This is a genomic window from Plantactinospora sp. A48, from assembly GCF_055793945.1.
Genome location: NZ_JBTIXF010000019.1, coordinates 1 through 57,671, shown reverse-complemented (window position 1 = coordinate 57,671; position 57,671 = coordinate 1). Strand labels below are relative to the sequence as shown.

The following is a 57,671-nucleotide window of genomic DNA, read 5'->3' as shown; positions in this document are numbered from 1 at the left end:
CGGGTCGCCACCGTGCCGGGCAGGATCTCCAGCCGGTCCGGACCTCGGGGACAGATCACGGTCGTCCGGTAACCGGCCGACTCCAGCGACTGACACTCCCGGATCACCCGGCGGTCCCGTTCGGCGGGCAGGTTGACGACCACGATCACGATGTGCGGTGCCCGGTCAGCCATTCCCGCCTCACATTTCGTCCGCCGCATGGCCGGGGCGCCGAATGTCGATCGACTAATCGGGAACTGCATTCCCGTGGCACGCCCGAGGAATGACACTGCGGCATCATGAGTGCTTCGGCAAGGGTCGTAATCGTTTATTAATGTCAGCTTCCTTACATCGGCACACCTGTCGTGAGCTGGCCTTTCCTGCAACTGGTGGTTCTTTTACGGTCGCGCCGCGGATCTTCCGGCACTCGGTTCGAGGAGTGGTGAATTCGATTCACAAAATCAGCGATGGAAATTGTTTCCGGTGCGCCTGACCGCAATTTCCATCGCGGCCTGCGGTCGCTGCGGTTTCCGACGCGTACCCCGTGGCGGTGTTGTCCTGGTGCTGGGTGGCGGCCCGGTGCGGGCCCGGTGGCGGCATCCGGTGGCGGCATCCACCGGGTGTCGGCGCGGCCGGGCGGATCGGTCCCTCGGCCGGCGCCGAACGGCCGGCCGGAAGTGCCCCGACGGCGGCCGATGCGGTCGGCGTCCCGACAGACCACCCCGCTGACCTGCGCAGATGCTGGTCCAAGGCGTTCCGTCGCGGGCGCGCGACGGACGGAAGAGGGGGCGCACCATGAGGCTGGTACGACGAGGACTGTCCCGGACGCTGGTCGGCGTCCTGCTTACCGGCACGCTGGTCGCGCCCATCCCCCCGGTGCCCGGCTCGGCTGCGACGCCGCCCGTCCACTCGGGATCCGGCCGGTCGGCCACCGCCGGGTCCGGGTCGCCGGTGACCGACCGGTCGGTCACCGGCACGGCCACGGCCGGGCCGCCGGCGGGGTTTGCCGAGCAGGTGGTGTTCAGTGGGCTCACGCTGCCCACCAAGCTGGTCTTCGCGCCGGACGGGCGGGTCTTCGTGGCCCAGAAGGACGGCGTGATCAAGGTCTTCGACAACCTGACCGACACCAGTCCCACCGTCTTCGCCGACCTCAGCGCCAAGGTCTACAACTACGAGGACATGGGCCTGATCGGCCTGGCCCTGCCGCCGGGCTTCCCGGCCGACCCGTACGTCTACGTCAGCTACACCTACGACGGCCGGATCGGCGGGACCGCACCCACGTACCACGACAGCTGCCCGAGCATCGGCAACTGCCTCACCAGCAGCCGGGTCTCCCGGTTGCGGGCGGACGGCAACGTGATGACCGGCACCGAGCAGGTCCTGGTGAACGACTGGTGCCAGCAGATCGAAAGCCACTCCATCGGTGACCTGCACTTCGGCCCCGACGGTGCGCTCTACGTCACCGGCGGGGAGGGCGCCTCGGCCACCTTCGTCGACTACGGGCAGGCCGGCAGCCCGTCGAACCCGTGCGGCGACCCGCCGGCCGCGGTCGGTGGCACCATGAAGCCGCCCACCGCCGAGGGCGGTGCGCTGCGGTCACAGGACCTGCGTACCCCCGGGGACCGGACCGGGTTGTCCGGCACGCTGATCCGGATCGATCCGGCGACCGGCGCGGCGCTGCCGGACAACCCGCTGGCCGCCAACTCGGACCCGAACGCCCGACGGATCCTCACGTACGGGTTGCGCAACCCGTTCCGCTGGACGTTCCGGCCGGGCACCCGCGAGGTGTGGGCGGGAGATGTGGGCTGGCGTACCTGGGAGGAGATCGACCGGATCCCCGACCCGGTGCCCGGCCCGGTCCGCAACTACGGATGGCCCTGCTACGAGGGGAACAACCGGCAGAGCGGGTACGACGCCGCGAACCTCAACCTCTGCGAGAGCCTGTACGGCGCGGGGGCCGGCGCGTTCGTCCCGCCGTACTTCACGTACCAGCACAGCCAGCCGGTGGTGGCCGGCGAGAGCTGCCCGACCGGCGGGTCGTCACCCAGCGGGGTGGCCTTCTACCCCGGCGCGGGCGGCGGCTACCCGGCCAGCTACGCGGGCGCGCTGTTCTTCGCCGACTACTCCCGGGGCTGCATCTGGGCCATGCGCACCGGCAGCACCGGGTTGCCCGACCCGGCCGACATCGTCTCGTTCGCGCCGACCGCTGCCACCCCGGTGGACCTGGAGATCGGTCCCGAGGGTGACGTCTACTACGCGGACCTGGCCGGCGGGACGATCCGGCGGTTCCACTACACGGCGGGCAACTCACCGCCGGTCGCCATGATGACCGCCACCCCGACCTCGGGGACCGCGCCGCTGACCGTCACCTTCGACGGTTCCGCGTCGTCCGACCCCGACCCGGGTGACCTGCTCAGCTACCGGTGGGACTTCGACAACAACGGGTCGGTGGACGCCACCGGACCCACCGTGACGCACACCTACCGGACCTCCGGGAGCTACACCGCCCGGTTGGAGGTGACCGACAGCGGCGGCCGGACCTCGACGGTCACCAGACAGGTGCTGGTCTCGGTCGGCGCTCCGGTGCCGGTGATCGACAGCCCCGCCGGCACCCTGCGGTGGGTGGTGGGCCAGAAGATCACCTTCAGTGGCCACGCCACCGACCCCCAGGACGGTACGTTGCCGGCCAGCGCGCTGTCCTGGCAGTTGATCAACCGGCACTGCGATCTCACCGGCAGCTGCCACACGCACGTCGTGCTGACCTCGTCGGGGGTGGCCAGCGGCAGCTTCCTGGCCCCCGACCACGAGTACCCGTCGCACCTGGAACTCACCCTGACAGCCACGGACCGGCAGGGCCTGACCGGCAGCACCACGCTGCGGCTCGACCCGAAGACGGTGAACCTGACGATCGCCACCGACCCGCCCGGACTGATGGTGGACGTGGACGGTGCCGAACACACCGCCCCGGCGACGGTCGCGGTCATCGTCGGCTCCACGAACACCATCAGCACCCCCAGCCCGCAGGTGGCACTCGGCGGGACGTACTCCTTCAAACGGTGGTCCGACGGCGGCGCCCGGACCCACGTGATCACCGCGCCCGCGACGGCCAGCACCTGGACGGCCACCTTCACCAGCACCGCCGGCTGCAAGGACCGCTTCGGCTACACCTGCACGGCCGTGCCCGGCCAGCCCTTCGAACCGGCCGACGGCACGGTGCTGCCGCTGAGCGGGGACGACGCGGTGACCGCCGTGACGCTGCCCTTCCCGGTACCGCTCTACGGCCAGTCGTACAGCACGGCGTGGATCTCGACCAACGGCCTGGTGTCGTTCCTCGACCCGGGCGGATCGTCGCCGATCAACGGACCGATCCCGACCGTCACCGCGCCGAACGCCTCCCTCTATCCGTTCTGGGACGACCTGCGGGTGTGGCCCGACTCCAGCGTCCGGACCGCCGTGCTGGGCAGCGCCCCGAACCGCCGGTACGTGGTGGAATGGCGCAACGTCGGCTACTACGGGTCATCCTCGGCCCGGCTGTCGATCGAGGCGGTCATCTCCGAGAAGGGCCAGTTCACCTTCAACTACGCCGGCCTGTCCACGAAGGACACCCGGGAGCGTGGTGACAGCGCGACCGTCGGGATCGAGAACGCCACCGGCAACATGGCCCTGCAGTACGCGGTCAACCAACCGGTGCTGGCCGACGGCCGGGCCATCGTGTTCAACCCACCCACCCCGGCGCCATGAGGTCAGACCGTCATCTTCTCGATCACCGCCTCGTCCCGGGCGGCGGCGACCGTGAACAGGTCACGCAGCGCGCCCAGGCCGGCCCGGACGGTGCCATGCCGATCCTCGTCGTACGGTCGACAGCGATCGAGCGAGGCGGCGAAGTCGGCAAGGTCGGCGCGGAACCGCCCCGCCCACTCGTCGACCGGCACCTCGGCCAGGAACTCGGCGGCCTGCCGGACGAACTCCGGCCGGAAGACGCCGACCCGGTGCCGGTCGTCCCAGTCCGGCGGACCGGCCGCCAGCCACTTGGCGACCCCCGAGCAGGGCCCGTCCGCCGCGCCGAGCTGGAGCAACTCGCCGATCAACGCGCCGCCGTCCGGCACCGCCACCAGCCGGCCGGCGGCGACGAGCGCCGCGAAGCCGGCCTCCGACCGGCTCGGCACCAGCACACCGAGCTGGCGCGGGCCGAGCCCGCCGATCGCCTCCGCCGGGATCCGCCGCCAGAAGGTGTCGACACTCATCCGTTCCTCCGCGCCCAATGTCCGCTGTGGAGAGGCATCCTCACATCCGGCTCCGACACTTTGCGGCGCCACCCACCGGGCCGTCCCCGCTGGACACGGTGAGGAGCTGCCGGCAGGGACCGTCCGTACCCTGCCGGACGACCAGACCCTCCCGAGTAGCACCTTGAGGCCTACGTGCGGGAGCGTGGTCTGACGTAGCGCTTCCAGAACTGGTGTCCGACGACCGTGGCGGTCACTCCGATGAGGGCACCCGCAACAATCTGAGCCAGAGTTCCAGGTTCAGCGCCGTGCCCCTCCGCTGGGACGCGCTGCTCAGAGAGGTTGTCGCTGAACGGGTGTCGAGCAAGCGACTCGATGTAGCACTGGTCCAGGACGGTGGTGAATCGTCGCGCCCGCCGGGAGTTCTCCGTCTTCTTGCGGGGGTCCCTGGCCTCGGCCCAGAACCGCCTCCCGGACGTGCCCTGGAAGAACTGGTCGGCGAGCACCCTCAGGTGCGTCTCGGAGAGGGCTCCCACCTCCCACATCAGCTGCCAGTGCGTGACGATCAGGTTGGTGTAGACGTGTTTCCGGAACCATTCAAGATCATCCGCCTCGGCGATCGGCCCCCAGCATGCCAAGAATTCGGGCTCTTCGATTGCCATCTTCAGCAGGTCGGTGTGCAGCGCCCGAATCGCCTGTTCACGATTCGCCTTCGCCTCGCGGGCCTGAAGGACCAGCGACCAGACAACACCAACCAGCGCCAAGGCCGCGAGGATCGCGGAGGCCGCGCCGTACGCCTGGCCGACGTTCCCGAGCAGTGGCCAGTCGTATCCGGAGCCATTGCCGATCAACGACAACGCCGAAGGAGTCAGCAGGACCAGGATCAGACCGCTCAGCAGGGCGAGTAGGACCACCGTCGGAGTGACCGAGCGACGAGCCAGGTCGGAGCCTCTCCGGGATCGGGGCACCTCGCCTCCACAACTCTCGATCGGCCGCTACGGGCGACGACCCCAGGGCTTCCTGCCGTCGACCTCCCGCCGGAAGAACGACTCGAATGGCTCCGCCCCCACGAACATTGCTGCCACCTGACTACGACACTCGTCAACGACCGTCGGATCGGTGACCTTGCTGGCGCCGACCGGAGTGCCAGCTTCGTCGTACAGCACCTGATAGGCGGCCTGCGAGCCAACAATCATGAGTTCCGGAACCATGCCATGCACCGCCTCAAGACTCGCGACATGACTGGCATCGAGGATATGGATTTCCTCGCCCGCGTCCACCCGGTGGCGGAAGAAGTTCATCTCCCACACGAGGTAGGGGGTCAGTGGCAGTTCGACGATGCGAAGTCGGCGCAGCCCCGAGCCGCGGGCGGCGAGTTTCCGAAGGAATTCCGCCAGCGCCGGGTCCGGTTGGTTGGCGATGTGCAGCGCCTCGTCCCACCGACCGCCGTCGTACGCCTCCCAACTTGGGCTTCCCGGCTCCCGGAAGGTCTGGATGCGTTCAGTCTTGAGAATCGGGCCGTCAACGGATTCGACCTGTCGGTAGAAGTCGGCATCGTAGTCGGACAGTGTCAGGGATTGCCGGTCAACTGCGGCCAGCAGATCACGCATCCGGGATGTCCGGCTTGGCGGCGACCACCATGCTGCGCGGAATGACGACGATGCGTTCGCCGGCGCCGACGCTGACGTCGGCGGGCAACCGGCCGGCGTAGGAGTCGGTCAGGTCCCGGCCGATCACCGCGACATCGCCGTTGGACAGCTCCCAAATATCGGGGCAGGTGGTGGTGCCCCCGCTGTCACCAAGCTCGGCAGCCGACCGTCCGAGTCGCCTGCGGAAGTTCGCTGAACTGTCTGGTTGCCATGAGCGTGCCACAGTTCCTCCCGGCGGCTCGACGAGGCAAACCGTGTCACGCGGCGAACGTTCGACGCAACAGTCTTCGGTCGTTTGGCACTACCTGAAGTCGATCTATCTACTTCATCACCGGCCACGGTCCTGGGCGCTCACGCTCAACCGTCGTCAGGCGAGGGCAGGCGGCGGCTTGCGGAGGCGAGTTCGGTCGGTACGCGCGGGAGTTGCCATCGCTGCCACCGACGCCGGCACCCCGGTTGACGGGCGGGGTGCGGGTTGGGTGGCGCGGTCAGGCGACCAGACGGCGGGGTGCCGGCGTCGGGCGGTGCGGTCAGGCGAGCGGACCGAGTCGCTTCGCGAGGTCGACGAAGCGCTGCCACTGCGTCGGGTTGACGGTCAGGGTGCCGCCGTCGCGGTCCTTCGTGTCGCGGACCAGCACGACGTCCGGCAGGTTGTCTGCGACCTCTACGCAGGCCCCGCCGTTGTTGCCGCTGCGGGTGCTCTTGCGCCAGGTGGCTCCGGTCACGTCCATGACGATGCCGCTTCCTTGATCAGATCGAGGGACTGTTGCCGCGAGAGGGCCTCGCCACGGATCTGTTCCCACCGCCGGTCCAGGGTAGCAAGCTCGGCGGCCTGCTCGATGGTTTGCGCTCGTGCCTGACCGTCCACGTAGGCCACCCGCTTTCTGTCCGGCAGTTCGGCGATGATGAACTGACCGCCGAGGCCCGGGTACAGCCCGACATTGGCTGGCACGACGTGGACCTGCACCCAGGGCATGGCGGCGCACTCGGCCAGGTGGGTGAACTGTTCCGCCATGATCGCCGCGTTGTTGTGCATCGGACGCCGCAGCGCGGCCTCGTCGATGACGGCGACGAGCAGCGGTGGCCGCTCCCGGCGAAGGATCGCCTGTCGGCTCAGCCGGGACGCGACGAGCTGGTCCCGCTCCACCTCGGTCAGCAGTTCGTCGGCCAGGGTGGCTCGGGCGTACGCCTCGGTCTGCAACAGACCCGGCACCCAGGCCAGCTCGAACCAGCGCAGTGCGGTCGCCTCCCGTTCCCACTCGACCCACTCCCGGAACCAGGACGGCGTCCGGTACACCAGGACGTCCGGCCAAATGTCCCCCACGTCCCGGCCCAGTGCCTCAGTGGCGGCCACCCGGTGCCGCGCGTGTGGGATCCGACCGGGCGCCAACCATCGCGCCACGGTCTTCGGATCCACCCCCACGCGCTCGGCGAGTGATTCGGGCGTTTCTCCCGCCTCGGCCATCGCCGCCCGTAAAACAGTGTTCACCCGTGTCCCCCACAGAACGTCTGGAGTGTTCTGATAACACACCGTAGCGAGGTGTAAGTGTCCTGTCACGATTGGAAAACTCGCAATTGGTGGAACGCCCGGGTCTGCGGCAACAGACGGGACGGGCGGAATCGACCGGCCGGCCCTCAGCCCCGTGGGGGCCGGCCCCGACTATCGCGAGGAGGCGTGACCATGCACCGACGCCGGCACCTGTTCTCCCGACGCTGTGTCTGTGGCCTGCCGTGGCGACTCCGCCAGGGCTGTGTCGACACCCGGCCAGCGGCGCAGCCGCCGACGTGGCTGCCGAGATGGGCCACCGAACCAACCGAGGCTCTCCCGGCCGCGTACCGGAAACGGGTGTGGAACCGGGGCCCGATCTCCAGTCGGGGAAGAACCGCCAACCGGGACCGGCGGTGATCATCGCGCGCCCGGCGCACCTACCAGCACCAGGGTGGGCGTGTGGCGAGTGTGGCGACGAATACCCGTGCCAGACCGCCCGGGACATGCTCGCCACCGAGCCGGATCGCCGAGCGGTCGCGGCGTACCTGGCGGCTCTGTTCGTCGACGCCGTTCGTGAGCTACCGGATCGACCGGTGGCCGAGCTGTACGCGCGCTTCTTCCGGGTGGTCCGGCAGAACCGCCCGGCCGCCGCCGGGCAGCCGAGCGGTCGCGGCGTACCTGGCGGCTCTGTTCATCGACGCCGTTCGTGAGCTACCGGTCCGGTCGGCGGCCGAGCTGTACGCGCGCTTCTTCCGAGCGGTCCGGCAGAACCGCCCGGCCATCGCCGGGCAGTGGCGGCCCAGGCCGCCGTCGCCGGCCGAATCTCTGAGATCTTGGACGCAAACCGTTTGCTGCGAACGGTTTGCGTCCAAGATCTCCGGTGACGGGCACGGCGACGGCGACGGGCACGGTGACGGGCACGGCGACGGCGACGGGCACGGCGACGGCGGTGGGGCGCGGAGCAGCCGGGCGGGTCGATCCTCGGGCCGTGGTGAGGGTCAGCGACCGGGCGATCCGGGTGATCCGGGTGGGAGCCGCCGAGTGGGTGGCGGCGGGCCGGCCGGGAGCCGGGGCGGCGGGTACCCACTCGGCGTCGGGAACGGCGGGGTCGGCGCGGCAGGCAGGGTCGGCGCGGCGCCCGGCGCGGCAGGCGGGGTGGGCAGCGGACGTGGTGCGGGGGGCAGCGCGGCGGGTGCGGCGGGCAGGGTGCCCGGCGGGGGGACGCGGGGAACCGCGAACCGACGCGGGTCGGGCCACTGTCCGCCACCGAGCGGCCGTCCGGCCGCGAGCTGTGCGGCACGATGCCGGTGCAGCAGCTTGGTGAGGTAGATGAGCGCCCCGGCCAGCACGCCGAGATCGTCCAGGTAGATCGGGTCGGGCAGCAGATCGACGGGGAAGATGGTGTAGATCAGCGCACCGTAGAAGGCCACCTTGCCGGCGGCGCCCAGCTCGGTCAGCATCCGGCGGGTCCGCCAGACCCGGACCGCCAGGATGGCCGCGCCCACGGCGGCGGCGAGCGCGATCAGACCACCGAGCGACAGTAGTACGAGCCACGCTTCCCGGGACATGCCTCAACGGTAAGCGAGGCGGGCCCCTACCGCGCGCGACGGTGGCGATTCACCCCGGAACCGCGCCGTCCGGGACCACACCGTCCGGGACCGAGCCGTTCGGGGCTGAGCCGCCATGGACCGGGCCGCCATGGACCGAGCCGTTCGGGGCCCTGCTCGCTGGGGCTGAGCCGTTCGGGGGCGGGTCGGCTGGCCCGGGACGACGGGCCCGGTGCAGCCGTACCCGGTGGTCCCGGTGCGACCATGCCCGGCGGCCCCGGTGCAGCCGGACCAGCAGCAGCCGACGCAACGGTCGGTCGGTGGCCAGCAGCACGCCACCGGCCACCGTGGTTGCGGCGGCGCCCAGCACCAGCAGTTCGAGCAGCGGGCCGAGCTGGACGGCGCCGAGCCGGGCGGCCACCGCGGGGACGGCCGCCGCCAGTCCGGCCGCCACGGCCGCCGGCACGGTCGGCAGGACGAAGTCGCGCAGCGACGCGCCGGCCGCGCGCCGTACTGTGACGTGCAGGGCCACGGCGTTGACCGCGAGCTGTAGGAGTACGCCGGCCACCGCCACGCCCGCGGCCTGGGTCGCCGGACGCTCGCCGACCAGCAGGCTGCCCAGGGCGGCGAGCACGCCCGCGCCGAGCAGCCCGCGTACCCAGGTGATGGCGGCGAGCCGGCCCGGTTGGCCGATCGCCTGGAGCGCCGGGCCGAGCAGGACCCCGTACACGTTGACCGCACCGAACAGGCAGAGCAGCCGCAGCGGCAGCGCGGTGCCGGACCACTGCGGGCCGAGGAACCGCACCAGCGGGTCCGCCACGGCGGACAGCACGCCCAGCACCGGCAGTCCGGCGACCGCGCCGAGGTGTTGCAGCCGGGCGAGGTGGCCGGCGAACGCCGTCCGGTCGCGCTGCAACCGAGCCAGCGCGGGCAACGCGACCTGCTGCAACGAGCGTACGGTGATGTCCACGACGACGTCCGGCAGCCGGGCCGCCAGCCGGTAGATGCCGGTGGCGACCGGGCCGAAGACCAGGCCGGTCACGATCAGGTCGATCCGGGAGCTGAGCATCGCGCCGAGGCCGGCGTTCGCGGAGTGCGCCGAGAAGGCCCACAACTCCCGCAGCGCACCGAACCTCGGCCGCCCACCCGGCCGCCACGGACAGACCAGCCACAGTACGACGAGGCTGATGAACGCGCTGGACACCTGCTGGCCCACCAGCGCCCACACCCCGGCGCCGGTCAGCGCCAGCACCAGCCCGAGTATCCCGCTGAGCAGCGCGGCGAGCAGGGTACGGATGGCCACCGCCCGGAACTGCAACTCGCGGCGCAGCAACGCCTCGGGCACGATCGACAGTCCCTGGAGCAGCACCATCGGGGCGAGCGCGATGGTGACCCCGGTCAGCCCCGGTTCCCGGTTGACCATCGCCCACAGGGGGGCGATGGCGACGGTGAGCAGGGTGAGCCCCGCCCCGGAGACGGCGAGGACCACGAACGCCGCGTCCAGATGTGCGGCCGTGAGCTTTTCGCGTTGCACGATGGCGGCCGTCAGGCCCTGCTGGAGCACCGTCTGCACGATCAGGACGAGCACGGTCCCCATCGCCACGATGCCGAACTCGGCCGGCCCGAGCAGCTTGGCCAGGAGGAACGTGACCAGCACCGACGAGCCGAACCGGCCGACGGTGAGCAGATAGGACCAGCCGATCGCCGAGCGGACCCGGGCGGCGTGCCCGGCCGGCCCACCGGCTTCCGGACCGGCCCCGCCGGTCGGGCCGGTGCTGCCCCCGGCCCCGCCGGTCGGGCCGGTGCTGCCGGCCGGACCGGGCCTCGGGTCGGTGGCGCCGGTGACCGCCCCCGTCATGTCGCACCGCTGCTGGTCAGGGCGGCCGGCTGCGGCCGGAGTCGCCGTCGCCAGTCGCCCACCCGGACGCGCGCCCGGCGTAGTTGCCAGGCGGCGAGGAAGGCGGTCGCGCAGCCGAGCCGGTTGGGCAGTGGCGGGTCCCCGCTGGCCAACGCGCGGGTGGTCTCGGTGCGCATCCGGCGACGGGGCGACTCGACCGCGTCGGCCGGCCGGCCCGGGGCGAACCAGGCCACCCCGGCGCTCACGGAACCGCCGGCCTGCCGGGTCGAGGCGCGGTGCAGCCGGCGCAGGAACAGCCGCTCGGGCACCTCGTGGATCTCGCCGAGCCGGGCGAGTTCGGCGACGAGCGTGTAGTCCGACCCGAGGTACGGGCGGATCAGCCCGGTCCGGCGCAGCGCGGCGAGCCGGACGACCCCGAAGTGCGCGTGGCACAGGTTGACCCGGTCGGCGACCAGCGCCACCCGGCGCCACGGCCGGGGATCCCGCAGGTCCAGGCCATCGTCGTACGGACCGAGAGTGGCGCCCTCGTCGTCGATGAGGATCGTGCGGGGATAGGCCAGCACGGTGCCCGGCCCGGCCTGGTCCAGTTCGGTCACACAGGCCCGCAGCAGGCGCGGGAGGCACAGGTCGTCGTACGCGGCCCATTTGAACAGCTCACCCCGGGCCAACTGCACCACCCGGGCGTAGTTGACGTGCCCGCCCAGGTTGCGGGGGCTGCGGTGCAGCCGGATCCGCCGGTCGGCGGTCGCGTAGCGGTGGCAGATGTCCCAGGTGCCGTCCGTGGAGGCGTTGTCGCTGATGATCAGCTCGAAGTCGGGATAGTCCTGCGCGAGCAGGGCGTCGAGGCATGCCGGCAGGTACCGTTCGGCGTTGAACAGCGGCATTCCGAGACTCACCCGGGGAAACCCGGTCATCGCTCTCCCTCCTGCTCCGGCAACCGGCCGAGCCGACCGCCGGGCGACCAACACCGCCCGTCAGGCGACCAACAGTTCGGCGTCCACGCCGAGCCCGCGTAGCGCGGCGGCGATCTCGTCCCGGTAGGCCGGGTTGGTGATGATCACCGCTCGCGGGGCGAGGTCGGCCAGCGACCGGGGCGGCTCGACCCGGTGCCCGGTCACCGGCAGGTACCGGCCCCACTTGCGTGGATTCACGTCCACCACGGCGGCCAGTCGCCGGTCCGGGTCGGCGAGGTGCAGGAACTGCACGCCCCGGGAACCGGCGCCCCACAGCACCGGCCGGGCGCCCGCCGCGGTCAGCCGGACGAGGGTCGCCCGCCACCGCCGCCGCTCGGCCGCGTGCCGCTCGGCGAAACCGGCCACCGCCACGAGCTGGCGGTCCCGGTCGGCCAGGCCGGGCAGCCGGGGTACGACGGCAGGAGCCGGCGCGTTCGCGGAGATCTCCACGAACCGGAACATCCCGTCGAACAGTGGACCGGTGGCCACCACCCGCCAGCCGGCCCGTCGGACCAACCGGCACAACGAATGACCCGAGAAGTACGACACGTGCGGATAGATGACCTCCCACCCGGCGGTCGCCAGGTCGTACTCGGCGTCCGGCACCTCCAGGTAGCCGTACACCGGTCGGGCCCCGGCCGACTTCCGCAGCCGGACCAGGAAGCCGTACGGGTCGTCCAGGTGCTCCAGCCAGTGCCGGGAGGTGACCATGTCGTACCGGGGCAGTTCGCCGGACGCCGGCAGGTGGCCCCGGTGCAGCACCGCACCGGACGGGTCGGGTCCCTCCGGACCGGCGTACATCGCGTCGTAGCCGATGCCCCGGCAGCGGGCGGTCCGGCACAGCTCGCGGAGGAACTCGCCCTGCCCGCAGCCGACGTCCAGCACGGTGCCGCCGGCCAGCGGGTACCGCCCGGTCAGGTGCTCCACCAACCACGAGGTGAACGACTGGAAGGCGGGGGAGTGGTGCAGGTTGGTGTCCATCCCGGTGTCGTAGCGCAGCGCGGCCGGGTCGAAGGCGATGTTCCGGACGTACCCGCAGTCGGGGCAGACGGCCAGCGACACCTGGCCGAGTGGGGAGGCCAGCGCGGCGGACCGGTCGGCCCAGTGGACGCCGCACTCCACGGGTACCCGGCCCAGGTCGGCGAACGGCGCCAGCGGACCGCCGCCGCAGGCGACGCAGCTCGGGCCGGGTCGGGACAGTTCCTCGGGTACGGCACCGGGCCGGGCCGCCCGGTGCCGCACCCCGGCTGGGGCGGCGCCGTCCGCCCCGGTCATCGAGATCCGCTCCACCGCAGGTCGGCGCCGAGCCGGCCGGCCGCGCGCAGCGTCCGGATCCGGGGTAGCCGCTGGTGGCGGTCCCGCAGGTCGTCGAGCCTGAGCCCATACCGCCGGTACGCCTCGACCAGCTCCTCGATGCCCTTGCGCACCGTCCACCGGGGCTGGAACGCGGGGACCTCGGCGGCGATCCGCGAACAGTCGACCCGGTAGTCCCGGGCGTCGGTGCCGGCGCCGGCCGCGTAGGTCACCCGAGCACCGTCGACCACCTCGGCGACCAGCTCCGCGACGTCCCGGATGAGGTGGTTCTCGCCGTTGGCCCCGACGTTGTAGGCGCGGCCGTGTACCACCTCCCGGGGCGCCTCCAGCAGGGCGAGCACGGCCTGCCCGATGTCCTCGGCGTGGACCAGCGGTCGCCAGGCCGAGCCGTCGGAGAGCAACCGCACCTCCCCGGTGAGCAGCGCGTGCCCGACCAGGTCGTTCAGCACCAGATCACCGCGCAACCGGGGTGAGAAGCCGTACGCCGTGGCGTTGCGGGCGAAGACCGGCGAGAAGTCGTCGTCGGCGAGCCCGGCCAGGTCACGCTCGGCCGCCACCTTCGTCTCGCCGTAGACCGTGAGCGGCGCGAACGGCGCGTCCTCGGTGAGCGGCCGGTCACCAGCACCCGCGCCGTAGAGGCTGCACGACGAGGCGAAGATGAACCGGGACACTCCGGCCGTCTTCGCGGCGCGGGCCAGTCGCCCGGTGGCCAGCTGGTTGATCTCGACGGTCAGCGCGGGGTCGAGGTTGCCGACCGGATCGTTGCACAGGGCGGCCAGGTGGACGACCGCGTCGAAGCCCGCGCACTGCTCCGGGCCGACGTCCCGCAGGTCCATCCGGCGACCGGGCACCTCCGGTGGCGGCGGACCGAGCAGGCAGTCGGCGTACAGGTCGGTGTCGAGCCCGGCCACCTCGTGCCCGGCTGTGGTCAGCAGCGGCGTCAGCACGCTGCCCAGATATCCGTGGTGTCCGGTCACCAGCACGCGCACGGCGGTCTCCCGTCCTCGATGGAGGGCAAGCGAGGGGGAGTCTATGAGTAATGGCATGACTACCTGGCGTGACAGTCGGATTCTGGACTGAACCGTCGTACCGCCATATGTCGTGATTAGCGTGGCCGGGTCGGGTGGACCGGATCGTCATGTTTGGTGGGGGTGAGGGGCATGGCCAAGGCCATCTGCCGGCTCTGCGGGGCCGCGTTGACCGAGACCTTCGTCGACCTGGGCATGTCCCCGCTGTGCGAGAGCTACCTCCCGGTCGACCGGCTGGACATCGCCGAGACGTTCTATCCGCTGCACGTGCGGATCTGCCCGGAGTGCCTGCTGGTGCAGCTACCGGCGTACGTGTCGGGCGAGGCGATCTTCAGCCACTACGCGTACTTCTCGTCGTACTCACAGTCCTGGGTCGCGCACGCCGGCCGCTTCGCCGAGACCATGGTGGCGGCGCTCGGCCTCGACCGGCACAGCCTGGTGACCGAGGTGGCCAGCAACGACGGCTACCTGCTGCGGCACTTCGCCGACCGGGGCGTCCCGGTGCTCGGCATCGAGCCCGCCGCGAACGTGGCCGCGGTGGCCCGGCAGCACGGCATCCGTACCAAGGTCCGGTTCCTCGGCCCGGAGACCGGCGCCGACCTGGCCGCCACCCACGGCCGGGCGGATCTGGTGGTGGCCAACAACGTCTACGCGCACGTGCCCGACCTGGTGGGTTTCACCGAGGGGCTGGCCGCGCTGGTCAAGCGGACCGGCCTGGTCACCCTGGAGTTCCCGCACCTGCTCCGGCTGATCGAACGGCGACAGTACGACACGATCTACCACGAGCACTACCAGTACCTGTCGCTGCTCACCGCGCAGCGGGCGCTGGCCACCGGCGGCCTGGCCGTGGTGGACGTCGAGGAGCTGACCACGCACGGCGGCTCGCTGCGGGTACACGCCCGGCCGGTCCCGGGGCACAGCCGGAGCCGGGATTTGGCGGAGGCGAGCACCCGCCCGGTTTCCCCGTCGGGGCACAGCCGGAGCCGGGGTTTGGCGGAGGCGAGCACCGGCCCGGTTTCCTGGCCGGCCGGCGAGCCGTCGGCGAGCGTCAAGGCGGTGCTGGACGCCGAGGCCCGGGCCGGCCTGCACAGCCTGGACGGATACCGGGGCTTCGCGAACGCCGTCTTCGGGGTCAAGCGGGACCTGGTCGAGTTCCTGCACGACGCCCGCGCCCGGGGTCGGCGGGTGGTCGGCTACGGCGCGCCGGGCAAGGGGAACACCCTGCTCAACCACTGCGGGATCCGATCCGACCTGCTGGAGTACACCGTCGACCGCAGCCCGCACAAGCAGGGCCGGTTCCTGCCCGGTACGCACATCCCGATCCATCCGCCCGAGCGGATCGCCGCCGACCGGCCGGACTACGTGCTCGTACTGCCGTGGAACCTGCGGACCGAGTTGTCCCGGCAGCTCGCGTACGTGCGTGACTGGGGTGGCCGGCTGGTGTTCCCGATCCCGCACCTGGCGGTGGTCTGATGAAAGTGGTGCTCTTCTGCGGCGGGCTGGGCATGCGGATGCGCGAGGACGCCGCCTCGGCGCCCAAACCGATGGCGATGATCGGCGACCGGCCCCTGCTGTGGCACGTGATGCGCTACTACGCCCACTTCGGGCACATGGACTTCGTCCTCTGCCTCGGCTACGGCGCTGCGGCCGTCAAGGACTACTTCCTGCGGTACGACGAGACGCTGTCCAACGATTTCACGCTGGCCCGGGGCGGCCGGGACCTGCGGCTGTTCTCGACCGACATCACCGACTGGAACATCACCTTCATCGACACGGGGCTCACCGCGACCATCGGGGAACGGCTGATGCGGGTCCGGCGGTACGTCGAGGACGAGGAGGTGTTCCTGGCCAACTACGCGGACACCCTGACCGACGCGCCGCTGCCGACCATGATCGAGCGGTTCGTCACCGCCCCGGCCACGGCCAGCGTCCTCGCCGTACCGGTGCAGTCCACCCATCACGTACTGGACATCTCGGACACCGACCGGGTGAACCGGGTCCGGCCGATCCGCGAGCTGATGCAGTGGGAGAACGGCGGCTACTTCATTCTCCGGCCGGAGATCTTCGGCGCGCTGCGCGCCGGCGAGGACCTGGTGCCGCAGGCCTTCGACCGGCTGCTGCCGGCCGGCCGGTTGATGGCCCAGCGGCACACCGGGTTCTGGCGGGCGGCCGACACCTTCAAGGACCGGGCCGAACTGGAGGAGCTGTACCGGTCCGCCCGCTGTCCGTGGATGCTCTGGGACCCGAGCCGGACCCGTCCGGTCCCGGCCGTGCTGGCGGGCTGAATGCCGACCCTCCGGCTGACCGGGCTGCGGGCCGTGACGCTGCTCGGCGCGCACCCGGACGACATCGAGATCGGTGCCGGCGGCCTGCTGCTGGCCCTGGCCGGCCTGCCGGACCTGCGGGTCCACTACGTCCTGCTCACCGGCACGCCCGACCGGCACGCCGAGGCCCGCGCGGCGGCCGAGGCGTTCCTGCCGGCGGCCCGGCTCAGTTTCGCGCTGCACACGCTGCCCGACGGCCGGGTGCCGGGCCGGTGGACGTCGGCCAAGGAGATCGTCGAGGAGGCCGCCGGTGCGCTGGACGCCGAACTGGTCGTCGCGCCGGGTCACGACGACGCCCACCAGGACCATCGGGCGCTCGCCCGGCTCGTGGCCACGTCCTTCCGGCGGTCACCGGCGTTGCACTATGAGATCCCGAAGTGGGACGGCGACCTGGGGCGGCGCAACATCTACCTGCCCCTGTCCGAGGAACACCTCCGGCGGAAGGTGGAGTTGTTGAACGCGTGCTACCCGTCCCAAAAGGACCGGGACTGGTGGGACGAGGAGGTCTTCCTCGGCCTGGCCCGCCTGCGCGGCGTGGAGTGCCGGTCCCGGTACGCGGAGGCGTACCGGTGCGAGAAGATGGTGATCGAGCCGTGACGGGTCAACGGTGGCACGAGCGGGACGCCCGGCCCACCGACCCGCTCCGCGCCTGCCTGTTCGGGGTCAGCAACGCGCAGGCCAACCTGGGTATCGGCGCGCTGCGCGCGGCCACCCTGGGCACCCTGCTCGCCCACGAACCCGGGGCGCGGGTGACGGTCTTCGACGACGGCTGGGGGGAACGCCCCGGTCAGGCGTACGTGGCGGGCCGGCTGGTGCCGGTCCGGCTGGTCGGCGCCCGCCACTCCCGCCGCTATCACCGCCCCGAGTCGTTCGTCAACATGCGGGTCAGCGCCGCACTCGGTGGCCTCGGCAACGGCGGGCTGGCGGCGATCGACGCGGCACACGTCGTGCTGGACGTCAGCGGCGGGGACAGCTTCAGCGACATCTACGGCCAGCGACGGTTCCGGATGGTGGCCTGGCCCAAGCGGCTCGCCCTGCTCCGCCGCCGGCCGCTGGTGCTGCTCCCGCAGACGTACGGGCCGTTCCACGCGCCCCGGCTGCGCGCCATGGCGACGGCACTGGTGCGGGGCGCCACGATGGCCTGGGCACGGGACCCGGAGAGCTTCGCCGCGCTCGGTGACCTGCTCGGCGACGACCTCGACCCGGCCCGGCACCGCGAGGGGGTGGATCTGGCGTTCGCTCTCGAACCCCACGAACCGACCGGCCCGGCCCACGACACCATGGCGGCCTGGTTCGCCGCGGCACCGGGACCGGTGATCGGGCTCAACGTGAGCGGCCTGCTGGCCCGGCCGGAGAGCGTCGTGCAGTTCCGGCTGCGCGCCGACTGCGTCCGGGTGGCCCGGTTGCTGGCCGAGCGGGTGCTCGCCGAGCCCGACACCCGGGTGCTGCTGGTGCCGCACGTGCGGACACCGGGCAAGGTGGACGACGACACCGTGGTCAGCGAGCGGCTGTACCGGCAGCTTGTCCAGCGGTACGGCGACCGGGTCGCCCTCGTGCCGCCGGGGCTGGACGCCCACCAGATCAAGTGGGTGATCGCCCGGACCGACTGGTTCTGCGGGATGCGGATGCACGCCACCATCGCGGCGCTCTCCTCCGGGGTACCGACCGCGGTGGTGGCGTACAGCGGCAAGGCGAGTGGGGTCTTCGCCGCCGCGGGCCAGCGACGCCATGTCGCCGACGCCCGCGAGCACGGCGACGAGGAACTGCTCGGCCAGCTCCATGACTCGTGGCGCCAGCGTCGCGCCACGGCGGGCGAGATCGCCGAGCGGGTTCCCGGGCTGGTCGCCCGTGCCGGCGAGCAGATGGAGGCGATCCTCGCCCTGGTCCGCGCCGAGCGGCCGGGCGCCGATCAACCGGTCACCGACCGGGCGGACCTCGAACTGACGATCCCGGATCGGTCGGGCCTTGACCGGTCGGGCCGGGAGGCGCGGGTGGGTGACCGGCTGGGCCCGGAGCAACCGGACCGGAGCGGCGGTGACCGGCCATTGCCGGGCCAGGCCGGCAGCGAGCCATTGCCGGGCCAGGCCGGCAGCGAGCCATCGCCGGGCCAGCCCGGCAGCGAGCCATTGCCGGACCTGCCGGGCGGCGAGCCATTGCCGGGTCGGTCCGGCGGTGACCCATCGCCGGGCCTGTCCGGCGGTGACCGACCGGTGCCGGACCTGCCCGGCCCTCCGGCCGCGCGGCGACCCGGCAACCGGCCCCGGGCCGGAGCCGGTTGATGCGGGTCCCACGGCCCCGGCCGGGCGACGCGGCCCGGCGCCGGGCACCCCGCCGGCCGGACACCGCGTACGACGTCGCCGCCGCGCAGCTCTGTACCGGCTGCGGCGTCTGCGCCTACCTGGCACCCGACGAGATCCGGATGGTGGACGTCCTGCACCACGGCCGCCGGCCGCTGCCGCTGCGCCCGGTGACCCACGGCGCGGGCGGGCCCGGCGGCTCGGGTGCGTCGGCGGCGGTGGGTTGCTGTCCGGGCGTTCGGCTCGGCCACGACAGCGCCCGGCCGGAGCCGGGGGAGGACCCCGGACTACGCGCCGACTGGGGACCGGTGCGCCGGATCTGGGAGGGATACGCCGCCGACCCGGAGATCCGGCTCGCCGGCTCCAGCGGTGGGGTGGCCACCGCGCTGGCGGCGTACTGCCTGGAGGGCGCCGGCATGGCCGGGGTGCTGCACGTCGGCGCGCGGGCCGAGGTGCCGTACCTGAACGAGACCCGGCTGTCCCGGGACCGCACCGAGTTGCTGCGCGCGGCCGGCTCCCGGTACGCGCCGGCCAGCCCGTGCGACCGGCTCGACCTGGTGGAGACGGCCGGCGGGCCGTGCGTGTTCATCGGCAAGCCTTGTGACGTGGCGGCGGTCCGGATGGCCCGCCGGGTGCGGCCGGCCCTGGACGCGGCGTTGGGGTTGACGGTGGCGGTGTTCTGCGCCGGTACGCCGACCACCGCCGGCACGTTGGAGATGCTGCGCCGGCTGGGCGTCACCGAACCGGACCGGTTGGCCTCGGTGCGCTACCGGGGCAACGGTTGGCCCGGCCGGGCCGCCGCGCGGCTGCTGGACGACCCGCCCGGCACCGAGCGGACGCTCAGCTATGAGGAGTCCTGGGGCGACATCCTGCAACGGCACCGGCAGTGGCGCTGCTACCTGTGCCCCGACCACACGGGTGAGTTCGCCGACGTTTCGGTGGGCGACCCGTGGTACCGGCCGACCGGCGACGATCCGGGCCGATCCCTGGTGCTGGCCCGTACCGAGCGTGGAGTCCGGCTGGTGGAGGCGGCGGTCGCGGCCGGCGCGCTGGTCCTGGTGCCGGCGCCGGCCCGGATCCTGGCGGCCTCGCAGCCCAACCTGTTGCGGGGCCGGGGATCGGTCTGGGGGCGGTTGGTCACGCTCCGGGCGGCCGGACTGATGACGCCGAGCCTCCGGCACCTGCCGATGGCCGGCCTGTGGTGGCGCCTGCTGACCGTGCGGCAGAAGCTCCAGTCCACGGTGGGCACGCTGCGCCGGATCCGGCGGCGGCGCCTGCGCGAAGCGGTCGAACTGACGCCGTACCAACCGTCGGACCGACGAATGATCGCGCCGGACCGGCGGTCAACGGATGACCGGTAGGCCGGTGTCGAACCACAGGTTGGTGGCCTTCTCCCAGATGATGCCGAGTTGGTCGGGTCGGCCGATGATGCCGTACCGGTAGTTGCGGCCGTACTTGTTCTTGGTGAACTGGATGTTGGTGCCGACCAGGTCGGTCCGGACACCGATCGAGTAGTTGCCGCCGTCGCAGTAGTTGTCGGTGAAGAGCAGGTTGTTCACCGACGGCGCGGTGGTGGAGCCGACCATCAGGCAGGCGTTGAACGGATCGTTCAGGGCGAGGTTGTACGGCTCGATCCGGTTGTGCTGCACGGTGATGTTCGTGCCGCCGGTGGTTTGCAGGGTGTCGTTGTGGGTCCCCGGCAGTCGCGCCAGATTGTGCAGGTACGAGTTGAGCACCTTGGTGTTGCTGCCCAGTCGCGCCCCGTCGATGGTGTTGTAGATGTTGACCCGGTCGAGGGTGAAGTCGCTGCAACACACCGCCGTCGCGGTCAGGCTACTACCGTTGATCTCCACGTCCTGTAGGAGCACCTTGGTGGCGCCGGTCATCACCCGGACCGCGAAGGTGGTGCTGTTGCAGGTGATCCGCGACTTGGTGATCTGCACGCCGGTGGCGTACACGTTGACGCAGCCGGTGAGGTTGAGGCCGGTCACGATCTGGTTGGCGGTGCGCAGGTTGAGGGTCCCGGACGTGTTCCGCAGCACCGTACCGATCGGGACGCCGGTGTTGGTCGGGCCGGGCCAGTAGCCGATCGGGGTCGGCGGGATCGGACCGGGGGTCAGGGCCGGCGCGACAACGCCCCCGCCGTCGGACGTCAGGCTCCCCATCGGGCTGGGCGTCGCGGCGAGCACGCCGCCCAGCGGCGGGGCCTGGAGTGGGCCGCCGGTGAGCAGGTACGCGCCGCTCACCGCGAGCGCCAGGCAGAGGCCGACCACGGCCCCGGCCAGTACTGGTTGGTACGACCGACGGGTCAGTAACCTCGACCGACGGTCATCATCCCGGGTTGCGGGGTGGATGGTGGACATGGCGTCCCCCTGCCAAACACTCGATGCCGGTGTGCCCGCTCCCTCCCCACGGATCCGACCGGTGCGGTACGTGGGGCCCTTCGCTGTCCGACGGACTGCGATGCTACCTGCGAGTATTACAGTCCGTTATTCTGTGGCCGCAATATTCGATCAGACAGATTGCGGACAGCTCGGTGCGTCGGCCGGTGGGACGGCCCGATCCCGCTGTCGACCGTGGGGTTACGCGCCGACCGGGTCAGCGGTCGGCACTGCGGGTCGACGGGGTCAGCGGTTCCGGCGTCGGGAGTCGACGGCCATCCGCTTGTGCTTGTGGCCCCGCTCGTCCGTCGTCGCCCGGCTCGACTTCTGCACCTCGGCCCGGCCGGTGACCTTGGCGGGCACCGGCTCACCGTCGCCGGTCCCGGCCGGCGCACCCACCATCTCACCAGCGTCGGCCGCCCCCGCCTCGTCGGGATCGACGGCGCCGGGGTCCGCCGATCCGTCGACCGCGGCCGCCATCACGTTGGCCCCGTCCTTCGGCCCGTCGGTCCTGGCCGGCACGTTGGCCCCGGCCGTACCGTCCGGGTCGTCGTCGCTGATCGCCCCCGGGCCCTTGCCGTTCGGTGTCGCCGCGACCGGCGCCGGCTCGGCCGGGTCGGTGTCGCGGGCGGTCACCGGCGCCGGCTCGGCCGTCGTGGTCACCGCCTCGGCGGCCGCGACCTCAGCGGCCTCGCTGGCGACAACCTCGGTGGCGTCGCTGACCACGGCCTCGGCGGCGTCGGCCATGGCGGCGTCGCTGGTCACCGTCTCGGCGGCGTCGCTGGCCACGGCCTCGGCTGCGGCGGTCACCCGCTGGACGTCGGCGCCCGCCTCCGCGACGTGCCGCTGCGCGGCCTCGGCGGACCGCTGGGTCTCGCCCAACCGCTCACGCTCGGTCGCCAACTGCTGCTGGATCTCCGTCAACTGGCGCTGGAGCGTGTCGGACTCCTGCCGGGACGTCCAGGTGGCCTGCCGCAGGTCGGCGAGCTGCTGCTGCGCCTGGGCGATCTCCAGCATGACCTCGGCGAGCTGCTGTCGGCCGGTCACCGCCTCCTGCTGGGTGGCCGCCAGGTGCTGCTGGGTGGTGGCGAGGTGCTGCTGCGCCGTCGCGGCGTACTCCTCGAACTGCCGCTTCGACTGCGTGACGTGCTCGTCGGCCTCCCGGCGGACCCGCTCGGCGTAGGTGTCGGCCTGCTCCCGGGCGGTCGTCGCGTCCCGGTCGGCCTCCTCCCGCAGCCGGGTGGTCTCCTCCGCCACGGTCCGACCGGTCTCGGCGGCGTGCTCGTCGGCCTCCCGGCGGACCTGCTCGGCGTAGGCGTCGGCCTTCTTGCGGATCTTGCCGGCCGCCTGCTCCGCCTCGGTCCGCTGCTCGGCGTACTGCTGTTCCAGCCCGGCCCGCCACTGGGCGAACTCGCCCTCGACGGCGGCCCGCTTGGCCATCATCTCGCGATCCGCGACGGCCAGCCGGTTGGCGATGTCCTGCTCGGTGGCGGCCCACCGCTGGGCCATCTCCTGCTCGGTCGCGGTCTTGCGCTGCACGACCTCCCGCTCGACCCGCTCACGGAAGACCCGCAACTCCCGCTGGACCTGATCCCGGGTCTGCGTGACGTACTCGTCGATCTCGGTGCGCTGCTGCTGGACGTAGCTCTCCGTCTCGGACCGCTGCTCGGCCACCCACTGCGCGGTCTCGGCCCGCAACCGCTTGACGTACTCGTCGATCTCGGTGCGTTGCTGCTGGACGTAGCTCTCGGTCTCGACCCGCTTGCGCTGGTTCGCCTCGGCGGTCCGCTCGGTGAGGTCGCGGGCATCCTGCTGGGCCTTGGCCAGCGCGGCCTCACCCGCGCTCCGCAACTGGTTGGCCTCGTCGGCCGCCGCGTTGACGGCGGCGTCGGCCTCGTCGAGCCGGGCCGCGGCGGCCCGGTCCTCGTCCGCGCGGCGGGCGGCCAGCGCCAGCTCGAAGTCGCGCAGGGCGGCCTCGGCGTGTTCCCGGGCCTCGGTCAGGACCCGTTCGGCCTCCGCGCGACGATTGTCGATCTCGCCCTGCGCCGCCGCGACGATGGCCTCGGCCTGCTCCTCGGCGATGGCGAGCATCTGTTCGACCCGGGGACCGAGGTGCCGGAACGAGGCGCGGTCCACCATGCCGACCTGGCGGCGCACGGCGGCCAGGTCCCGCTGCAACTGTTCGATCTGCCCGGCCATCGTGTTGACCTGCGTGTACGCCTGTTCGCGTTCGGTCGCGAGCGTGGCGATCTCGTGCTCCGCGCGAGCAACGTAGCGGTCCACCTGCCGTTTGTCATAGCCCCGGAAGGCGGGCTCGAAGCTTGGCTCCGTGGTGACTTCCCCGCCAAGGGCGAACAGTTCCTCGCCGTGCGACATGCCCCCCATCCTCACACGTCTCGTCCCGTTGCGCGGCGATACGGACGTCCGTGATGCGACGTAGGTCACGGGGGAATTGGGTGGTGATCGGGGCGCTTTCCCAGCGCCAGCCGGTGCGGGGTCGCACCCGGATTCCTCCGGATGCGACCCCGTTCTGCCCGAATGGCGGGATCCGCTCGACCGGGGTCGTGCGGATCATGACCCAGCGCGTCGTCGGGACCAGCCGTCGCTCAGCCGGCGGTCTCGGCGCTGACCTTCTGCTCCTTGGCAGGAGCCTTCTCGGCCTCGGCGCCGGCCTTCTGCTGGGCGTCCGTCCCGGCCGCCGGCGCATCGGCGGCCTTGCCGACCGTCGGAACGATCCCGGCGAGACCGGACAGCATCTGACCGAGCTGCGAGGTGACCGCGTCCTTCTGCCGGGTGAGGTCCTCGACCTCGCGGCGGGCGGCCTGGGTGGTCAGTTCGGCCTCGGTCCGGGCCTCGTTGAGCACCCGGCTGGCCTCGCTGCGGGCGTCACCCAGGGTGCGCTCGGACTCGGCCTTGGCCTTGGCGATCAGATCGGCGGCGCTGCGCTCGGACTCGACCCGGCGCGCCTCGGCGCGCTGCTCGATCTCCTTCGCCCGCTCCTGCGCGGCGTTGGCCCGCTGCTCGGCCTCGGCCACCAGCCGCTGCGTCTGGGCGACCTGCGTGGCGTGCCGCTCGGACTCCTCCCGCTCGGCCCGCTCGCGCCGCTCGGCCAGTTGCAGTTCCAGGGCCTGGAGGTCCTTGTCGCGCTTGTCCCGGGCGTCGGTGAGCAGCTTGGTCGCCTCGGCGCGCTTCTCCTCGGCCTCGCGGGCCGCCTTCGCCCGCTGCTGGGTGATCTCGCGCTCGGCGGTGGCCCGCAGGGTGGACACCTCACGTTCCACCATGGACTTGAGCTCGGCGACCTCGTGCGCGGTGACCGTACGCAGTTGCTTGGTCTCCCGCTCGGCGTCGGCGCGCAGCGTGTCGGCCTCCCGGCGGGCCTGCACGCGGACCTCGGCGGCCTCCCGCTCGGCGGCGGTGCGCACGTTGCCGGCCTCCCGGTCGGCGTTCGCCTTCATGGCGGCCGCCTCGGCGCGGGCCTTGTCGGTGATCTCCCGCGCCTCCAGCCGGGCGGCCGAGAGGATGCCCTCGGACTCGCGCTTGGCCTCGCTGCGGTGGTCGTTGGCCTGCTCCTCGGCGAGCCGGAGGATCTGCTCGACCCGGGTGCCCAGGCCGGACAGCGTGGGTCGGTTGTTCTCCTCAAGCTGCTTGTTGGTCTCGGTGAGCTTCTGCTCGACCGCGGCCAACCGCTGCTCGGCCTGGCGGAGCCGGCGCTGGGCGTCGTTCATCCGCTGCTCGGCCTCGCCACGGGCCTGCTCGGACTGGCTCAGCGCGGCGTTGAGCCGCCCGACGAAGTCGTCGACCTGGGCCCGGTCGTATCCGCGCAGCTGGATCGTGAAGTCGGGTTGTGTGTTGGCGTTATCGAAGAACGCCAGAGGGGAGGACTGCTGCTGGGGCATTGGCACATACTTGCAGACTCCCCAGGGGGCTTCGCAAGAGCACGGCACCGCTATCGGCCTCCGCCGGACAAGGTGGACCGGAGTCACCCGACGCGATTCTCCGGCGGCCCGCGCCGGACCGGATGCTCCAGCGATCTTGGCAGGTCGAGGGCCGTCCCGGGTGGCGACCCGCAGGTCCCGGCCCCGGCGCGGGGCAGGTTGTCGCGATGGCACCGGCAGCGGATTTACCGCTCGATCGATTTCGGTCCGGAATGCGCGTTGACGCATAGACCGATTGCGTCGCAGTGCCGCCGGAAAGCGAATACGGCATGATCGAATGTGTGCGCCGGTCCAGCGTTTCCGGTGGCGGTCGGCCACCGTCCGTCACGTACCCCCGGCGTTGTGGCTGGGTTTCTCCGGCGTTCGTGGCGGCGACGGTCACCGTCCGTCCCCACCCGGCCGTCACCGACGGTTCGCCGCCGAGCACCGGCAGTCGGCCGGGTCGCCGGCCGCCGGCTTTCCGTCGGTCACCTCACCGGCCGCGGAACCGGTTGATCGCGGTCTCGTGTCGGGCCCGCAGTTCGGGGTCCCGGATCCCCAGGCCGTCCCGTGGGGCCAGGCAGCGGACCGCGACCTTGCCCTGGTGGGCGTTGCGGTGGACCTCGTACGTCGCCTGCCCGGTCTGCTCCAGCGGATAGCTGCGGGAGACGGTCGGGTGGATCCGGCCCCGCGCGACCAGCCGGTTGGCCTCCCACGCCTCGCGGTAGTTCGCGAAGTGGCTGCCGACGATCCGCTTCAGGTGCATCCAGAGATAGCGGTTGTCGTACTGGTGCTGGTAGCCGCTGGTCGAGGCGCAGGTGACGATGGTGCCGCCGCGCTTGGCGACGAAGACGCTGGCGCCGAAGGTCTCCCGGCCCGGGTGCTCGAAGACGATGTCCGGGTCCTCGCCCACCGACCGGTTGCCGGCCCCGTGGGACGAGCGCGCGCCCAGCCGGCCGGTGAGTTCCCGGATCCGTTCGCCGAACCGGCGCCACTCGGCCAGGTCGGGGGTCTGCTCGTCGGCCCAGAACCGGAAGCCCTCGGCGACCCGGTCGATGATCAGCTCGGCGCCCATCCGCCGGCACAGCTCGGCCTTCTCCGGTGAGGACACCACACACACCGGCACCGCACCGCCGTTCAGAGCGAGCTGGGTGGCGTAGCCGCCGAGGCCGCCCGAGGCACCCCAGACGAGCACCACGTCACCCTGCTTCATGTTCGCGCCGTGGTGCGAGACGAGTTGCCGGTACGCGGTCGAGTTGACCAGCCCGGGACTGGCCGCCTCCTCCCAGCTGAGGTGACCGGGTCTGGGCATCAACTGGTTGGCCTTGACCACCGCCAGCTCGGCCAGGCCGCCGAAGTTCGTCTCGAAGCCCCAGATCCGCTGCTGCGGGTCGAGCATCGTGTCGTCGTGACCGGCGGCGTCCTCCAGCTCGACCGACAGGCAGTGCGCCACCACCTCGTCGCCGGGACGCCAGCGGGTCACCCCGGCGCCGACCCGCAGCACCACGCCGGCCGCGTCCGAACCCACCACGTGGTACGGCAGGTCGTGCCGTCTGGTGAGCGCCGACAGCCGGCCATAACGGCGCAGGAAGCTGAACGTCGACAACGGTTCGAAGACGCTGGTCCAGACGGTGTTGTAGTTGATCGCGCTGGCCATGACCGCGATCAGCGCCTCCCCGGGGCCCAGCTCGGGGGTGGGCACCTCCTGAACGTGCAGTGACTTGCGGGGGTCGCGGGCGGCGGTCGGCAGCCCGTCGAACATCTCGGCCTCGTCGGCCCGCACCACCACCCCGCGGTAGCTCTCCGGCACCGCCATGCCGGCCATCCCGGCCAGCTCCCGGGCGGGGTCGGCGGAACCCTCCGCCGCCATGATCGCTTCTAGGATGTCCTGCACGCCGACCTCCCGATCGTCCGCACCGGCCCGGCGGGTGGCTGCCATCGTCGAGGGCGGGCGGAGCCCGGCACCAGGTCGGGAGCTGACACCAGCGCGCCAGCGGCGCCTGTGTGCCGCAGGATGTTACTGAACGGTAGTTAGGGCGCGGAAGTCACCTGTGACAAACTGCACCACCCCCGCCCGTCCCACCCCCACGCTGGTCAACCGTCCGCGGGTACGTCCGCGACCGCATCGGCCGCCGGCCAGGCCGCTGACGTACCCGGGACCATCACCGCGGAGGTCAGCGGCCGGCCAGCCGGGCCACGATCGGGGCCGCCGCCTCCAGGTTGCCGCCCAGGTGCAGGTAGCTGATCCCGAACCGCTCGCGCAGCGCCAGCAGCCGATCGACGCAGGCCGGCACGTCCCCGTGCAACGCCACGGGCGAGTCCGCCAGCGTCTCGACGGGCAACCGGGCGGCGTGCGTGGAACTCGACCGGTGCTCTCCGCCGCGGTGCCGCACCCGCACGTCGAACATCCGGAGCTGGAACTCCAGGATCCCCGGGTCCCGCCCGGCGGCCCGAGCGGCGGCACGGGCCCAGCCCAGTTTGCGGTCCAACCGGTCGGCGGCCAGGTCGGCGGCGGCGGTAAGCGGGTCCACCCCGGCGGCCAGCCGAGGATTGATCCCGACGATGTCCGCGGCCCGGCCGGCCAGTTCCAGGACCCGCCGGCTCCCGCCGCCGATCAACAGCGGTGGCCCGGCCCGGCGCACCGGGCGGGGCAGGCCGGTCAGTCCGGTCACCCGGTAGTGCGGGCCGGCCGTGCTGACCGGCCCGCCCGCGAACAACGCCCGGAGCAGGTCGACCGACTCGGCCAGCCGGTCGACGCGGACCTGCGGCGGGTCGAACGGCAGACCCAGCGCGTCGTGGTCGGCGGGCAGCCAGCCGGCGCCCAGACCGATCTCGACCCGGCCGCCCGAGAAGACGTCGAGGTTGGCCAGCGCCCGGTGCAGCACGGCCGGATGGCGCAGATCGTTGCAGAAGACCAGGCCCAGCACCCGTAGCCGGCTGGTCGCCTCGGCCGCCACGGTCATCGCGACCACCGGGTCGAGGGTCCAGCCGCCGGTGAGATGGTCGGAGACGGAGACGGAACTGAACCCCAGGTCCTCGATCCGGCGGAGCTCCGCCCGCCACCGGGCCACCGGCCGGTCCAGCGGCGGCATCGAGGTGGTGAACCGGAACGGTTTCGGCCGTCCCGGCTCCCGGCCGAACCCCGGACCAGGCGCCGGGTCCGGGGCCGGGTCGACCGGTCGGCCCGGTTGCGTCTGCGTCCCGATCTCGTCCTCCCACCATCGGCGCCGCGCTCCCCGTCGCCGATGTAACCACTGGTCAACGGCGGTTCCAGGGTCCCAGTCGGATCACCGACAACGGGTGCCGATCCGCGTGGCGGCCCTTCCGTCGACCCGTACCGGCTGCCTAGCGTGACGCCGACGACCTCGGCCCGTACCGGCTGGCCAGCCTGCCGACGGCGGCCCCGGCCGGACCGACCGTCGGGTGTGACGCCGACGGCCCCGGCGGCCCCGGCGGCGGCCGTGCCGGGCGGTCGAGGAGCCCGCCCGGTGTGAGGAGACGGCGATGACGGTGCTGTACTTCGACCCCCCGATGACCGACGACGAACGCCGGCATCGACTCTTCGCGGGGGACCTGGTGGTCCGGTCCGCCACCGCGCACTCGATGGCCCTGGTGGCCTTCGCCCGGCAGATGGTGGAACGCGCGTTCGCGCCGTACCCGCCGCCGCTGGCCCAGCGGCACCTGACGGGGCCCGCGTACGTGGAGATCCTGGCCCGGCTCAAGCCCGACTTCATCAACCACGCCCGCAGCGTCGAACTGGTCCGGGGCGTCCTGGCCGACCTGGCGGTCGACCCGGCCGAGACGTACTTCGACGTGCCTCGGCTGCGCACCATGACCAGCGGGTTCCTGAACGCGGGACTGACCCTCCAGTTCAGCCCGCACCGGGACACCTGGTTCTCGGCACCGATGTGCCAGGTCAACTACTGGCTGCCGGTGTACGAGGTCGCCGAGGACAACGTGATGGCCTTCCATCCGGCGTACTTCGACACCCCGGTGCCGAACAGTTCGGCCGGGTACGACTACGCGGAGTGGGTCGCGTACGGGCGTACCTCGGCGGCCCAGCAGGTGGCGGTCGAGACCCGGCCCCAACCCCGGTTGACCGCCGAGCTTCCACTGGAACCGGACCTGCGGGTGATCACGCCGCCCGGCGGCATCCTCGGGTTCTCCGGGGCCCAGTTGCACACCACGGTGCCGAACACGTCCGGCCGGACCCGGTTCTCGATCGACTTCCGGGTGGTGAACCGGCGCGACATCGAGACCGGTGCCGGTGCCCGCAACGTCGACTCGGCCTGCACCGGCACCACCCTGGGAGACTTCCGGCGGGTGTCGGACCTGGCGCCGTTGCCGGCCGAAGCCCTGCGCTGAGCAGGGGCGTCGCGACGACCGCCCTGCGGGCGGCGGTCGTCAGGGGGTCGCTGGCTCGACCAGTTCCACCAGGACCCCGCCGGCGTCCTTCGGATGGACGAAGTTGACCCGCGAACCGGCGGTGCCGCGCTTCGGTTCCGGGTACAGCAGCCGGACGCCCCGCTCGCGCAGCGCCGCGCTCGCCGCGTCCACGTCGCGGACGGTGTACGCGACCTGCTGCACGCCGGGCCCGTGCCGGTCCAGGAACTTCGCGATGGTCGACGACTCCGACAGCGGGGCCAGCAGTTGGACGCAGCCGCCCGCGCTGGTCGGCCCCACCTGGAGCATCGCCTCGCGTACCCCCTGTTCCTCGTTGGTTTCCACGTGTACGCAGCGCATCCCGAAGACGCGCTCGTGGAACTCGATCGCCGCGTCGAGATCGGCGACCGCGACGCCGACATGATCGATACGGATCAGCCCGATCTCTGTGACATAGTCGGCGGCGGGCTCGGTCCGGTTGTTCTCGGCCATGGCGCTAGTCTGGCCTAACAATCGTTAAGGCGTACGGTCGGCACCCCTCGGAGGCGAGAAAGCCATGGTCACGGCGAACGCAGGAAGCGAGCACGGCGAGTCCCGCGAGCTCGGGCGGGCAACCGGATCGGTGATCGTGGCCGGTGCCCGTACCCCGATGGGCCGGCTGCTGGGCAATCTCAAGGACCTGCCGGCCACCCGGCTCGGCGGGGTGGCGATCAAGGCCGCGCTGGAGCGCGCCGGGGTGGCCCCCGAGCAGGTGCAGTACGTGATCATGGGCCAGGTGTTGCAGGCCGGCACCGGTCAGATCCCGGCCCGGCAGGCGGCCGTGGAGGCCGGCATCCCGATGTCCGTGCCGGCCCTGACCATCAACAAGGTCTGCCTCTCCGGCCTGGACGCGATCGCCCTGGCCGACCAGCTCATCCGGGCCGGCGAGTTCGAGATCGTGGTGGCCGGCGGCATGGAGTCGATGACCAACGCCCCGCACCTGCTGACCGGGCAGCGACAGGGCTACAAGTACGGCGACGTGACCGTGCGGGACCACACGGCACTGGACGGCCTGACCGACCCCTGGGACTGCTGCTCCATGGGTGAGTCCACCGAGCGGCACGGCACGACCCGGAACATCAGCCGGCGGGAGCAGGACGAGTTCGCGGCGGCCAGCCACCAGCGGGCCGCCACGGCGCAGAAGAACGGCGCGTTCGCCGAGGAGATCACCCCGGTGGTCATCCCGCAACGCAAGGGCGACCCGCTGGTGATCAGCGAGGACGAGGGGATCCGGCCGGACACCACGGCGGAGTCGCTGGCCAAGCTGCGTCCCGCGTTCACGAGGGACGGGACGATCACCGCGGGCAGCTCGTCGCCGATCTCCGACGGCGCCGCCGCCGTGGTCGTGATGAGCAAGGCCAAGGCCCGGGAACTCGGCCTGGACTGGCTCGCCGAGATCGGGGCGCACGGCAACGTGGCGGGCCCCGACAACTCGCTGCACTCCCAACCGTCCAACGCCATCGAGCACGCGCTGCGCAAGGCCGGCCTGACCGTGGCGGACCTGGACCTCATCGAGATCAACGAGGCGTTCGCGCAGGTCGGCGTCCAGTCCATCCGCGACCTCGGGGTCAGCTCCGAGATCGTGAACGTCAACGGCGGCGCCATCGCGCTGGGCCACCCGATCGGGATGTCCGGCGCTCGGCTCGTGCTCACCCTCGCGCTGGAGCTGCGGCGCCGGGGCGGCGGTACCGGCGCGGCGGCGCTGTGCGGCGGTGGCGGCCAGGGCGACGCCCTGATCGTCCACGTTCCGGCGGCATGAGGCAGGCGCCGCGGCGCAGCCGCGACGTACCGACCCTGGTCGAGCGGGCCCGCTCGGGTGACCCCCGGGCGGTCGCCCGGCTGATCACGCTCGTCGAGTCCGGCGACGAGCTGCTGCCCGAGATCGCGGCGGCGCTCGCCCCGCACGCCGGCACGGCCCAGATCGTCGGACTCACCGGCTCACCCGGGGTGGGCAAGTCGACCACCACGAACGAGCTGGTCCGGGCGTTGCGGACGCACGGGCACCGGGTGGGTGTGCTGGCCGTCGACCCGTCCAGCCCGTTCACCGGGGGCGCGATCCTCGGCGACCGGGTCCGGATGCAGGAGCACGCCACCGACCCCGGCGTCTACATCCGGTCGATGTCCAGCCGGGGCCACCTCGGTGGGCTGGCGGCGGCGACCCCGCAGGCGGTCCGGGTGCTGGAGGGCGCCGGTTGTGACGTGGTGCTGGTGGAGACCGTCGGGGTGGGCCAGGCCGAGGTGGAGATCGCCTCGCTGGCCGACACCACCCTGGTGCTGCTGGCGCCGGGGATGGGTGACGCGATCCAGGCGGTGAAGGCCGGCATCCTGGAGATCGCCGACATCTTCGTGGTCAACAAGGCGGACCGGGACGGCGCCGACGCCACCGTGCGGGACATCCAGGGCATGATCGCGCTGGGGGAGCGGGCCGCCGGGCAGTGGCGTCCCCAGGTGATCCGCTCGGTGGCCGCCCGGGGCGAGGGGATCGAGGAGATCGCCTCGGCCATCGACAAGCACCGGCACTGGCTGGTCGAGCACGGCGAGCTGCGCCGCCGTCGGGAGGCGCGGGCCGCCGCCGAGGTCGAGGCGATCGTGCTGGGCGTGCTGCGCGCCCGGATGGCCTCACTGCGCGACGGTACGGCGTTGAGCGCGCTCGCCGCGAAGGTGGCGGACGGTTCACTCGATCCCTACACGGCGTCCCGGGACCTGCTCGACCAGATCGAGGGCTGAGCGACGTGGGGGCCCGGCGAGGTCCACTGTGACTGGTACCGTCGCCCAGATCCGGTGGCCGGGACGGCGATGGCCGCGCCGACGCCGGGGCCGCTCGGGACAGGTGAGGGAGACTCGGTACAGGTGAGCGAGATCAGCGTGGGCGAGACCGCGGACCAGGAGCAGACCCTGCGCCTGGAGCCGGCCCTGAGCCTGGAGCCGGCCCCCGGGTCGGACGTCGCGGCCGGTTCGGCCCCCGGGCTGGATGGCTCGGCCGTCGGTCGGGCGGAGCCACCTGCTCCGGTGCTCGACGAGGGCGACCCGGCCCGGGGCGCCACGAAGGTCTCCGGTGAGGTCGTCGAGAAGATCGCCGGTGCGGCCGCCCGGGAGGTGCCGGGCGTGGTCGAGCTGGGCGGCGACGTCGCCCGGTTCGTCAACACCGTGCTCGACCGGGTCGGGCTGACCGAGGTGGGCGACGCCCGCCGGGGCGTCTCGGCGAAGGTGACCGGGAGCGACGTGGTCATCGACATCGTGATCGTGATCGATGGCGGGTACGTGGTCCACGAGGTCACCGAGGCGGTCCGGTCCCGCGTCACCGCCGCGGTACGCCGCTTCGGCCTGCGCGTCACGGCCGTGAACGTCGAGGTGGACGACGTGGCACTGAACCCCCCGCCCACCGCCTGACCCCCGCCCCGCCCATCCGACGGGAAACTGACAGTTCGGCCGCTCCCGGGTGGGTTTGTCGTACCGTCGCCTACGGCAATCCCCTGGTCGCGCACAGTGACGACCACGTCGAATTGGGAGCGGGCCGTTGAGCGGTAACCAGGAGACCATCGCCGTCGTGGTGGTCACGTACCACAGTGAGCGGCTGCTACCCGACCTGATCGCCTCGCTCGGACCGGGCCTCGGCGAGCTGCCCTGGCACCTGACCATCGCGGACAACTCGGCGGATCCGGCGACGCTCGACACGCTGCGCCGGCTGGCCCCGGCCGCCCGGATCGTCGACCTGGGCCGCAACGCCGGGTACGCGGCCGGGATCAACGCGGCGGTCGCGGCGGCCGAGCCGTACACGGCGATCCTGGTGCTCAACCCCGACGTACGGCTGGCGCCGCGCTGCGGACCGGAACTGCTCGCGGTGCTGCGCCGGACCGGCGCCGGCATCGCGGTACCGCAGCTCGCCCGGGGGGACGGCGGGACCATCCCGGTGCTGCGCCGGGAACCGACGGTGCTGCGCGCGCTGGGTGACGCGGTGCTGGGCAGCCGGCGGGCCGGCCGCTTCCCGGTGCTGGGCGAACTCGTCACCGGGCCGGCGTACTACGCCGCCGAGTCGACGGCGGACTGGGCGGCCGGCGCCGCGATGCTGATCAGCGCCGAGTGCTGGCGCCGGTGCGGACCGTGGGACGAGTCCTTCTTCCTCTACTCCGAGGAGACCGACTTCGCGCTGCGCGCCCGCGACGCCGGGCTGGCCACCGTGCTCGCTCCGGCGGCCCGGGCGATGCACCTGGAGGGCGACTCGAAGGTCTCACCGTGGCTGTGGAGCCTGCTCACCCTGAACCGGGTGCGGCTCTACCGCCGCCGCCACCGGCTGGGGTCCGCGGCGGCCTACTGGGCGGCGGTGCTGCTGCGCGAGGCGAGTCGCGCCGCGCTGGGCAACCCGGCCAGCCGGGCCGCCGCGGCGGCCCTGCTCAGCCCGGCCCGGCTGCGCGCGACACCCGGTCCCCAGCGGGAGGCGACCCCCTAGCGGGTCGCCAGAGCGCCAGCATCCGACGCGGTCGGCTCGGTGCCGCCGGCTCGACCCGGTCGGCTCGGTGCCGCCGGTCGCGCAGCCTGTTCAGCGGCGCCGGGCGCGGAGCCGGCGCAGGGAGCGGGCCGCGGCGCGACGGGCGAACTCGGCCAGTTCCAGGCCGCGCAGCGCCGGCCCGCCCAGGAAGCGCAACGCCGACCGGCTGAACGCGGTCGGCGCGAACCAGCCGGCGCGCAGCGCGTCGTGCACCCCGGGCAGGTCGGTCACCGGCCGGGGTAGCCGCAGCAGCATCCCGAGCGGGAAGAACTGCCGGCCGGTGTGGAAGTCCAGCGCCACGAACTCGCGCAGTCCCTCCCGGCGGGCGAAGGTGGCGGCCCGGCGGTCCGGCGCGATGCCGTCGTACTTGCGGTTCCACACCTCGACGGCGGCCAGGTGCGCGGCCCAGGACGGGTCGTACCGGCGCCAGGCGTCCCGGCGCCACGGGTGGGCCAGCACGCTGAAGCCGGCCTCCGCCGACACCTTCGCGAGCAGCTCGGGGATGTCCGGGAGCGCGCCGAAGAACGGCACGTCCCCCCAGACCGGCACGTGGACGACGTTGTCCGCGTCGTTGTACTCGATGCCCGGCACGAGCAGCACCCGCGCGGTGCTGGCCGCGGCGCAGGCGGCCCGGTAGGCGTCCCAGTCCCCGGCCGCGAAGCTCCGGCTGTGCTCGCTGAGCAGCACCACGTCGTAGCCGCGCCGGCCGAAGGCGGCGGCGAGGTCGGGGAGGCTCCACGAAGCGTCGTCCGACCACTCCGAGTGGACGTGCGCCGCCGCCCGGACGGTCCACCGCCGGTCCGGCTCACCGGCCGGCGCCGCGTCGGGCCCGGTCATCCGTGCCTGCGCAACTGCCGGACCAGGGTGTCCCGGGTGTCCCGGACCAGCACCGGCAGCTCGCCGCGCCGGACGTGGTACCACCGGGTGCCGCGTACCGGGCGGACCATCGCCAGCAGCGTGTCCGTCCGCGACGGCCAGCGCCCGGCGTCCGCACCCCGCCCGCCGCGCAGCACCGCGAGCAGGTGGACCAGCTCCCGGCCCAGGTGCCGGACCAGCAGGTGGGGAGCCTCCGCCTCCGGCGGCGTCGGCCGCCAGCCGGGATCCAGGGCCGCCCGGACGGCCCATTCCGGGTACGCCAGCCCACGGTGCCGGGCCAGCGCCATGCTGCCCCAGGTCCGCCCGTTCAGTTCCATGAACCACGGCCGGCCCGCCCGGTCCCGGAGCATCTCGATCATGAAGATTCCGTGCCAACCGGCCTCGCTGACGAAGCGGCGTACCGGTTCGACCAGTGCCGGGTCCACCGGGATCGAGCGGCAGGCGCTGGAACCGGAACCGCGCGGGTTCATCATCCGTACCCGGCGGTGCGCGGAGAGCCCGTACAGCTCGCCGCCGGCCGCGAAGCCGAACAGGCCCTCGCCGACGCCGTCCAGCCGGGGCTGCACCACGACCGGACCGCCGAGTCCGGCCGCGCGGCGCCGCAGTTCGGCGGGGGTCGTCGCGACCGTGCCGGCCGGTCGGTGCAGACCACGTTCCCCGGGTACGACCGCCAGCCCGCTCTTGAGCACCCACGGCCCGCCCTCAGCCGGCGGCTCCGCCGGGCCGGTCGTGTGCGGCACCCGGAACCCCGCCCGCTCGGCCAGGGTGAACTGCTCCCGCTTGTCCAGCGCGAGCCTGGCCTGGGCGCCGCGCGGACCGGCCAGGGGCACGTCGGCGGGCAGCACCCGGTCGCACAGCCAGATGGCCGCGTCGTCCAGCGGCAGCACCACGTCCGGCCGTTCGGTGGCGAGTACGGCCCGCAGCCCCGCGCCGGCCGCCTCGTGATCGGTCGCCGGGTCGGGTACGCCGACCAGCCGGACGCCCCGGACGGCGGCCAGCGCGGGCGCCCGGTCCCGGTCGGTCGAGCCGCCCCGGCCGGATCGTCGGGCGGCGTGGAACGCGACCACCTCGAACCCGGCGTCCCGCAGCGACCAGGCCGACTCGATGGCCGCGAGCGCGTCGGCGAACCCGATCAACACCCGGTTCACCGCCACCTCTTGACCAGTCCGACCGCCGTGCCGCGGAGCTGGCGTACCAGGGGCGGGCCGGCCAGCACCTCGGCCCGGACCCGTTCCGCGGTGTCGTCCCGGCGGACGCTGTACCGGGGTTGGAGCCAGGCGTTGCGGCGGGCCGGGCGACGGTCGCTGGTGTAGACCCGCCGGTAGCCGAGCCCGCGCAGCCGGCCCAGCACCCGCCGGTCGTACGCGCCGAGCGGGCAGGCCGCGACGTCCACCGGCGCCCCGATCGTCTCGGCCAGCCGGTCCCGGGCCGTCACCAGCTCGTCCCGGTCGTCCCGGGCGTCCATGCCACGCCACGGCAGATGGCGCATACCGTGCGAGCCGACGCCCATGCCGGTCCGGTGCAACTCGCGTACCGCCTCGGCGTCCAGACTGCCCGGCCGGCCCAGGCGGCCGGCCAGCACGAAGAAGTCGGCGGTCAACCCCCGGTCCAGCAGGGCTGGCAACGCGATGTCGAGGTCGGAGGCGTTGCCGTCGTCGAAACTGATCCGCACGTCCGGCCGGTCGACCAGCTCGTCCAGGATCCGCCGGAACGGGTCGAGGGCCACCCAGTAGACGTCCTCGCCGGGTTCCAGCCGCCGGCCGGGGGCGCCAACACCATGGAAGCAGACATTCAACACTCGGTCGTCGCGCATCGCGGGTCCTCGCCTGGAGACTGGGTCGACGTATCGCGATGGTAGGTCTGAGCAGCGGATACGGCCGTTCGCCGGGCCGTCGTCGCCGTGTCGGAGGGCCGCCGCGTCGGGAACCCGACTGGCGCCGGGGCGCGAGCGGCAGATCGGCGCCGGTCGCCTTAGGGATCGTTCAGGGTCCTCAACTACACTCGGACCCAGTCGAGGACTCGAGGAGGAGCCCCCCGGATGAACGCCGACGAGATCGCTGCCGGCCGGGCACGCTGGCAGGCCCGGTACGACGCGGCGCGCAAGCGCGACGCCGACTTCACCACCCTGTCGGGGCTGACCGTCGACCCCGTGTACGGCCCGCCCGAGGGCACGGCGTACCCCGGCTTCGAACGGATCGGCTGGCCGGGCGAGTTCCCGTACACCCGGGGTCTGTATCCGACCGGCTACCGGGGGCGGACCTGGACGATCCGGCAGTTCGCCGGCTTCGGCAACGCCCAGCAGACCAACGAGCGGTACAAGATGATCCTGGGCGCGGGGGGCGGTGGCCTGTCGGTCGCCTTCGACATGCCCACCCTGATGGGCCGCGACTCCGACGACCCGCAGTCGCTCGGCGAGGTCGGTCACTGCGGCGTGGCCATCGACTCGGCCGCCGACATGGCCGCGCTGTTCGACGGCATCGACCTGGCCGGGGTCACCACCAGCATGACCATCTCCGGCCCGGCCGTTCCGGTGTTCTGCATGTACCTGGTCGCCGCCGAGCGCCAGGGCGCGGACCTGTCCAAACTGGACGGGACCCTCCAGACGGACATCTTCAAGGAGTACATCGCGCAGAAGGAGTGGCTGTTCGAGCCGGCTCCGCACCTGCGGCTCATCGGTGACCTGATGGAGTACTGCGCGAACGAGATCCCCCGCTACAAGCCGCTGTCGGTGTCCGGTTACCACATTCGCGAGGCCGGTTCGACCGCCGCGCAGGAGCTGGCGTACACCCTGGCCGACGGCTTCGGCTACGTCGAGCTGGGGCTGTCGCGGGGCCTGGACGTGAACCGCTTCGCACCCGGGCTGAGCTTCTTCTTCGACTCGCACGTCGACTTCTTCGAGGAGATCGCCAAGTTCCGCGCCGCCCGCCGGATCTGGGCCCGCTGGCTGCGGGACGTCTACGGCGCCACCGACGAGCGGGCCCTCTGGCTGCGCTTCCACACCCAGACCGCGGGGGTGTCGCTGACCGCGCAGCAGCCGGTCAACAACGTCGTACGCACCGCCGTGGAGGCGCTCGCGGCCGTGCTCGGCGGCACCAACTCGCTGCACACCAACGCCCTGGACGAGACCCTGGCGCTACCCACCGACTCCTCGGCCGAGATCGCCCTGCGTACCCAGCAGGTGCTGATGGAGGAGATCGGGGTGACGAACGTGGCCGACCCGCTGGGCGGCTCCTGGTACGTCGAGGCGCTCACCGACAAGATCGAGGCGGAGGCCGAGGAGATCTTCGCCCGGATCCGGCAACTCGGCGGCGACGGTCCGCACCGGATCGGCCCGATGACCTCCGGCATCCTGCGTGGCATCGAGGACGGCTGGTTCACCGGCCAGATCGCCGAGGCGGCCTTCACCTACCAGCAGGCGCTGGAGAAGGGCGACAAGAAGATCGTCGGGGTGAACTGCCACACCGGCACGGTCGCCAAGGAGCTGGAGATCCTGCGCATCTCGCACGAGGTGGAGTTGGAACAGCGCCGGGTGCTGGCCGAGCGCAAGAACGGCCGGGACGCCGCCACGGTCGACGCGGCACTCAAGCGGATGGTCGAGGCGGCCCGGGCCGACGAGAACATGATTCCGGCCATGCTCGACGCGGTGCGCGCCGAGGCCACCCTCGGCGAGATCTGCGACGCCCTGCGTGCCGAGTGGGGCGTCTACCGGGAGCCCGCCCGCTTCTGACGAAAGGAAGGGCACCTTCTTATCGCTTTTTGTATAGGAAGGGGCCCTTCCTAACGCCTCCGGAGGGGTGCCCTGGCGTGCCGTGGGGCCGGGCTGCGGCGGCCCGGACCGGCGGCTCGGTGTGACGTGGACCGCACCCTGCGGGGTCGTCGGCGTTGCCGACGCGGCGTGCGAGACTAGATAACCATGAGCGACCCACGTACCACCCCGTCGATCTTCACTCGCGGCGCGGTAGACCTGAGCGCGTTGCGCAGCAACACCCCGGCCGCTCGGCCCGCTCCCGCCCCGGCCACAGCCGCCGACGGCCCGGCGGGAGGCGCCGCCGGTGGACCCGTGGGAGCCGGTCCGTACGGCGGCGGGGGCGTCGTCGTCGTGGATGTCACCGAGGCCACCTTCCAGTCCGAGGTGCTGGAGCGGTCGATGACCATCCCCGTGGTGATCGACTTCTGGGCCGAGTGGTGTGAACCCTGCAAGCAGCTCTCGCCGGTGCTCGAACGCCTGGCCGCCGAGGGCGCCGGCGCCTGGGTGCTGGCCAAGATCGATGTGGATGCCAACCCGCGGCTCGCGCAGATGTTCCGGGTCCAGGGCATCCCCATGGTGTACGCCGTGGTGGGCGGTCAGCCCCTCGACGCGTTCTCCGGAGTGGTGCCCGAGGCGCAGTTGCGGCAGTGGATCGGTGCCGTGCTCAAGGCCGGTGGCGTCGCCGTGGAGGCCCCCGAGGACCCGCGCCTGGCCGAGGCGGACGACGCGCTCATGACCGGCGACCTGGACGCGGCGGAACGCGCGTACCGGAAGATCCTGGCCGAGACCCCGGCGGACGCCGCCGCGGGGGCGGGCCTCGCCCAGGTCGGCCTCGCCCGCCGGGTCACGGATGTCGACCCGCGCGAGGCGCTCGCCGTCGCGCAGGCCAACCCCGACGACGTCCCGGCGCAGTTGCTGGCCGCCGACATCGAGGTGCTGAGCGGGCAGGCCGAGCAGGCGTACGCCCGGCTGGTCGGCCTGGTCCGTCGGACTGTCGGCGACGACCGGGAGACGGTACGGCAGCATCTTGTCTCGTTGTTCAGCGTCGCCGGACCGGATGACCCGGCCGTTGCCGCCGCTCGGCGGGCCCTGGCCAGCGCCCTCTTCTGATATGTAGAGGAGAGCGGGTGTGCAGCCCGGCCGGACCAGGGACGGGAGAACTTGATGCGCCGGATCGCGGTCCTTGACGCACCCTCCAACCTGGGACTCCGGCCGCCCACCCCCAGCGCCGTGCCGGGCTGCGCCAAGGCGCCGGGCGCGCTGCGCGACCAGAGCCTGCTCGCCCGGCTCGGCGCGCGGGACGCCGGCTGCCTCACCCCACCCCGGTACGACCCGGGTGACTGGCGCCCCGGCGACGGGGTCTGCCACGCCGGCTCGATCTCGAGATACTCGGTCGCGCTCGCCGACCGGATCGGCGCCATCATCGACGCCGGGGAGTTCCCGGTGATCCTCGGCGGTGACTGCTCGATCCTGCTCGGCTCGGCGCTCGCGATGCACCGGTTGGGCGAGGAGGTGGGCGGTCGGGTCGGTCTGGTGTTCGTCGACGGACACTCCGACTTCCGGCATCCGGGCAACGCCTCGTACGTCGGCGCGGCGGCCGGCGAGGACCTGGCCCTGGTCACCGGGCGCGGGCAGGCGGACCTGGCCGCCATCGAGGGCCGCCGGCCGTACTTCCGGGACATCGACGTGGTGGTGCTGGGCATCAGGGCCCAGGACGAGTACCGGCTGGATCTTCAGGCTGCCGGCATCCTGCACCGGCCGGTGCCGCAACTGCGTGCGGAGGGTCCCGCCCGGACGGCTCAGTGGGCCCACGAGGAGTTGTCGGACTGCGCCGGCTACTGGGTACACGTGGACGTCGACGTGCTGGATCCGGCCGTGATGCCGGCGGTCGACGCGCCCGACCCCGGCGGCATCGCCTTCCCCGAGCTGGAACTGCTGCTCGCCGGGCTGGTGGACACCCCGCACTGCCTGGGCGTCGAGATCACCGTCTTCGACCCGGACTACGACCCGGACGGGACGTACGCCGCGGAGATCGTGAACACCCTGGTCGCCGGCCTGGCCCCGGTCGCCCACCCCGATCCCGGCCTGCGCCCCGGCTCCGGTGGTTCTGCCGGCGCCGCCGAGCGGGCCGATCCCCGGGTGGACGACGCTCCGGTTGGCGGATTCACTGGTGCTGGTGCTGGTGCTGGTGCTGGTGCTGGTGCTGGTGCTGGTGCTGGTGCTGGTGCTGGTGCTGGTGCTGGTGCTGGTGCTGGTGCTGCGCGGACCGGTCCGGGGGTGGGCGATGGTCTGGCTGGTCTGGTTTTCCCGGTGGGTCCGGTCGTCTCGGGCGGTGCCGCGCGCCCCGATGTCGCACACCTCGATGCCGAACGCCCAGCCGAGGCCACCGGTCTGGCCGAGCCACCGGCCCGGCCGCCGGCCGCACCCGGCCCCCGGGCTGCTCCCGCACCCGGCCCCCGGGCTGCTCCCGCCGCCGTCCCGGCGGACCGGGCCGGGGCCCTTCGTGACCGCCGTACCCCGGTGGCGGGCCGCGGCGACGGCGACGGCGGCACCATCGGCGCGGGCCGGGTCGGCGGGCTGCGTCGGGACCGGAAGGATCCTGAGGACGGCGTCGGGGTTCCCCGGGCGCTGCGCCGGGACCGGGACGAGGACTGGCTCGGTCTCCGGGGCGGCGGAACCGGGTTGGGGGCCCGGCCGGCGGATGCGGTGGGCCCGCCGCCAACGGCCGGACCGGGCCGGTTGCGCCGGTCGCCGGTCACCGATCAGGACGAATCCGAGGTACGCGACCCCGAGGATGTCGAGGACTCCCCATCCGCCAGAGGCATCGCCTGACCGTTCGTCCCGCCCAGTTCGCCCGGCACCCGTCCCAGGACCACGGATCGTCTGCCGCCCGTCACCACCGACCAATGCCTGCCGCGCTCTCGTGTGATGCCTGACCGCGGTCTCTGCCATCGTGTGGTGCCTGATTTCTCGTACTCGGTGCGGTACGCCTCACGCCGAAATGTCGGCTCTGGTCGGGTCTGTTCCTTGGCGCGTATGTCGTCGGGCCGATCATCGCGACCGGTGTTTCGGTCGTACGCACGTGCGAATCTGTCGTCATGCGGGAGGCGCTGGCACGGGTTCATGAGGCGGTCGACGACTGCCTCGACGCGCCGGTGTGGTCGCTCGACGGGCCTGACCTGCTCGATGCCCTGGACGCCGCGTTGGCGGCCCAGCGCAAGACGACAGCGCTGGTGCTGAGCCTGGTCCACCGGTCGGACAGCACCGGGCTGGCGCGGGAGCAGGGCGCGACCTCGACCGTCGCCTGGCTTCGACAGCGGCTGCGGATGTCCGGAGGTGCGGCCCGGGCCCTGGCGGAGGACGCGGCCCGGCTCGAATCCGGCCCGGCCCTCCTGCGCGATGCCGTGACGGCGGGCCGGGTGTCGATCGACCAGGCGCGAGTGATCTGGCGGGTGGTCTCGACGGTCGACCGTGAGGCTGGTGCGGTGGCGGCGGACAAGGCGGTCGGGATCCTCCTCGACTGGGCGAGCGAGTTCGATCCCGAGGGGCTTCGTAAGCTCTCCGACCGGATCCTGGAGCATGTGGCGCCCCAGGTCGCCGAGGACGCGCAGCGGCGAGGGCTGGAAGCCGCGGACGCGGCGGCTCAGCGGGACCGCTATCTCAACCTGTCGCCCACGGGAGACGGACGGATACGGCTGTCCGGCCTTCTAGATGTCGAAACGGGTGCGCTGCTGCGGGCCGCCCTGGACCCGCTCGCCCGACCGGCCCGCCAGACCATGGCGGAGCCGACCGGCAGCCCCGGCACCGCTTCGGCTCCCGGTCTCGGTCCTGGTACCGCTCTCGGTTCTGACCTCAGCTCTGGCTCCGGGTCCAACGGTGGCTCCGGGCCCAACGGTGGCTCCGAGTCGTCGGCTGGCGACCGCGAGCCTGCTCGGGTCGACGGCCGCAGTCCCGGCCAGCGCCGCCATGATGCCCTGGCCGATCTGTGCCGGCTGGCCCTGCACGCGGGAGAGCTGCCGGGCAGCGGTGGTGAACCGACCCAGGTCGTCGTGACCACGTCGTTCACCGCCCTGGCCGGTCGGCTCGGGGCCGGCATGTTGGATACCGGCGCGGCGCTGTCGGCGGAGGCGGTACGCCGGCTCGCCTGTGACGCGCGGATCCTGCCGGCCGTCCTGGACGGGCAGGGCCAGGTCCTTGACGTGGGCCGGCAGCGACGGCTGTTCACCGGGCCGATCCGCCGTGCCCTGATCGTCCGCGACGGAGGCTGCGCCTTCCCCGGCTGCGACCGGCCTCCGAGCTGGACCCAGGGCCACCACATCAAGCATTGGTCGGCCGGGGGCGAGACAAGTGTCGGCAACGGTGTCTTGTTGTGTGCATACCACCACCGGGTCGTGCATCACGACGGCTGGTCCGTCCGGATGGCCCTGGACGGACTCCCCGAATTCTTGCCTCCAGCATGGATCGACCCGACCCGGCGGCCACGCCGCAACGCCTACCACCGAAGATGCTGAGATCCGCAGTCGTGACGGACGCTACCGAGATCCCGGGTCCCGGTCGGCTGATGCTGAGCGGGTACCGCCGCCGGCCAGGTCGTCGACCAGACTCCGTGCCCATCGGCCGATCGTGACTCCGTGCCCATCGGCCGATCGTGGCTTCGTGCCCATCGGCCGGTCCTGGGTGTCGGCCGGCCGTCGGCGCTGAACACCGGTGGGCCGGCTGGCACGCCGGCCCAGGCCAGGCGATCACCCGGGCGCGAGGACCAGCGTCAGCCGCGCCGGATGTTCGCCTGGGCCTCGGTTGCCTGGCCGCGTACGTCCTGAGCGGTTGACCGGCCCTGTTCCCGTACCGTCGAGGCGCCCTCGGCGGCGCGGGACCGCACCTGGCCGGCGGCCTCCTGCGCCGGTTGGCGCAGATTGTCCTGTACCTGGTGGGCGGCGCCGCTGAGCTGTTGCTTGATCTCGTCGGAGTGCTCCCCGAACTTGCCCTTGGCCCGGGCGGCGAGCTGTTGCTCGCGGCCGGAGGGCGGCAGCAGCGAGGAGACGAGTACGCCCAGACCGAAGGCGACCAGACCGGCGGCGAGCGGGCTGCCCTGGATCCGTTCCCGCTGCGCGTGCCCGGTGTGCCCAGCCTTCTCCCGGGCCGTGTCCGCCATGGAACTGGCTCTGTGCTGGACGGAACCGGCGGCCTCCCGCATCGAGGAACCGGCCTGGTGGGTCGCCGAGGACATTCTCGCCCGACCGTCCCCGTCGCCGGCCGCGGTACCCATCATCCGGTCCTTGAACGCCGTCATCCGGCCGCGTGCCTGATTCATCTTGTCGCCGGCCACCCGCCGTGGGTCGACCCTGTTGCCCAGGGCGTCCACGTTTCCACTCAGCTCGTTCCGGGTGCGTTCGATGTCGCGTCGAATCTCATCTGGTTCGGTCATCGCGCCACTCCTCACTGATCTACCGGCGGCCCTCGCCGTCGGGTCCGGTGGTCTGATCTACCGGCGGCCGTCCTCGTCGATCCGGTGGACTGATCTACCGGCGGCCCTCGCCGTCGGGTCCGGTGGACTGATCTACCGGTGGCCGTCGCCGTCGGTCCGGTGGTCTGCGCCGGTCTGGCGGCCCATGGCGGCCCCGGGAATCTGCCGGGCGGTCTCGGTGGTCTGCGGTACGCCGAACCTGACCTGCCGCCACCGGCTGCGCGCCACGGCGAACAGCACGGCGCCGCCCAGGGCCCACACCCCGGCGACCACGAGGGCCGCCCAGCCCTGGTCGATCACGTTCGCCAGCCCCCACCACGCGGCGTACGACAGGAACAGCACCACCATGAATCCGGCCAGGGCGGCGCCGCCGAACATGCCGGCGGCCTTTCCGGTCGTCTTCGCCTCCTGGCGTACCTCCGCCTTGGCGAGCTTGACCTCCTGCCGGACCAGCATCGACATGTCGCGGGTGACGTCGCTGAGCAATTCGCCGATCGACTGCTGGGACCGGTCGACCGGGGCTTCCATCCGACCCCGCGACACCGCGCTCAACGCGACCCCCCGGGCATCTGCCGCGCCCCGGAAGGCGGCTGGGTCCGACCGTCGCCGCTGGAACCGTCGCCATCGCCCGAGCCGGTGCCGTCGCCTGAACCGGTGCCGTCGCCTGAACCGGTGCCGTCGCCTGAACCGGTGCCGTCGCCTGAACCGGTGCCGTCGCTGGCGGCCAGGTTTCTGGTGAGCCGGCCGGCCAGCATCCCGGCCACCGCCGCGCCGGCCAGGAACACGCCGGGACTACGGCGGGCGAAGTCACGGACCTCCTCCAGTACCGCCCCGGGCTGTCGCTGGTCGAGCCAGTCGGCCACCCGATGGGCCTGGTCCGCGGCCTGCCGGGTCAGGTCACCGGCCATCCCCGGCTGCTGGTCCCGACTCGACATCGACGCCAGCTCGTCACCGAGCGTGCGCAGCCGCGCGGCGGCCCGCTTCTGCTGCGCGTCAGCCTGCTCCATCAGTTGTGCGGAGGTCCGGTCCATCAGGTTGTGCGCCTGCCGGCGGGTTTCGGCGATGGTCTCCTTACCCTGGCCGACCGCGTTATGGGTTACGTCGCGACCCGCCTGGGTCGCGTTCCGGGCGACCTGAGTTGTCTGCTCCCGAGTCGCCTGTACCTTCTGCTGCCCGGTCGACCGTTCCGCGCTCTGCGGTTGACTCATCTGGCTGCCTTCCTGTCACCTGTCACCTGTCACACCAACGCGACCCTTGACTGGGCGGCGCGTACCCGCTGGTGTCCCCGGCATACCTGCCGGTGGTGACAGTTCGGTCCAGGCTCAGCGTTTCGCGGCCGGGCCGCGCAGGGTTCAGCGTTTCGCGGCCAGGCCGCGCAGGAACCTGTCGGCGATGGGTACGGCGCTGGTGGTGCTCGATCCGCCCTGCTCCACGAAGACCGCGAAGGCGATGTCGCCCTGCCAGCCGACGAACCAGGCGTGCGTGTGTGCCGGGTTGTTGTCGTACTCGGCGGTTCCGGTCTTGCCGTACACCGGCTCGCCCGGGACCTTGGCCAGCGCGGTGGCCGTACCGGCGGTCACGACCTCGCGCATCATCGCCCGCAGCGGCTCGACCGAGCCGGGCTTGAGCTGCGGTCCGGGCGACGCCGTCGAGGGCGTCGGGTCGACCAGGACCGGCTGCCGCCACTGCCCCCGGGCGACGGCCGCGGTGGCGGCGGCCATGGCCAACGGGCTGACCAGCGTGGTGCCCTGACCGATGGTCGCGGCGGCCCGTTCCACCGCCGGGCCGCCGGTGGAGATCTTCCCGGTGTACGCCTCGACGCCGACCCGCCAGTCGCCCTCGAGCCCGAGGGTGCGTCCCGCGGCGGCCAGCCCGTCGGCGCCGAGCTTGGACGCGAGCGCGGCGAACGCCGTGTTGCAGGACTTGGCGAAGTCGGTCCGGAACGGCACCTGACCCAGCTCGAAGAAGTCCGAGTTCTTGAACGGTCGACCCTCGACCTCGTACGTCTTCGGGCAGTCCACCGGCGTGTCGGCCCGTACGGCGTCGGCGTCCAGCAGGCCGAGCGCGCTGACCATCTTGAAGGTGGACCCGGGCGGCACCTGCGCGGTGAAGGCGAGGTTCTCGCCGGCGGCGCCGGGACCGTTCGCGGCGGCCAGGATGGAACCGTCACTGATCCGCATGGCCACCAGGGCGGTGCGGTGCCTGGGGTCGGTGCCGAGCGCGGTGTCCGCGGCGATCTGGGTCGAGGTGTCCAGGTGGGTCCTGAGCGGGTCACCGGCCCGCGGTTCCTGGCGGAACACCTCGGTCACCGGCCGGACCGAACCCTCCGGATCCGTCCGCATGATCTGCACGCTCGCCCCGGGCGTGCCCCGCAACTGCTTGTCGTACGCGCCCTCGATGCCGCCGTGACCCACCCGGTCGCCCCGGCCGTAGGTGGCGGGGTCCGCGTCGATGTCCTGCTTCTGCACGTCGTCCACGGAGCCGATCAGGGCCCGGCCGAATTCGCGGCTCGGCGCGAGGTCCCGCTGCTCGGTCCGGAAGACCGTTCCGGCCAGGGGCTGGATGCGGGACCGGATCTGCTCGTAGGCGTCCTTGCGCAGGGTGACCACCTCGACCCGGCTGCCGGGTTTGCCGGCCCGGATCCGCTCCGGCAGGTCGCCGAGGTCGATGGCGGGGGTGATCGGCGGCCGGATGGCCCGGAACGCCCCGTCGAGCTTCCTGACCAGGTCGTCGACGTTCGTCACCTGGCCGGGATCCACCCCGACCAGGACCACCGGCCGGGCGGTCACGATCGGTTGGCCGGCCGCGTCCAGCACCGCCGCGCGGGCGGCCGGCTGCCGGCTCACGGCCAGTTGGTCGCCCTTGGTGAGTTCCGCCTGGAGGACCTTGGGCTCCCAGATGATCTGCCAGGCGTCGTCGGCGCCCTTGCGGGCCCGCACGGTCGTCGGGTACGTCCAGCGGGCGCCACCGGGCAACGTCCAGTCCACCTCGACCGTGCTGGTGGCGAGGCCCTCCGTCTCGGTGGTCCGGCCCTGCCGGTGCAGCGCCGGGACGGTGCCGGCCAGATCGCCGGAAAGCTGCTTGAGTTCGGCCGCCACGTCCCGGGCCGGCAGTTTCCGCCCGGTCGGGTCGATGAAGGCCAGCCGGTCCAGGGTGCCGTCCCGCCAGGCGGCGAGGAAGGTGTCCACCGCCTTCTCCGGTCCGTTCCCGCTGCCGCACCCGGTCGCGGAACCCACCAGCAGGGTCAGGCCGGCCAGCCCCGCCAGCAGCCGCCGGAGGATCGGGCGGCGGGAACGGATCGGGTACGACGGGGGCATCGGGTCACCTCTTCGGGCAGACGGCACTTCTCCCGGCGCATCTGGCGGATTTCGGCTGGATGTGGCGGGTCTGCTGCCGGACATGGCCGGCCGTGCCGACGGTAGTACGGAGCGGCTACCCGGTCCGTCCCTGACCGCGTGGGCAGGATCACAACACGGCGAGGGGCAGGTGTGATGTCGGGTTCAGTCGGGGTACTCAGCGCGTGGCCTTCAGCGGCTCGACAGGCGACTCGACAGGCGGTTCGACAGGCGACTCGGCAGGCGATCGGTCACGAATTCGGGGCGCCACGCCCGCCCCGGGCCACCCGGTTGAGGCGGGACCGGGCAGGCATAGGCTGGGCCGCGAGTGACCCACATCGCCGTGGGTCGAGGGGAGTGGCACGCATGGACCGGCGTCCGGCGACGAAACCGGGACCCGATCTTCGAAGGGTTGAGGCGGATCCGGAAGACAGCTTCGACACGGCGACCGACAGCGACGCGGTGACCGTGACCGGCACGAGTTCCCGACTGGACAACAGGGTCTCGGGGGTGTCCGGGGCGAGCGTCGACACGCTGTACGACCTGGGGCTGCCGCCGGGCGCGCTGGCCGACGACGTCGAGGACTCCGACCTCGACGAACCGGTTCCCAACGCGGAACGGCTGGTCGCCCAGGCCGTGGCGTTGGCCGGCGAGGATCAGGACGCGGCCACCCTGGTGGACCGGTTCTGGCGGTTCGCACCCGACGAGGAGCTGATCGGGTTCACCCCGCAGGAGATGCTGGACGCCGCCCGGGAGCACCGGGACCTCGCCGAACAGCGCGTACCGGGCGAGCTGAAACTGCGCATCCACGAACCCGCCCCGGAGCAGCAGCACACGGTCGTCGAGATCGTCACCGACGACATGCCGTTCCTGGTCGACTCGGTGACCGCCCTGCTCACGGCGCAGCACCTGGACGTGCACATGCTGGTGCATCCGCTGGTCGTGGTGCGCCGCGAACCGCTCGGCAAGCTCACCGAGGTGGCCGCGGACGTGGAGCCCGACGACGCGATCGACGGCGACATCGTCGAGAGCTGGATGCGGGTGGAGATCGACCCGATCCGCGACGCGACGGCCCGGGAACGGTTGCGCCGCGAGATGCAACGGGTGCTGACCGACGTTCGGGAGGCCGTCGAGGACTGGCCGAAGATGCGACAGCGGGCGCTGTCCCTGGCCGACGACCTCGCCGCGGCGCGTACCTCGGACTCCCGGCCGCCGGTGCCGGAGAAGGACATCACCGACTCGGTCGAACTGCTGCGCTGGCTGGCCCACGAACACTTCACCTTCCTGGGCTACCGCGAGTACCGCCTGGTCGAGGTCCCGGCGAATGCGGGGGGTGGACCGCCGAGTCCCGACGCCGCGAGCGAAGCCGGGACCGGCACCGGGGAGCGGGCCCTGGAGGCGGTGCTCGGCACCGGCCTGGGCATCCTGCGGCAGGATTCGACGCAGCCACGGTCGCTGTCCTCGCTGCCCCCGGAGGCGCACGAGAAGGTGCTGGAGAAGCGCCTGCTCATCATCACCAAGGCCAACTCCCGGGCCACCGTGCACCGATCGGCCTATCTGGACTACATCGGCTTCAAGATATTCAACGACGCCGGCGAGGTGGTCGGGGAGCGACGGTTCCTCGGCCTGTTCTCCACGGCGGCCTACCGGACCAGCGTCCGGGAACTGCCCGTGGTCCGCCGCAAGGTGGCCGAGGTGCTGGAACGCTCCGGGCTGAGCCCGCGCAGCCACTCCGGCAAGGACCTGTTGCAGATCCTGGAGACCTACCCCCGGGACGAGCTGTTCCAGATCAAGACCGACGACCTCTACCACGCGGTCATCGGCGTGCTGCGGATGGCGGGCCGCCGCCAGCTGCGGGTGTTCCTGCGCCGGGACGGCTACGGCCGGTTCATCTCCTGCCTGATCTACCTGCCCCGGGACCGGTTCACCACCCAGAACCGGCTGCGGATGCAGGAGATCCTGCTGCGCCGGCTGAACGGGGTCGGTGTCGACTACACCACCCGGGTCACCGAGTCCATGCTGGCCCGGGTCCACTTCATCGTCCGGACCGATCCGGGCAACCCGCCGGGCGAGGTCGACGCCGACAACCTGGCCGAGGAACTGGCCGACGCCACCCGGTTGTGGGACGACGACTACCGGCTGGTGTTGGAGCGCAAGCTCGGCGACGAGCAGGCCAAGCACCTGTTCATCCGGTACGCCGACGCGTTCCCCGAGGGCTACAAGGACGGGCACACGCCGTACGAGGCGATGAAGGACCTGGCCAAGCTGGAGCTGCTGGAGGAACCGGGCCAGCTTGAGATGCACCTGTTCCGCAAGCAGCACGTGGACCGGCCGGACGCGATGGACGTCCGGTTCAAGGTCTACCGGTACGGCGAGCCGATGATCCTGTCGGCGGTCCTGCCGGTGCTGCACTCCCTCGGCGTACGGGTGGTCGACGAACACCCGTACCAGGTGGACCGGATCGACGGGCGGATCTGGCTGTACGACTTCGGCCTGCAACTGCCCGACGGCGCCCGGGACCTCGTCGAGGTGCGCCCGAACATGGAGAACGCCTTCTCCGCCACCTGGCGAGGCGAGGCGGAGATCGACGGTTTCAACGAACTGGTGCTGCGCGCCGGGCTGACCTGGCGCCAGGTGGTGGTGCTGCGGGCGTACGCGAAGTACCTGCGGCAGGCCGGGACGGTGTTCTCCCAGGAGTACATGGAGTCCACCTTCATCGCCTATCCCGAGCTGGCCGGGTTGCTGGTGCAGCTGTTCGAGACGCGGTTCTCGCCCGCCGTCGACCTGGACGACGCCGACCGGGAGCAGCGCAGCCGGGAGCTGGCGGAGCGGATCACCGAGCAGCTCGACGAGGTGGCGAGCCTGGACCAGGACCGGATCCTGCGCTCGTACCTGACGCTGATCCGGGCCACCCTGCGGACCAGCATCTACCAGCGCCGGGCCGACGGGCGGCCGAAGCCGTACGTGGCCTTCAAGCTGGACCCGCAGGCGATACCGGAGCTGCCGGCGCCCCGGCCCAAGTACGAGATCTTCGTCTACTCGCCCCGCTTCGAGGGCGTACACCTGCGGTTCGGGTCGGTGGCCCGCGGCGGGCTGCGCTGGTCGGACCGGCGGGAGGACTTCCGCACCGAGGTGCTGGGCCTGGTCAAGGCGCAGATGGTGAAGAACGCCGTGATCGTGCCGGTGGGCGCCAAGGGTGGCTTCGTGCTGAAGCAGAAGCCGGGCGACCGGGACGAGGCGGTGGTCTGCTACCAGGAGTTCGTCTCGGCGCTGCTGGACGTCACCGACAACATCTCCGGTGGCCGGATCGTCCCGCCGGCCGACGTGGTGCGGCACGACGGCGACGACCCGTACCTGGTGGTGGCGGCCGACAAGGGCACGGCGAGCTTCTCCGACATCGCCAACGAGATCTCCACCTCGAAGGACTTCTGGCTGGGTGACGCCTTCGCCTCCGGTGGCTCCGCCGGCTACGACCACAAGAAGATGGGCATCACCGCCCGGGGCGCGTGGGAGTCGGTCAAGCGGCACTTCCGGGACATGGGCGTGGACACCCAGAGCGAGGAGTTCACGGTCGTCGGCGTCGGTGACATGTCCGGCGACGTGTTCGGCAACGGGATGCTGCTGTCCGAGCACATCCGGCTGGTGGCCGCCTTCGACCACCGGCACATCTTCCTGGACCCGACCCCGGACGCGGCCAGCTCGTACGCCGAGCGCCGCCGGTTGTTCGACCTGCCGCGCTCGTCGTGGGCCGACTACAACGCCGAACTGATCTCCGAAGGCGGTGGCATCTTCCCGCGTACGGTGAAGTCGGTGCCGATCTCACCGCAGGTGCGGACGGCGCTCGGCCTCGACGACGACGTGGAACTGATGTCCCCGCCGGAGCTGATGAAGGCGATCCTCACGGCACCGGTCGACCTGTTCTGGAACGGCGGCATCGGCACCTACGTCAAGGCGTCCACCCAGTCCAACGCCGAGGTCGGCGACAAGTCCAACGACGCGATCCGGGTGGACGGCAAGAACCTGCGGTGCAAGGTGGCCGGTGAGGGCGGCAACCTGGGCTTCACCCAGGTCGGCCGGATCGAGTACGCCACCAACGGGGGCCGGATCTACACCGACTTCATCGACAACGCGGCCGGGGTGGACTGCTCGGACCACGAGGTCAACATCAAGATCCTGCTGCACGACGCGCTCGCCGAGGGCGAACTGGCGCTGCCACAGCGGGACGAGCTGCTGGCCCAGATGACCGACGAGGTCGCTGAGCTGGTGCTGCGGGACAACTACGACCAGGCCCGGGCGCTGGGCATGGCCCAGGCCCAGGCCGCGTCGCTGCTGCCGGTACACCGGCGCATGATCGTCGACCTCGAACGGTCCGGCCAGCTCAACCGCGAACTGGAGGCACTGCCGCCGGACGACGAGCTGGCGGCCCGCACCGACTCCGGGCTCACCCCGCCCGAGTTCGCCGTGCTGCTGTCGTACGTCAAGATCAGCCTGGAGCGGGAGATCCTCAGCGACGGGATCGCGGACGAGGAGTGGACGGCCGGGGTGCTGGCCAACTACTTCCCGACCCCGCTGCGCGAGCGGTACGCCGGCCTGATGGCCGGACACCGGCTGCGCCGGGAGATCGTCACCACGGTGCTGGTCAACGAGGCGGTCAACCGGGGCGGCATCTCGTTCATCTACCGGGTGATGGAGGAGACCGCGGCCACCGCGGCCGACGTGATCCGGGCGTACATGGTGGTCCGGGACGTGTTCGGGCTGGACCGGGTGTGGGCGCAGATCGAGGAGCTGGACAACCGGGTCCCGACCGACGTGCAGACCGCCGTCTACCTGGACACCCGGCGGCTGCTCGACCGGGCCGTCCGCTGGCTGGTCACCAACCGGCGTTCCCCGCTGGACGTACCCGGCGAGACCGCCCGGCTGCGCGACGGCGTGGCCCGGCTGCTGCCGCAACTGCACGACCTGTTCTACGGCAGCGAGCAGGAGGCGCTGGGCGACTACATCAAGACGCTGGTCGGCAAGGGACTGCCGCCCGAACTGGCCGACCGGGTCACCCGGCTGATGTACAGCTTCGGCCTGCTCGACGTGGTGGAGACGGCGGCGACCACCGGCCGGGAGGTGGAGGAGGTCGCGTCGGTCTACTTCGTGCTCTCCGACCGGTTCCGGGTCGACGCGCTGCTGTCGAAGATCTCCCTGCTGCCCCGCGAGGACCGGTGGCAGACGCTCGCCCGGATGGCGCTGCGGTACGACCTGTACGCCGCCCTCGCGGCGCTGACCGCCGAGGTGCTCGGATCCACGCCGGACGCGGCCGACCCGGACGAGCGGGTACACGCCTGGGAGCAGTCCAACCGGGTGTCGATCGGCCGGGCTCGCAAGGCGATGGGCGACTTCGACGAGTCCCGGGCCGACCTGGCGGCCCTCTCCGTGCTGCTGCGTCAGATCCGTACCCTGGTCCGCACCTCGTCGGCCAGCTGAGCTTGGAAGGCTGAGAGGAAGGGCCCCTTGTTATCGCTTTTCGTATAGCAAGGGGCCCTTCTTAACGCCCGGTACCCACCGAGCCAGCCCAGCCAGCCGAGCCAGCCCAGCCGGCCGAGCCAGCCCAGCCGGCCGAGCCGGCCGAGCCGGCCCAGCCGGCCCAGCCGGCTCAGCGGGCCGAGACGGCGGTGGCGAACGCGACGATGTTGTTCTGGTAGTTGCGGGTCTTGCTGTCGAACGTGCCCCCGCAGGTGACCAGGCGCAGGCTGGCCCGGTCCGACGGCGCGTAGACCAGGTCGGTGGGAAAGGACTTCTTCGGGTACGACCCGACCGCGTCCACCCTGAAGGTGACCACCTTCCGGTCCGAGCGGGTGACCTTGACGAGGTCGCCCGGCCGGAGCGAGCCCAGCTTGTAGAAGACGGCCGGACCGATCTGCCGGGTGTCGACGTGTCCCACGATGACCGCGGTGCCGACCTCGCCGGGGCTGGCGCCCAACCGGTACCACCCGGCCTTTCTCGGCTGGGTCTTCACGTCGGGCACCTGGACGGTGTTGTCCTTGTTGACCCCGAGCGACAGCAGGTCGGTGTCCACGCCGATGCGTGGAATGGTGAGCCGGGTGGGCACCGAACGGGCGAGCGCCACCCCGACCGTACGGCCCGACCCCGTGCTCGCCCTGGGCGCTGCGCCGACCTCGGCGGGGGCGAGCTGAGCCGCCGGCTGCGGCGGCGTCACGAGGGCGACCGTGAACGCTGCGGCGAGCATTCCGGCGCCGGCGACGAACATCAGGGCGAGGATCGCGCCGAGGGCGATGCCGGCGGTGCGCCGCGGTGATCCGCGGCGACCGCCGGTCGCCCGCCTCGCAGTATCAGGCGATCGTGCCATCGGTCCGACGCCGCCGAAGCAGGGCCACACCCGTGATGGCAGCGGCGGCGAGCGCCCCCGCTCCACCGGTGGCCAGCCCCTTGTTCACCATGGCGCCGCCGTCACCACCGTCGACCGAGCCTGCCGGTGCCACGATCAGCTTCCCCTCGCCGCAGCTCCCGTGCAGCTCGTAGACCCCGGGTCGAGCGGTCGGGCTGATCCGGTACTCGGTGAGGTAGACGGAGTGGCCCTCTTCGCCGCGCGACTCCGCACCGTACGACTCCTCGTCGCGCGGGTCGGTGCCGTGCGACTCCTCGCCACGGGCCTCTTCGCTGGACTCGTCACCACCAAGCTGGTCCTTGCCGGGCTTGTGCTCGCTCCGCGGGTCGGTCCCGGGCGACTCCTCGCCGCGAGGGGCGGCGCTGGGCGACTCCTCGCTGCCGGGGTCGGTGCCGGGCGACTCCTCGTCGCGCGGAGCCGTGCTGTGCGACTCTTCGTCGCGCGGAGCCGTGCTGTGCGACTCTTCGGCGCGCGGGTCTCCGCCGGGCTTGTGCTCGCCGCGCGGGTCGGTGCCGTGCGACTCGCCGCCATCGGCGAGCAGGCCACCACCATGCCCGGACTCCGGCCCGGCACTCGGTGAACCGCCACCGGGGGCACCGCCACCCGGAGCGCCGCCACCGGGGGCGCTGTGACCGGCAGCGTCGGCGTCCGGTGCACCGCCCGGAGCACCGCCACCGGGGGCCCCGGACGGCTCACCCATCCGATGGCCGATGGACGATGCCGGGCGCAGCAGCAGTGAACCGGTGAGTTCGGACCACACACGTGGCTCCTGCTGCGGCGTCGAGCAGACCTCCCCGATGGTCACCCGCTCACCCGGCTTGGCGATCCTGGGGTCGGTGAACACGTGGCCTGACGTCGAGTGATCCTGTGTCGGCCCGCCGTCGGCGAGCGCGATGCCCGGAGCACCGACCAGCAGGCTGGCGCCACCGAGGGCGGCACCAGCGACGATCTTGCCGAGGAACTTCTTGGCCATGACTCCTGGTCACTTCCTTCCGCTTCTTCCTTCTGTCCCGACGGAAGTCGGGCACAAGACCGAAGCTAACTTGTTTGCGAGCTTTTATCGTGTTTATGGGTGTTCATCGTTTTAGTCACCGCTGCGGTGCTTGCCGTGCTACCCACCCGGCCGAGCCGATTCGGCCTTGTCGCCGGGAAGCGGCCGGGTCACGGGAAAAACAGCCGGTGCGACGGGAAGCGACCCGGCCGCGGAGAAGGGACCCCACCGCGGCGAAGCGACCCCGCCACGGAGAAGCGACCCCGGCACGGAAAACCGGCCGAACCGTGGAAAACCGGCCCGAGCGCCGGGAAGCGACCGCGTCGGGAGGAAGCCACCGGGCCGTACCCGTCCCGGCCTTGCCGGCCCGGTACGGGTCGGTCTGGGTGCCGGTTCACCCGGTCGGGGTGTCCTGCCTCGGCACGACGGGCGCCGTGGGGTGGCACCCCCGGATCGAGCCGGCTCCGGCACCGGGCGGCCCGGCACCGAGCGGCCCGGCACCGGGCGGCCAGCGACCAGGGAAGCCCTCCCGGTGTGGGGATCCGACCCGGGATGGCCGCTGTCGTGGCTGGTCAGGTGGGTTCCGGGCCGAGCGTGGCCGGAAAGATCGACCAGGGCCACTGAGCGAGGTAACCTGTAGCCTGTTACCGGCCGGAAACCTGCCATCGGGGTACGGCTGGTTACGCCACGGTTTCGGGAGCGGTCACTTCGGGCGCACAAAATAGGCGGACGTCGTTGTCATGGAAGCGCTCCCATGCAAGAATTCGAGCAGCCCCCCGGGCTTCCGGGGGGTGGGCACAATCGACGCTGAGGGCAGTCGGTGAAAACCGACCGGCGTCGTTCGACGGACCACCGGCGGCCGCCGGCGCGTCCAGCACGCCCGTCCGGGCCGGGCGAGACAGATCCCCCTAGCGGCACCGACGGTCCGACCCCCTTCGGACCGACAAAACGAGTCGCCGTGCCGGGCTTCGGCCCGGGCTGCCCAAGGAGATTCTTAGAAATGGACGCTTGGAACAGGCTCACCGGTCGGCGCAAGGGCGCCGTACTGGCGAGTGTCGGCGCACTGGTCGCCGGCGGCATGGTGGCCCTACCGGCCACCATGGCGCAGGCTGCGACCGGGTGCGACGTCCAATACACCACTAGCGAGTGGCCCAGCGGTTTCACGGCCAACATCACGATCAAGAACCTCGGTGACGCGGTCAGCAGCTGGAACCTGAAGTGGACCTTCGGCAACTCCGGCCAGAAGGTTCAGAACGGTTGGTCGGCGACCTTCACCCAGAGCGGGCAGCAGGTGACCGCGGCGAGCCTGGGGTACAACGGTTCGCTCGGCACCGGCGCCTCGACCACGATCGGGTTCAACGGCGCCTGGAGCGGCAGCAACCCGAAGCCGACGTCGTTCACCCTCAACGGGGTCACCTGCACCGGCACCACCGGCCCGACCGGTGGTCCGACCAGCAGCCCGACCGGTGGTCCGACCAGCAGCCCCACGGGCGGTCCGACCAGCAGCCCGACGGGCGGTCCGACCAGCAGCCCCACGGGTGGTCCGACGGGTAACCCCACGGGTGGTCCCAAGGTGGACAACCCGTACGCCGGGGTGAAGGGCTACGTGAACCCCGAGTGGAAGGCCAAGGCCGAGTCGGTCTCCGGCGGTAACCGGGTCTCCAACAACCCCACCGCCGTCTGGCTGGACCGCATCGCGGCCATCGAAGGCACCCCGGACAGCAGCTCCAACGGCTCCATGGGCGTTCGGGCCCACCTGGACGCCGCGCTCGCTCAGGGCGCCGGCTACATCCAGTTCGTCGTCTACGACCTGCCCGGCCGGGACTGCTCGGCGCTGTCCTCGAACGGTGAGCTGGGTCCGGACGAGCTGCCCCGGTACAAGTCCGAGTACATCGACGCGATCGCCGCGATCCAGGCCGACGCGAAGTACAAGAGCCTGCGCATCGTCAACATCATCGAGATCGACTCGCTGCCCAACATCGTCACCAACACCTCGGGGCAGCCGGGCGGCACGGCGATGTGTGACACGGTGAAGGCGAACGGCGCGTACGTGAACGGCGTCGGCTACGCCCTGGCCAAGCTCGGTGCGATCAGCAACGTGTACAACTACATCGACGCCGCGCACCACGGCTGGATCGGCTGGGACAGCAACTTCGGCCCGGTCGCCGACATCCTGAAGACGGCGGCCACGGCCTCCGGCAGCACCGTGAACAACGTCACCGGGTTCATCACCGACACGGCGAACTACTCCGCGCTGCAGGAGCCGTACGTCAAGATCACCGACTCGGTGAACGGGCAGACCGTCCGGCAGTCCAAGTGGATCGACTGGAACCAGTACGTGGACGAGCTGTCGTTCGCCCAGGCGTTCCGGCAGAAGCTGGTCTCGGTCGGCTTCCCGTCCAACATCGGCATGCTGATCGACACCTCGCGTAACGGCTGGGGTGGCGCCAACCGGCCCACGGGCCCCGGCCCGACCACGAGCGTGGACGCCTACGTCAACGGTGGCCGGATCGACCGCCGGTACCACGCCGGTAACTGGTGCAACCAGGACGGTGCTGGCCTCGGCGAGCGTCCCAAGGCCGCGCCCGAGTCGGGCATCGACGCCTACGTCTGGGTCAAGCCCCCGGGTGAGTCCGACGGCTCGAGCTCGCTCATCCCGAACGACGAGGGCAAGGGCTTCGACCGGATGTGCGACCCGACGTACACCGGTAACGCCCGCAACGGCAACAACATGAGCGGCGCCCTGCCCAACGCTCCCATCTCGGGTGCCTGGTTCCCGGCGCAGTTCACGCAGCTCATGCAGAACGCGTACCCGCCGCTCTCCTGAGCCGCACAGGTCCGTCGGGCGCCGGTCTCCGGCGCGGCGCCCGACGGACAAGGGGCGGGGACGCCGGTGTGGTTCGGCCCCCTCCTCCCTCCCTCGGAAACCCCAGGACCCCCCCCCTCCCCCTGTCCCCCCCCCTCCCCCCCCCCCCCCCCTCCGCCCCCCCCCAACCCTC

44 protein-coding genes and 1 pseudogene (1 of these 45 running past the window's edge) are annotated in these 57,671 nt (G+C 72.1%); 18 read left to right on the top strand and 27 right to left on the bottom strand.

Translation table 11 applies throughout. The annotated features are described in order from the left end of the window. A protein-coding gene (locus tag ACXN5W_RS13020) for a glycosyltransferase family 4 protein (protein WP_473158493.1) crosses the window boundary here: on the bottom strand, nucleotides 1-173 show its 5' end (the start). It extends 1,114 nt beyond the left edge of the window; only the first 173 of its 1,287 coding nucleotides appear in the window; the start codon lies at nucleotides 171-173; its stop codon lies off the left edge, out of view. A gap of 601 nt (nucleotides 174-774) precedes the next feature. Here ACXN5W_RS13020 and ACXN5W_RS13015 point away from each other — a divergent pair. Continuing rightward, nucleotides 775-3,720, top strand: a complete 2,946-nt coding sequence (locus tag ACXN5W_RS13015; protein WP_473158492.1) for a PQQ-dependent sugar dehydrogenase — start codon at nucleotides 775-777, stop codon at nucleotides 3,718-3,720. Nucleotides 3,721-3,722: 2 nt separating this feature from the next. On the opposite strand, the gene ACXN5W_RS13010 is transcribed toward ACXN5W_RS13015, so the two are convergent. From ACXN5W_RS13010 to ACXN5W_RS12985, 6 genes are all read right to left on the bottom strand, one after another. Then, nucleotides 3,723-4,223 carry a hypothetical protein gene (locus tag ACXN5W_RS13010; RefSeq protein WP_473158491.1) on the bottom strand — a complete coding sequence of 167 codons (501 nt, stop codon included), beginning with the start codon at nucleotides 4,221-4,223 and terminating at the stop codon, nucleotides 3,723-3,725. A 170-nt stretch (nucleotides 4,224-4,393) separates the two neighbouring features. Then, nucleotides 4,394-5,116: a DUF6082 family protein gene (locus ACXN5W_RS13005; protein ID WP_473158490.1), complete on the bottom strand. Its 723-nt coding sequence runs from the start codon at nucleotides 5,114-5,116 to the stop codon at nucleotides 4,394-4,396. 81 nt (nucleotides 5,117-5,197) lie between these two features. Further along, the gene (locus ACXN5W_RS13000) at nucleotides 5,198-5,812 is read right to left on the bottom strand and encodes a DUF6879 family protein (RefSeq protein WP_473158489.1); all 615 of its coding nucleotides are present in this window, start codon (nucleotides 5,810-5,812) and stop codon (nucleotides 5,198-5,200) included. Next, on the bottom strand, nucleotides 5,805-6,074 hold the full coding sequence (locus ACXN5W_RS12995; RefSeq protein WP_473158488.1) for a hypothetical protein: 270 nt from the start codon (nucleotides 6,072-6,074) through the stop codon (nucleotides 5,805-5,807). Before ACXN5W_RS12995 ends, ACXN5W_RS13000 begins: the two co-directional genes overlap by 8 nt. Before the next feature lie 307 nt (nucleotides 6,075-6,381). Beyond that, the gene (locus ACXN5W_RS12990; RefSeq protein WP_473158528.1) at nucleotides 6,382-6,576 is read right to left on the bottom strand and encodes a DUF397 domain-containing protein; all 195 of its coding nucleotides are present in this window, start codon (nucleotides 6,574-6,576) and stop codon (nucleotides 6,382-6,384) included. Further along, complete coding sequence (locus ACXN5W_RS12985; RefSeq protein ID WP_473158487.1) at nucleotides 6,573-7,340, bottom strand: Scr1 family TA system antitoxin-like transcriptional regulator; 768 nt, start codon at nucleotides 7,338-7,340, stop codon at nucleotides 6,573-6,575. The genes ACXN5W_RS12990 and ACXN5W_RS12985 overlap by 4 nt, the downstream gene beginning before the upstream one ends. Before the next feature lie 413 nt (nucleotides 7,341-7,753). On the opposite strand from ACXN5W_RS12985, the gene ACXN5W_RS12980 reads away from it, so the two are divergent. Continuing rightward, nucleotides 7,754-8,050, top strand: coding sequence for a hypothetical protein (locus ACXN5W_RS12980; protein WP_473158486.1), 297 nt, complete (start codon nucleotides 7,754-7,756; stop codon nucleotides 8,048-8,050). 288 nt (nucleotides 8,051-8,338) lie between these two features. Here the strand turns inward: ACXN5W_RS12980 and ACXN5W_RS12975 are convergent, their stop codons facing one another. The 5 genes from ACXN5W_RS12975 to ACXN5W_RS12955 are packed head-to-tail and all read right to left on the bottom strand — an operon-like array spanning nucleotide 8,339 to nucleotide 14,001. Next, nucleotides 8,339-8,908: a YkvA family protein gene (locus tag ACXN5W_RS12975; RefSeq protein WP_473158485.1), complete on the bottom strand. Its 570-nt coding sequence runs from the start codon at nucleotides 8,906-8,908 to the stop codon at nucleotides 8,339-8,341. Between the two features lie 49 nt (nucleotides 8,909-8,957). Next, complete coding sequence (locus ACXN5W_RS12970) at nucleotides 8,958-10,745, bottom strand: lipopolysaccharide biosynthesis protein (RefSeq protein ID WP_473158484.1); 1,788 nt, start codon at nucleotides 10,743-10,745, stop codon at nucleotides 8,958-8,960. Then, nucleotides 10,742-11,659 (bottom strand): glycosyltransferase family 2 protein, encoded by a 918-nt coding sequence (locus ACXN5W_RS12965; protein ID WP_473158483.1) that lies wholly within the window; start codon nucleotides 11,657-11,659, stop codon nucleotides 10,742-10,744. The genes ACXN5W_RS12970 and ACXN5W_RS12965 overlap by 4 nt, the downstream gene beginning before the upstream one ends. Before the next feature lie 60 nt (nucleotides 11,660-11,719). Further along, entirely contained in the window at nucleotides 11,720-12,973 is a 1,254-nt protein-coding gene (locus ACXN5W_RS12960; protein WP_473158482.1) for a class I SAM-dependent methyltransferase, read from the bottom strand. Beyond that, complete coding sequence (locus tag ACXN5W_RS12955) at nucleotides 12,970-14,001, bottom strand: NAD-dependent epimerase/dehydratase family protein (RefSeq protein ID WP_473158481.1); 1,032 nt, start codon at nucleotides 13,999-14,001, stop codon at nucleotides 12,970-12,972. Before ACXN5W_RS12955 ends, ACXN5W_RS12960 begins: the two co-directional genes overlap by 4 nt. Before the next feature lie 171 nt (nucleotides 14,002-14,172). Here ACXN5W_RS12955 and ACXN5W_RS12950 point away from each other — a divergent pair, with 171 nt between their 5' ends. From ACXN5W_RS12950 to ACXN5W_RS12930, 5 genes are read left to right on the top strand one after another with little or no spacing between them, the layout of a single operon-like run. Beyond that, nucleotides 14,173-15,513: a methyltransferase domain-containing protein gene (locus tag ACXN5W_RS12950; protein WP_473158480.1), complete on the top strand. Its 1,341-nt coding sequence runs from the start codon at nucleotides 14,173-14,175 to the stop codon at nucleotides 15,511-15,513. Continuing rightward, nucleotides 15,513-16,325, top strand: a complete 813-nt coding sequence (locus ACXN5W_RS12945) for a glycosyltransferase family protein (RefSeq protein WP_473158479.1) — start codon at nucleotides 15,513-15,515, stop codon at nucleotides 16,323-16,325. The genes ACXN5W_RS12950 and ACXN5W_RS12945 overlap by 1 nt, the downstream gene beginning before the upstream one ends. After that, nucleotides 16,326-16,961: a PIG-L deacetylase family protein gene (locus tag ACXN5W_RS12940; RefSeq protein ID WP_473158478.1), complete on the top strand. Its 636-nt coding sequence runs from the start codon at nucleotides 16,326-16,328 to the stop codon at nucleotides 16,959-16,961. Then, nucleotides 16,958-18,643, top strand: coding sequence for a polysaccharide pyruvyl transferase family protein (locus ACXN5W_RS12935; protein ID WP_473158477.1), 1,686 nt, complete (start codon nucleotides 16,958-16,960; stop codon nucleotides 18,641-18,643). Before ACXN5W_RS12940 ends, ACXN5W_RS12935 begins: the two co-directional genes overlap by 4 nt. Beyond that, nucleotides 18,643-20,022, top strand: a complete 1,380-nt coding sequence (locus ACXN5W_RS12930) for a Coenzyme F420 hydrogenase/dehydrogenase, beta subunit C-terminal domain (protein WP_473158476.1) — start codon at nucleotides 18,643-18,645, stop codon at nucleotides 20,020-20,022. The genes ACXN5W_RS12935 and ACXN5W_RS12930 overlap by 1 nt, the downstream gene beginning before the upstream one ends. Here the strand turns inward: ACXN5W_RS12930 and ACXN5W_RS12925 are convergent. From ACXN5W_RS12925 to ACXN5W_RS12905, 5 genes are all read right to left on the bottom strand, one after another. After that, a complete protein-coding gene (locus tag ACXN5W_RS12925) occupies nucleotides 20,005-21,024 on the bottom strand; it encodes a hypothetical protein (protein WP_473158475.1) in 1,020 nt (339 codons plus the stop codon). The two genes, ACXN5W_RS12930 and ACXN5W_RS12925, sit on opposite strands and share 18 nt — an antisense overlap. Before the next feature lie 264 nt (nucleotides 21,025-21,288). Next, nucleotides 21,289-23,418, bottom strand: a complete 2,130-nt coding sequence (locus tag ACXN5W_RS12920; protein WP_473158474.1) for a coiled-coil domain-containing protein — start codon at nucleotides 23,416-23,418, stop codon at nucleotides 21,289-21,291. Nucleotides 23,419-23,648: 230 nt separating this feature from the next. Continuing rightward, a complete protein-coding gene (locus ACXN5W_RS12915; RefSeq protein ID WP_473158473.1) occupies nucleotides 23,649-24,938 on the bottom strand; it encodes a DivIVA domain-containing protein in 1,290 nt (429 codons plus the stop codon). Nucleotides 24,939-25,449: 511 nt separating this feature from the next. Continuing rightward, nucleotides 25,450-26,850 carry a crotonyl-CoA carboxylase/reductase gene (gene ccrA, locus ACXN5W_RS12910; protein WP_473158472.1) on the bottom strand — a complete coding sequence of 467 codons (1,401 nt, stop codon included), beginning with the start codon at nucleotides 26,848-26,850 and terminating at the stop codon, nucleotides 25,450-25,452. A 280-nt stretch (nucleotides 26,851-27,130) separates the two neighbouring features. Continuing rightward, on the bottom strand, nucleotides 27,131-28,162 hold the full coding sequence (locus ACXN5W_RS12905) for a TIGR03621 family F420-dependent LLM class oxidoreductase (RefSeq protein ID WP_473158527.1): 1,032 nt from the start codon (nucleotides 28,160-28,162) through the stop codon (nucleotides 27,131-27,133). A 298-nt stretch (nucleotides 28,163-28,460) separates the two neighbouring features. Between ACXN5W_RS12905 and ACXN5W_RS12900 the strand changes: the two genes are divergently transcribed. Further along, nucleotides 28,461-29,321 carry a hypothetical protein gene (locus ACXN5W_RS12900; protein ID WP_473158471.1) on the top strand — a complete coding sequence of 287 codons (861 nt, stop codon included), beginning with the start codon at nucleotides 28,461-28,463 and terminating at the stop codon, nucleotides 29,319-29,321. 39 nt (nucleotides 29,322-29,360) lie between these two features. Here ACXN5W_RS12900 and mce read toward each other — a convergent pair whose 3' ends face one another. Next, on the bottom strand, nucleotides 29,361-29,831 hold the full coding sequence (gene mce / locus ACXN5W_RS12895; protein WP_473158470.1) for a methylmalonyl-CoA epimerase: 471 nt from the start codon (nucleotides 29,829-29,831) through the stop codon (nucleotides 29,361-29,363). Between the two features lie 64 nt (nucleotides 29,832-29,895). Here mce and ACXN5W_RS12890 point away from each other — a divergent pair, with 64 nt between their 5' ends. From ACXN5W_RS12890 to ACXN5W_RS12875, 4 genes are all read left to right on the top strand, one after another. Beyond that, nucleotides 29,896-31,137: an acetyl-CoA C-acetyltransferase gene (locus ACXN5W_RS12890; RefSeq protein WP_473158469.1), complete on the top strand. Its 1,242-nt coding sequence runs from the start codon at nucleotides 29,896-29,898 to the stop codon at nucleotides 31,135-31,137. Next, nucleotides 31,134-32,105: a methylmalonyl Co-A mutase-associated GTPase MeaB gene (gene meaB, locus ACXN5W_RS12885; protein ID WP_473158468.1), complete on the top strand. Its 972-nt coding sequence runs from the start codon at nucleotides 31,134-31,136 to the stop codon at nucleotides 32,103-32,105. Before ACXN5W_RS12890 ends, meaB begins: the two co-directional genes overlap by 4 nt. Before the next feature lie 123 nt (nucleotides 32,106-32,228). After that, nucleotides 32,229-32,768, top strand: coding sequence for an Asp23/Gls24 family envelope stress response protein (locus ACXN5W_RS12880; protein WP_473158467.1), 540 nt, complete (start codon nucleotides 32,229-32,231; stop codon nucleotides 32,766-32,768). 127 nt (nucleotides 32,769-32,895) lie between these two features. Further along, the gene (locus ACXN5W_RS12875) at nucleotides 32,896-33,825 is read left to right on the top strand and encodes a glycosyltransferase (RefSeq protein WP_473158466.1); all 930 of its coding nucleotides are present in this window, start codon (nucleotides 32,896-32,898) and stop codon (nucleotides 33,823-33,825) included. A gap of 90 nt (nucleotides 33,826-33,915) precedes the next feature. Here ACXN5W_RS12875 and ACXN5W_RS12870 read toward each other — a convergent pair whose 3' ends face one another. The 3 genes from ACXN5W_RS12870 to ACXN5W_RS12860 are packed head-to-tail and all read right to left on the bottom strand — an operon-like array spanning nucleotide 33,916 to nucleotide 36,553. Further along, nucleotides 33,916-34,701, bottom strand: coding sequence for a PHP domain-containing protein (locus tag ACXN5W_RS12870; RefSeq protein ID WP_473158465.1), 786 nt, complete (start codon nucleotides 34,699-34,701; stop codon nucleotides 33,916-33,918). Further along, nucleotides 34,698-35,888: an ATP-grasp domain-containing protein gene (locus tag ACXN5W_RS12865; protein ID WP_473158464.1), complete on the bottom strand. Its 1,191-nt coding sequence runs from the start codon at nucleotides 35,886-35,888 to the stop codon at nucleotides 34,698-34,700. Before ACXN5W_RS12865 ends, ACXN5W_RS12870 begins: the two co-directional genes overlap by 4 nt. Further along, the gene (locus ACXN5W_RS12860) at nucleotides 35,885-36,553 is read right to left on the bottom strand and encodes a polysaccharide deacetylase family protein (protein ID WP_473158463.1); all 669 of its coding nucleotides are present in this window, start codon (nucleotides 36,551-36,553) and stop codon (nucleotides 35,885-35,887) included. Before ACXN5W_RS12860 ends, ACXN5W_RS12865 begins: the two co-directional genes overlap by 4 nt. 225 nt (nucleotides 36,554-36,778) lie before the next feature. On the opposite strand from ACXN5W_RS12860, the gene ACXN5W_RS12855 reads away from it, so the two are divergent. The 4 genes and pseudogenes from ACXN5W_RS12855 to ACXN5W_RS12840 all read left to right on the top strand — a co-directional run bounded on the left by ACXN5W_RS12855 (nucleotide 36,779) and on the right by ACXN5W_RS12840 (nucleotide 42,999). Then, a complete protein-coding gene (locus ACXN5W_RS12855; protein ID WP_473158462.1) occupies nucleotides 36,779-38,467 on the top strand; it encodes an acyl-CoA mutase large subunit family protein in 1,689 nt (562 codons plus the stop codon). Nucleotides 38,468-38,653: 186 nt separating this feature from the next. Further along, the gene (locus tag ACXN5W_RS12850) at nucleotides 38,654-39,598 is read left to right on the top strand and encodes a tetratricopeptide repeat protein (RefSeq protein ID WP_473158461.1); all 945 of its coding nucleotides are present in this window, start codon (nucleotides 38,654-38,656) and stop codon (nucleotides 39,596-39,598) included. A 51-nt stretch (nucleotides 39,599-39,649) separates the two neighbouring features. Next, nucleotides 39,650-40,564: pseudogene (locus tag ACXN5W_RS12845) on the top strand (arginase family protein); the annotation flags it as partial. Nucleotides 40,565-41,586: 1,022 nt separating this feature from the next. Then, nucleotides 41,587-42,999 (top strand): HNH endonuclease signature motif containing protein, encoded by a 1,413-nt coding sequence (locus tag ACXN5W_RS12840; RefSeq protein WP_473158460.1) that lies wholly within the window; start codon nucleotides 41,587-41,589, stop codon nucleotides 42,997-42,999. 254 nt (nucleotides 43,000-43,253) lie between these two features. Here ACXN5W_RS12840 and ACXN5W_RS12835 read toward each other — a convergent pair whose 3' ends face one another. From ACXN5W_RS12835 to ACXN5W_RS12820, 4 genes are all read right to left on the bottom strand, one after another. Beyond that, nucleotides 43,254-43,913 (bottom strand): DUF3618 domain-containing protein, encoded by a 660-nt coding sequence (locus ACXN5W_RS12835; protein WP_473158459.1) that lies wholly within the window; start codon nucleotides 43,911-43,913, stop codon nucleotides 43,254-43,256. Between the two features lie 132 nt (nucleotides 43,914-44,045). After that, entirely contained in the window at nucleotides 44,046-44,480 is a 435-nt protein-coding gene (locus ACXN5W_RS12830) for a phage holin family protein (protein WP_473158458.1), read from the bottom strand. Between the two features lie 20 nt (nucleotides 44,481-44,500). Continuing rightward, the gene (locus ACXN5W_RS12825; protein ID WP_473158457.1) at nucleotides 44,501-45,160 is read right to left on the bottom strand and encodes a hypothetical protein; all 660 of its coding nucleotides are present in this window, start codon (nucleotides 45,158-45,160) and stop codon (nucleotides 44,501-44,503) included. A 144-nt stretch (nucleotides 45,161-45,304) separates the two neighbouring features. Continuing rightward, the gene (locus tag ACXN5W_RS12820) at nucleotides 45,305-47,269 is read right to left on the bottom strand and encodes a penicillin-binding transpeptidase domain-containing protein (RefSeq protein WP_473158456.1); all 1,965 of its coding nucleotides are present in this window, start codon (nucleotides 47,267-47,269) and stop codon (nucleotides 45,305-45,307) included. A 552-nt stretch (nucleotides 47,270-47,821) separates the two neighbouring features. Between ACXN5W_RS12820 and ACXN5W_RS12815 the strand changes: the two genes are divergently transcribed. Further along, complete coding sequence (locus tag ACXN5W_RS12815) at nucleotides 47,822-52,759, top strand: NAD-glutamate dehydrogenase (protein ID WP_473158526.1); 4,938 nt, start codon at nucleotides 47,822-47,824, stop codon at nucleotides 52,757-52,759. 169 nt (nucleotides 52,760-52,928) lie between these two features. Here the strand turns inward: ACXN5W_RS12815 and ACXN5W_RS12810 are convergent, their stop codons facing one another. Both ACXN5W_RS12810 and ACXN5W_RS12805 read right to left on the bottom strand, forming a co-directional pair. After that, nucleotides 52,929-53,642 carry a class F sortase gene (locus tag ACXN5W_RS12810; protein ID WP_473158455.1) on the bottom strand — a complete coding sequence of 238 codons (714 nt, stop codon included), beginning with the start codon at nucleotides 53,640-53,642 and terminating at the stop codon, nucleotides 52,929-52,931. Continuing rightward, entirely contained in the window at nucleotides 53,626-54,654 is a 1,029-nt protein-coding gene (locus ACXN5W_RS12805; RefSeq protein ID WP_473158454.1) for a hypothetical protein, read from the bottom strand. Before ACXN5W_RS12805 ends, ACXN5W_RS12810 begins: the two co-directional genes overlap by 17 nt. Before the next feature lie 1,018 nt (nucleotides 54,655-55,672). On the opposite strand from ACXN5W_RS12805, the gene ACXN5W_RS12800 reads away from it, so the two are divergent. After that, the gene (locus ACXN5W_RS12800; RefSeq protein WP_473158453.1) at nucleotides 55,673-57,499 is read left to right on the top strand and encodes a glycoside hydrolase family 6 protein; all 1,827 of its coding nucleotides are present in this window, start codon (nucleotides 55,673-55,675) and stop codon (nucleotides 57,497-57,499) included. Nucleotides 57,500-57,671: the final 172 nt, after the last annotated feature.

What these genes read in the sequence shown, in the direction of transcription:
- ACXN5W_RS13015 (WP_473158492.1), top strand. Translation starts at nt 775, where the DNA reads ATGAGGCTGGTACGACGAGGACTGTCCCGGACGCTGGTCGGCGTCCTG.
- ACXN5W_RS13010 (WP_473158491.1), bottom strand. Translation starts at nt 4,223, where the DNA reads ATGAGTGTCGACACCTTCTGGCGGCGGATCCCGGCGGAGGCGATCGGC.
- ACXN5W_RS13000 (WP_473158489.1), bottom strand. Translation starts at nt 5,812, where the DNA reads ATGCGTGATCTGCTGGCCGCAGTTGACCGGCAATCCCTGACACTGTCC.
- ACXN5W_RS12975 (WP_473158485.1), bottom strand. Translation starts at nt 8,908, where the DNA reads ATGTCCCGGGAAGCGTGGCTCGTACTACTGTCGCTCGGTGGTCTGATC.
- ACXN5W_RS12970 (WP_473158484.1), bottom strand. Translation starts at nt 10,745, where the DNA reads ATGACGGGGGCGGTCACCGGCGCCACCGACCCGAGGCCCGGTCCGGCC.
- ACXN5W_RS12965 (WP_473158483.1), bottom strand. Translation starts at nt 11,659, where the DNA reads ATGACCGGGTTTCCCCGGGTGAGTCTCGGAATGCCGCTGTTCAACGCC.
- ACXN5W_RS12960 (WP_473158482.1), bottom strand. Translation starts at nt 12,973, where the DNA reads ATGACCGGGGCGGACGGCGCCGCCCCAGCCGGGGTGCGGCACCGGGCG.
- ACXN5W_RS12950 (WP_473158480.1), top strand. Translation starts at nt 14,173, where the DNA reads ATGGCCAAGGCCATCTGCCGGCTCTGCGGGGCCGCGTTGACCGAGACC.
- ACXN5W_RS12945 (WP_473158479.1), top strand. Translation starts at nt 15,513, where the DNA reads ATGAAAGTGGTGCTCTTCTGCGGCGGGCTGGGCATGCGGATGCGCGAG.
- ACXN5W_RS12940 (WP_473158478.1), top strand. Translation starts at nt 16,326, where the DNA reads ATGCCGACCCTCCGGCTGACCGGGCTGCGGGCCGTGACGCTGCTCGGC.
- ACXN5W_RS12930 (WP_473158476.1), top strand. Translation starts at nt 18,643, where the DNA reads ATGCGGGTCCCACGGCCCCGGCCGGGCGACGCGGCCCGGCGCCGGGCA.
- ACXN5W_RS12925 (WP_473158475.1), bottom strand. Translation starts at nt 21,024, where the DNA reads ATGTCCACCATCCACCCCGCAACCCGGGATGATGACCGTCGGTCGAGG.
- ACXN5W_RS12920 (WP_473158474.1), bottom strand. Translation starts at nt 23,418, where the DNA reads ATGTCGCACGGCGAGGAACTGTTCGCCCTTGGCGGGGAAGTCACCACG.
- ACXN5W_RS12915 (WP_473158473.1), bottom strand. Translation starts at nt 24,938, where the DNA reads ATGCCCCAGCAGCAGTCCTCCCCTCTGGCGTTCTTCGATAACGCCAAC.
- ACXN5W_RS12900 (WP_473158471.1), top strand. Translation starts at nt 28,461, where the DNA reads ATGACGGTGCTGTACTTCGACCCCCCGATGACCGACGACGAACGCCGG.
- mce (WP_473158470.1), bottom strand. Translation starts at nt 29,831, where the DNA reads ATGGCCGAGAACAACCGGACCGAGCCCGCCGCCGACTATGTCACAGAG.
- ACXN5W_RS12890 (WP_473158469.1), top strand. Translation starts at nt 29,896, where the DNA reads ATGGTCACGGCGAACGCAGGAAGCGAGCACGGCGAGTCCCGCGAGCTC.
- meaB (WP_473158468.1), top strand. Translation starts at nt 31,134, where the DNA reads ATGAGGCAGGCGCCGCGGCGCAGCCGCGACGTACCGACCCTGGTCGAG.
- ACXN5W_RS12870 (WP_473158465.1), bottom strand. Translation starts at nt 34,701, where the DNA reads ATGACCGGGCCCGACGCGGCGCCGGCCGGTGAGCCGGACCGGCGGTGG.
- ACXN5W_RS12860 (WP_473158463.1), bottom strand. Translation starts at nt 36,553, where the DNA reads ATGCGCGACGACCGAGTGTTGAATGTCTGCTTCCATGGTGTTGGCGCC.
- ACXN5W_RS12855 (WP_473158462.1), top strand. Translation starts at nt 36,779, where the DNA reads ATGAACGCCGACGAGATCGCTGCCGGCCGGGCACGCTGGCAGGCCCGG.
- ACXN5W_RS12850 (WP_473158461.1), top strand. Translation starts at nt 38,654, where the DNA reads ATGAGCGACCCACGTACCACCCCGTCGATCTTCACTCGCGGCGCGGTA.
- ACXN5W_RS12840 (WP_473158460.1), top strand. Translation starts at nt 41,587, where the DNA reads ATGCGGGAGGCGCTGGCACGGGTTCATGAGGCGGTCGACGACTGCCTC.
- ACXN5W_RS12835 (WP_473158459.1), bottom strand. Translation starts at nt 43,913, where the DNA reads ATGACCGAACCAGATGAGATTCGACGCGACATCGAACGCACCCGGAAC.
- ACXN5W_RS12830 (WP_473158458.1), bottom strand. Translation starts at nt 44,480, where the DNA reads ATGGAAGCCCCGGTCGACCGGTCCCAGCAGTCGATCGGCGAATTGCTC.
- ACXN5W_RS12825 (WP_473158457.1), bottom strand. Translation starts at nt 45,160, where the DNA reads ATGAGTCAACCGCAGAGCGCGGAACGGTCGACCGGGCAGCAGAAGGTA.
- ACXN5W_RS12820 (WP_473158456.1), bottom strand. Translation starts at nt 47,269, where the DNA reads ATGCCCCCGTCGTACCCGATCCGTTCCCGCCGCCCGATCCTCCGGCGG.
- ACXN5W_RS12810 (WP_473158455.1), bottom strand. Translation starts at nt 53,642, where the DNA reads ATGGCACGATCGCCTGATACTGCGAGGCGGGCGACCGGCGGTCGCCGC.
- ACXN5W_RS12805 (WP_473158454.1), bottom strand. Translation starts at nt 54,654, where the DNA reads ATGGCCAAGAAGTTCCTCGGCAAGATCGTCGCTGGTGCCGCCCTCGGT.
- ACXN5W_RS12800 (WP_473158453.1), top strand. Translation starts at nt 55,673, where the DNA reads ATGGACGCTTGGAACAGGCTCACCGGTCGGCGCAAGGGCGCCGTACTG.